Below are 57,671 nucleotides of genomic sequence, written 5' to 3'. Positions count from 1 at the left end.
AGATCAGAGCGGCCTCTTTCAGGGTTTGAAACATGGATTCCAGCGTATCTTTCACCGGCAGAACAAAGCAGGCAGCCAGATGACCCTGGGGACGGCCCGCATTCATCAGGCAGGGAGAATTCGGCAGAAAGGAAAGAGAAGCCAATGCCGCTTCAAAGTTGGCTGCGGTTTTGGACACATCTGCGGCCGGGTCGAACAACCGGTCTGCTCTGGCCACTGAAGCGGCAACCCGGTGAAACATATCCCCTGGCGTTTCAATGAGTTCTCCCCGGAAATTGCGGGCCAGATACCGGTTTTCGATTAAGGTTCCTGCCAGGGCTGATAAAGGGGAGTTGCCTCTTTGTAGATGTATATCATTCATATGCGGGTCTCCGTTTTCCATTTTAAATCAGCAATTAATATACCGGCCGCTCCAATCTGGTATGTTAATTGCTGATCTTGTAACAAGTCAAGCGGGATTGTTTTTTTAGAGTCAACGCTGTTGGCTATAACCCATAATTCGGAGAAACTAAAATGGATGTAACCATCGGTATTGACCTTGGCACAACCAATTCATGCGTGGCCATTATGGAAGGGGGCCAGGCAAATGTGGTGACGAATCCGGAAGGGAGCCGGACCACACCGTCCATTGTGGCCATTTCAAAGAGTGGGGAACGTTTGGTGGGACAGCTTGCCAAAAGACAGGCCGTCACCAACCCTGAAAATACCGTATTCGGCATCAAGCGGCTGATCGGCAGGAAATTCGATTCAAGGCAGGTGCAGGAGGACAGAAAAAAGCTGCCTTACAAATTGGAAAAGGCGTCCAACGGAGATGCCTGGGTGACCCTGGGGGGCAAATCCACAAGTCCCACGGAAATTTCCTCTTTCATCCTCGGCAATATCAAGAATACAGCGGAACAATACTTGGGAGAGAGCGTAAGGAACGCAGTAATTACAGTACCTGCGTACTTTGACGACAGTCAGCGTCAGGCCACAAAGGATGCCGGCAGGATCGCAGGCTTGAATGTGCTTCGGATCATCAATGAGCCCACTGCCGCAGCCCTGGCCTTTGGGCTTGATCAAAAGAATGAAGGAAAAATTGCCGTATTCGATCTGGGTGGCGGCACCTTTGATATTTCGATCCTGGATATCGGAAACGGCATTTTTGAAGTCAGATCCACCAACGGGGATACCCATCTGGGCGGAGATGATTTTGATATGAGCATCATTGATTATCTGGCAGATGAATTTTTAAAGGAAAAGGGGCTTGATCTGAGAAAGGACCCCATGGCCCTGCAGCGGATCAAGGAGGCATGCGAAAAGGCAAAACAGGAGCTGTCGACTTCGGTCCAGACAGACATCAACCTGCCCTATATCACGGCGGATGCAGTCGGCCCCAAGCATCTTGAGATGAAGATGACCCGGTCAAAGCTGGAATCCATTGTTGAACATCTGCTTGACAAGCTGGAGATCCCCTGCAAAACAGCCCTGAAGGATGCAGGCCTGAAGGCTTCAGATCTTGATGAGGTTCTCCTTGTCGGGGGAATGACCCGCATGCCGGCCGTTCAGGAGCGGGTGAAAAAGATTTTCGGCAAGGAGCCTAACAAAACCGTTAATCCGGATGAAGTGGTGGCCATGGGCGCCGCCATCCAGGGGGCGGTTATGAAAGGCCATCTCAAGGATATCCTTCTTCTGGATGTCACCCCGCTTTCCCTGGGTATTGAAACCCTGGGTGGGATTATGACCCGGTTGATTGAAAAAAATACCACCATACCGACCAAGAGGAGCCAAATTTTTTCCACCGTTCATGACAATCAATCGGCAGTATCCATTCACGTGCTCCAGGGGGAAAGGGAAGTGGCTTCTGGAAACAAGACGCTGGGCCGGTTTGATCTGGTGGGGATACCACCGGCCTCCCGGGGGATTCCACAGATTGAAGTCTCCTTTGATATCGACGCAAACGGCATCGTAAATGTTTCGGCAAAAGACCTGGCAACCGGCAAAACGCAATCCATCCGGATCACGGCTTCCAGCGGATTATCCAAAGAAGACATCGACCGGTTGATCCGGGAGGCAGACCTTCATGCCGGGGAGGATAAGAGAAGAAAATCCTTGGTCGAAGCTCAGAACAATGCGAATGCCGCCATCTACGCCGCGGAAAAGTTACTCAAAAATAAGAGCGGCAAAATCGACGGTCAGATCCCAAAAAGGACTGAGGGAATCATCGAGCGGCTGAAAAAAGCCATAGACGGTGAAGATACAAACGAGATTGATGGGTTGACCAATGAGTTGAAAGAGGCATCTTACAGGATGTCAGAAATGCTCTACCACCAGGCTTCCGGATCGGAAAATCGTGCGAAACAAGGCGCAGAAGATGATGTTGTTGATGCGGATTATAATGATGTGGTCTGAGGCAGGGGATCGGACTTGTGGTATCAGGGTACCGGACACCCGGTGTCCGAAGACAAGGGAGAACCGAACCTTCAGCTTCCGACTGAAGATATACATTGGGATCATGGGATAAAGGAGGTGCACACATGAAAAATTTGGTCCGGATCATTGCCCGGGCTATGGTCGACAACCCGGAAGAAGTTTCAGTTCTGGAAATCCGAGGAAGCCAGACTATAGTGTTTGAACTCCGGGTGGCCAAGGGCGATTTGGGCAAGGTCATTGGAAAAAAGGGACGCAACGCCCAGGCCATGCGCCTCATATTGGGCGCTGCTGCAGCCAAGGAAAACAAGCGGGTTATTCTTGAGATTGATGATTCAAGCAGCTCGAATACGCCGGATTATCAGGTAGATGAAAAAGAGCCTGCGTCAATTAAAGGCCTTGTAGTTCCCATCTGCCTCCCCGGGTGATGGGACTGTCACAGACAGACGTGGCCTGAGCAGAGGATAAGACAAGTTCAGACAAAGGATGGAGGAGGGATTATGGCAGGTATTAAAACCATATTGGTGGCAGTGGACATGTCCGATCATTCCCTGCCGGCACTGAAATATGCAGGCCGGCTGGCCTGGGCCGTCCATGCAAAGCTTCTGGTGGTTACGGTGGTGAACCAGCGGGATATCTATGCGATTCAAGAGGCGCTCCAGCCCTATGATGAGGTGTTGTGCGAACAGATCATATCTGAAAAGATTACTGACTGCGGCAGATGGCTGGACAACCTGATCCAAACCGCCGGGGTCCAGGCCATCAGCAAGGCCATCCTTCGGGAGGGGAGGCCCCATGAGGAAATTTTAAAGATCGTCGAATCCGCGCATCCCGACTTGGTGGTTATGGGGGCTAAAGGTAGAAGCAGTCTGGCCGACGCTATTGTGGGATCCTGTGCCCAGAAAATGTTCCGCCGGTGTCCGATCCCTTTGTTGCGCTTTCGGCAACAAGAGCCGGACCAGTCTGAAAAAAAAGATTGACCTGTTTTTAATACAGCGATACCTTCGATATGCAGTTGCAGCTAATTGCATTTTTTTGATCATCGTAGTTATAGAACGCCTCACAATGAGGACAGCTTTCGGTCATTCCTGTTATTCCTTGAATAATCCCCTATTTTTAATAGTTAATTTATATGTTTTTTTTTAGTTTTCTATCGCGTTGACTTGTAATCATGATCCCCCGTATTCTTATTTTAATTTGGATACACCGTAAATAAACATTTATGGTGGTCTTTTTATCATTAGCAAACCCTAACTTTTAATTTTTGGAGGTTATTATGGAAAATCATGTTTACAAAATAATCGAATTAGTCGGGTTTTCTGAAAAATCTTGGGAAGATGCTGCCAAGGCCGCTGTGTCAACCGCCGATAAAACCTTAAGGGATATGCGGGTGGCCGAGGTGAAAGAAATGGATATGCGTCTGGAAGACAACCGGATTGTGGGATACCGGGTAAAATTAAAAGTGTCATTCAAACTTGAAGGGTAATTGGCAAGATAAATTGAGTAGGCGGTAAAGGAAAAGGCTGGCACCGTTGCCGCGTGAGGCAACGGTGCCGGCCTTTATTGCCGCCCCACCCGGACGAATTCCGGTGTGGAGCGGGGCTGTTCTTCATACGCTACTTGCTTTGGGTGAGTTCATATCCCGACACTGTCAGCTTGGCCGGAATTTTCATGTTGTCGATGTTGCCCGGCATCTTTACCAGCGGATACCACATGGCCATACACAGGCAAAGGACAAGGATACCGAGGATTGACCGGAACACCAAGATCTTAAACGCCTCCCACTGGGAAAAATACCCGAAGCCGTAGGCAATCAGGGTGGGAGGACAGCCGATGACCAGCAGCACAAAGGTTGTGGCCAGGGGGACGGCCATGGCAATGGGCGCCACAGGCGTTCCGGCCATGTCTGCCATGGGCACTACCACAGGCACCAGCAATGCCGTGGCCGCCGCATTGGCCATAAAGCTCGTGATCATGGCACTCAGTGCGGACGCGCCGGCAGCCACCACAGGCCAGGGCGAACCCGTGAAGATCGGGAAAATCTGGGTTGCGATCCAATTGCCGGCACCGGTGTCGAGCATGGCCACGCCCAGGGAGAATCCCGCGCCGAACACCATGATGGGGTTCCAGGGATACTCGTCCAGACAACGCTTCCAGTCCACGACGTTAAAGACCATGCACACGACGATAAACAACCCGCCAATGGCTGAAACGTGAATTTTAGTAATGTCTGTCAGGAACCAGAGGACAAAGGTGCCGGCAAGAATCCAGGCGAGCTGCTTCTCTTTTTTCTCCATAGGCGGCATTTTTTCGACGGCCAGCTCCATGGGCAATGCCTTGATCTTTGGCGGATAGATGATCCAGACCGCAAGCCAGGTGGCAAGTCCCAGGGCCAGGGAGGGTACGAACTGGTATAACATGTATTCCATAAAGCCGATGTTGTAACCGGTAATCTTGAAGAGCAGTTCCGCCGAAGCAGGGGACCGCCCGGAGCCCAGGAATGTCGCACCGCCGCCACAGGCGGCACTCAGGGGTATCATGAACATGAAATGCTTGGTAAAGCTGTTGCTCTTGTCAGGGGTCAGCCCCATTTTCAGGAACATGGGCATCATGGCATAGAGCAGGATAATAGTGATGGTGGCATCATGGGTCCACGCCGCAAGAAAGGTGGCACCCATGCACAGCGTGAAACTAAGGCGCTTGACGTTTCTGCCGCCGATTTTGAGAATATACGCCATCAGGCGATTGGGTATGGTGGTCTGCCCGAGCATGACCCCGAGCATGATGATAAAGAAAACAAAAACGACAGTCCTGTTGGCATAAGGTTCCCACGCGGCTTTGGCCGACTGAATGTTAAAAATGATCAGCCCGCAGCCCACCCCGATGGAGGTAACACCGATGGGAATGGCTTCGGATGTCCACAACAGGACGACGGTCGCCAAAAGAGCCAGAAAGGCATGGCCCCGCACTCCCAGGTCTGCCGGGGTAGGGAGCAGCCAGATCAGAACACCTGCGGCAATGGAAACGGCAATCCATTTAAGGGTAAATTTCCGGCCTTTTTCCGCCCCGACTTCTTTTTCCACGTTTGCAATATTCAGTTCGTGACTCATGTGATCCTCCAATCCGGTCATCTGGTGACGATGCTTACGATTTCAAAGAAAAGGTCCTGCTCCCTCAAAATCCCCACGACTTTTTTGCCTGATGTGACGATCAGGCGGGTTCTCTGGGTTTTGAACAGCAGGTCCGCCACCTCCATGAGGTTCGCGTCTTTATCAATCATGGGTGGGGAATCCAGGGTGAGTTCTCCGATTTTTTTATCGGCCAGCGCCCTCATCTGGATAGTGAAAAGTCCGTCCCACCCCCCGGTGAATACGTGGGAAAACCTTACACTGTCCGCCTTTGAGGATTCCAGGACAGACAGATACGCAGGTCTTACCTCCCGGATCAGGTCTTTCATACGAAGCAACCCGGCATAATTCTTGTCTCTGTCAAACACGATAAGGGACCGGTGGCCTCCTTCCCGGATCATGTTTCCGGATGCCAGTTGGGTCAGGGAATCCATGAGTTTGTCCACCGCTTCTCTGATGGTGGTATCAACGGTGACCGTGGTGTAGTTGTCCACTTCGGTCATGATATCCTTGACCTTTTTTTCCGTACGGGCTGCATCGGTATGCACCACCGCATAGGCCTCATTGATTTTTGCGGCAAGGATGTCGATGTCACAGGGCTTGGCCAGATAATCAAAAGCGGCAAGCTTCCTGGAACTGGCGGCCGAATCCTGGGTTCCGTGCCCTGTGAGCATGATGACCTGGGTTTCAGGGGAGAGATCTTTGATTTTCGAAAGGGCTGCATGTCCATCCATGCCCTCCATTTTGACATCCAGTACGACCACGTCATGGGGAGTTGTCCGGAGAATTTGGATGGCCTCTTCCCCGGACCCCGCAATGGTAGTGTCAAATCCTTTTTTTGTTAAGAGCCTTGATGCTGTTTCCCGAAATCGATCTTCGTCGTCAACCAACATCACTTTTATTTTTTGGGTCATGTTTCATTCTCCTTAAAACATGTTCAATCATTGTGGGCCAACCACAACCAAAGACCTTGCCGGCCCGGTTTTTGCTTTTTTCAGGGTATATCGTTGCCGGATCTGTTTATGTTATGCTCTTAATTTTTTAATCGTTTTCTTGGCATTGCCTCCTTCCGTTGTTAGGTTGCCGGATACACCGGTCATCTCCGGGATACGAAGATTTGGGAATAATAGGGTCTCAGCAACTTGCATGCCGTTGTGTACTTAGTGTCACAGGCATTTTTCGCCTTCCTGCTGCTGTTCCCCCCATGACCAATCCTGCAAGGTCTGTTAATTGTTTAGCGAGGAGATCTATAAGGTCATCCACCGCAAGTATTCCTTCCAGACTGCCTTGATCGTTTACAACCGGTATACGGCGGACTCCTTTGTGGCGCATTCGCTTGATTGTCTCCATAACGTCGTCTTCTTCCCTGGCGGTTATTAATTCGAAACTCATAACATCACCAACCGTGACGGCGTTTATGTCGACATCAAGAGCTATTAATTCAAGCACGATATCTCTGTCAGTCAAAATTCCGACCGGAAAACGCTTTTTGTTCTTTTCTTCGACAATTACGACGTCACCGACGTGATATTTTCGCATAAGTCCGGCTGCTTCACGGATAGAACCGTCCTTGTCGATAATAATCACTTCCCGATTGCAAACCTCCCCGACACTCATGGCTTCCTCCTTGTATGTGTTTGCCTGTTTAAGTCACGGCCGGGTCGGGTAACTGTAGATTGCCTTTCCGTCCCCTGGTCCGTAGAAATCATCCAGTACGGCCTCGCACCGGTATCCGCATCGTTCATAAAACATCCGGGTGGACGTATAGCCTGGCTGAGTTGAGGTTTCCACGTATACCCGGATGCCTCCCATTTCCCGGATCAGCCGCTCCATTTCTCTTAAAATACACTTGCCTAGGCCCTTTCCCTGGAACTTAGGTGCAACGGCGATCCAATATATGTCATAGCTGGTGAGGGTACAGGGGATGGGGCCGAAGCATCCGTACCCGGCCAGGTTGCCTTGTTTTTGCGCCATCACAAAATGATAGCCGCTCTCATCGCCCAATTTCAGGCACTCTTCCACAAGTTCCGCTGCAATGTTGATTTCATCGGGCCTGAAAAATCCCGTTTCCGTCACAAGGGTCCGGACATTCTCAACGTCAGAAGCACGGGGCGTATAACGCAGCCGGACGTCTTTGGGAAAGGTATGGCCCCCGACGGTTGCTGTTTTGCTCCTGAACATGACACTATTCCCCGGCCCGGATCACGGCATCCATAATCCGGGCAATGGCTGTGGTATATGAAATTCCGGCTCTTTCCAAGGCAGCCGTAAACCCTGCATCCGGGGAGATGCATGGGTTTGCGTTGATCTCCAGGATGTGGGGATCTTGGTTTTCATCCACCCTGAAATCCACCCGGGCAAACCCTGCCATGGAAAAGAGATTCCAGCAGGAACGCGCGAGATCGGAAAGGCGGGACAGCAGCTCCCGGTCGGTTTCTGGAAAGTCAAAACTGCGAAGGGTATGCTGGTATTCATAGGCATCGGGATGCCATTTTGCCCGATAGCCCACGATCTTCGGCTCATCCTGTCCAAAATCCAAGAACCGGATTTCTGCAGGCGGCAGCACTCGGACCTCTTTTCCATCCCCAAGCAGGGATAAATTAAATTCCCGGCCATTGATGAATGCTTCGGCAAAACAGGCATGCCCTAATCCCTGCGCTGCTTTTTCCAGCAAAGGCCCCAGCCTGTCCGGCAGGGCCGTAATAATATTTTCCTTTTCCAGTCCAAGAGATCCGTGTTCCCATAGGGACTTGATGATCCAGGGCCCGTTGGATATTCTGCTTTTTAAATATGTTGATGTTAGGGATTGTATGGCCATTCCGGCCTGGTAGGGACCGATCCAGTCAGGGGTCGGCAGCCCGGCCTGCCGCATCCGCTCCTTGGCCGCTGTTTTGTGGGAGGTCAGGTAAATGGCATCCGCCGGACATCCGGTATAGGGAATGCCTATGCTGTCAAGCAGATACGGCACCACATGAATCAACCGGCCTTGTCCTTCCAGGGCTTCAACCAGATTGAACACTGCCCTGGGCCGAAGATTCATAAGATCACGTTTAAGACATTCCAGGTCCAATCCGCAGGGAACAGGTACCGGATTAAAGTCAAGGTCCGCGAGGGCTTTTGAAACCGCATCCACCTGGTCCAGAACATCGAGTTCATCCGGCTGGCTGTCCTGGTCCACAGCGTTATAAACAACAGCAATGATTTTTTTCATTTACCGCCGCCCATCCGCTGAAATGCGGAGTTAAGGATGCATTCGATCAACCGGACATAGGATGTCCCAAAATAGTCACACAAAATGGGCAAATCGGAATATTCCGGGCGCAATCCGGCCAGGGGGTTGACTTCAATGAAGTTTGGTTTTCCTTCAGGATCACATCGGATATCAATCCGTCCACCGTCACGGCATCCCAGCACGTTCCAGGATTCAAACGCAAGAGGCTCCACCTCCCGGATCAAGGGGTCTTTTTCGGCTGTCAGAGGACGCAGTGTGACTCGCTCTTTCCAGTTTTCTTTGTTTTCCAGGGAATAGGTTTGTCCCTGGGCCGCCGGGGTAAAAACTATCTCCATGGTTCCCATGACCCGGGTTTCCGGTCCGGTCCCGGTCAGGCCCACGGTAAATTCCCTGCCCGGGAGAAACTGCTCCACCAGCACGGGCTGGCGAAACTGACGGGTCAGGTCCCGGCAGATTCCGGCAAGTGCTTTGGAATCCTCAATAATTGACTTTTCCGTTATGCCCATACCGGTGCCCTCGGCCACGGGTTTGGCAAAAAAGGGCGGCGCAAAGGGAATCGATTGGGGCAGGGCGCCGTTAACCACCACGAATGGCGACGTTGCCAGTCCCGCATCCCTGATAATCTGTTTGGTCAACGCCTTGTTCAGGCAAAGGCCCATCACCACGGGATCTGAAAAAGTATAAGGGATACCGTACACATCCAGAATCGCCGGAACCTGTGCTTCGCGGGCCACCCCTTTGAGTCCTTCGGCAATGTTGAAAACAAGGTCCCAGGTTTCCCCTTTTACCAGCGCTTTCATCAGCGCCCTGGCATGGCCGATGCGGACCGGGACATGGCCGAGTTCAAACAGCGCACCCTCAATGGCTTCAATGGTTTCAACGGCATCCAGTTCAGCAGTTTCCAGTTCACTATACCCCATGTCAAGATATTCCTGACGCAGATCATAGGTCAGTCCGATTTTCAATTTATTTTCCTCGTTTTTTTTATACGCCTGTGACGGCGAAATTGGGTTTTGGTTTATTTCAATACGTCTTCAGCAGGGACTGAAAGCGGATCGGGGTACAGGAAGGTGCGGTTCTCATAATTGGTCATAACCAGGTTGTCGGCGGTATGGCCATGCACATAGTTGGGCATGAGCGGAATTTTTCCTCCACCGCCAGGGGCGTCCACCACATAGGTTGGAACAGCGTATCCGCTGGTAACCCCCCGCAGGCTGCGAATGATTTCCAGGCCTTTTTCAATGGAGGTCCTGAAATGGCCGGAACCGGTGATGGGATCGCACTGGTACAGATAATAGGGCCGGACCCGCATCTTCATCAGGCTGTGCATCAGGGATGCCATGGTCTTGGCCGAATCATTGATGCCTTTGAGCAGAACTGTCTGGGAGCCAAGCGGGATACCTGCATCCGCAAGCCTTGCACAGGCCTTGGTGGTCTCAGGTGTGCACTCGTCAGGATGGGTGAAATGCAGGCTCATCCACAGGGGATGGTATTTTTTCAACATTTTTACCAAATTGGGGGTGATGCGCTGGGGAAGAACCGCCGGGACTTTGGTCCCAATGCGGATCACCTCCACATGGTCAATCTGCCTCAGCCTTGACAATACCCATTCCAGTCGGTCATCTCCCAGTGTCAGGGGGTCTCCCCCGGACAGCAGGACGTCACGGACGGCAGGGGTTTCTTCAATATATTTTAATGCCTTTTCCCACCGTGCCCGGCTGGGATGGATGGTCCCGTGCCCCACCACCCGGGAACGGGTGCAGTACCGGCAATAGGTGGAACAAAAATCCGACAACAGAAACAGGACCCGGTCCGGATAACGGTGGACAAGGCCGGGAACAGGGCTTTGGTGGTCTTCGCCTAGGGGATCGTCGGACTCCCCGGGCATTTGAAGCCATTCGTTCACGTTGGGAACAACAGATTTGCGCAGGGGCTGGTCCGGGTCATCCGGTGAAATCAGGCTCAGGTAATAGGGCGTAATACTCAACGGAAGCTGGGAGGTCCGGTTGACCAGGGTCTCTTCCTGGGACAGGGTAAGTATCCGGCTGAGCTTTTCGTGGCTCTGGATACGGTTTTGCAACTGCCACTGCCAGTTGTTCCATTCTTTATCGGAAATCAGGGGGTAGAATTTTTTCCGAAACGCTTTTGTTTTTATGGTTGTTTTCCTGTGGTGGGAAACCGGACTTGTTTTTTTCCCCGGGATCAGGGGAGTGGCCGTTAATAAAGAACGGAGAGCTTCCCCGGCCAAGGACAAAGGGTCATCTTCTTCTGACTTCCGTATACTGGGAGGTTTGTCATCTTCGACCAAAATATTTGCCCTGGGGGCTTTCTGATTGTTATTCATTTTTTTTCCTTCCAAATGCAGATCATTTTAGGTGAGGCCATATTATTCAGCCATTTTACCCGCATCTATAGCAATCTGTGTGCCGAGTCTTAACGCAAATGGATTTTCTAAGTAGTGTCCGGTTGTAAGATGTATGTCTTGAAATTTCTAAATGAGAATGGAGGGATTATGATTACAAATCAACATGATAGAAAACTATAAAAAAACATATAAAATAACTAGTTAAAATAGGGGATTATTCAAGGGACAACACGAATGACCCAAAATTCATTTTCTTGTTTTTCAGGACGGTGTGAAAAGAGCTGATGGCAAGGGGCGGGTTTTGGGGACATGGTTCGGGAATCTGTTTACCCAACAAGTTTTAAGGAGTCTGGTTAAACAACCGCAAGAGTTGTTGCTCGGGCATGGGGCGGCCAAAAAGGTATCCTTGAGCAATGTCACATCCCAATTTTTCCAAAAGTTTGGTCTGGTCATCTTCTTCAACCCCTTCGGCAACGACCTGCAAGCCTAAGTTATGCGCCATGTCAATGATCGTTTTGACCATTACGGTATCGTTGGGGCTAACCAGTATCCGCCTGATAAAAGATATATCTATCTTTACATAGTCAATGGGCAGTCTTTGAAGATAGGCCAAAGAAGAGTATCCGGTTCCAAAATCATCAAGGGCAATAGTGAACCCTATTTGCTTTAATTGCTGAAGGTTCTCAATGGCTTTTTCAGGATTTGACATAATAGTGGTTTCAGTGATTTCAAGCTCAATACTTTCCGGTGAGATTTTATTTTGTTCAAGAATGCTTGCTATACTATCGGCCAGGTTGTTTTGATCCAGTTGGAATGCAGACAGGTTCACTGCAATACGCACCTTTGCATGGCCTGTCCGCTGCAATGCCCGGCAGGTTTTGCACGCGGTTTCAAGTACCCATTCCCCAATGGAGACAATCATCCCGTTTTTTTCGGCAACCGGGATAAACTCAGAAGGCGGAATAAATTTTCCCTCTTCTATTTGCCATCGTATCAAGGCTTCGGCTCCCACAATTTTTTTCTCCAAGAGTCCGACTTTAGGCTGAAAATAGAGCAGAAATTGTTGATTGGTTATTGCTTTTCTCAGTTCATTTCCCATCTCAAACAATTTAATGGAGGCCTGGTTCATGGTCTTTGAATAAAAAGAAAAAACGCTGGTCCTCTTTTTTTTGGCATCATACAGTGCCGTTTCCGTGTTTTTCAATAACCCATCAGGGTCTGTCCCATCCTCAGGGAACACGGCAGCACCGATACTTGCAGTAATGAAGACCTCTTTTTTTTTAACATAAACGGGCTGGTTGAATTCGTCTAACAATCTCTGACAAGCCTGGCCGATTTCAAAAATGTCGTTTGTATTTTGCAGGAGAATAATAAATTCATCCCCGCCCATGCGGGCCATAGGGGTCGCTTTTGAGGTCAGGCGGGCCAGCAGGTCACTGGATCTCAAACAATTTCTTAATCTGTCTGAGATGTCTTGCAAGCATTGATCTCCGGCATTGTGGCCCAGGCTTTCGTTAATCCGGTTGAAATTATCAAGGTCAATGAGTGCCACTGCAAATTTTTTCCCATACCGCCCTGCATATTCGATCTCGGATTTCAGTGCCTTTAAAAAAAAATGTCGGTTGGGCAAACGTGTCAAGGTGTCGTGGTAAGCTAAAAACCAGGCCTTTTCCTCAGCCTTTTTTCTGTCAATCCCCAATGCAATCTTATCAGCGATTGAGGTAAGGGCATCCAGCTCAGGCGTGTCGAGCCGTCGTCTTGAAAACATTGCCACAACCCCCACTGTTCGTCCACCCACAATAAGGGGGTGACCGGCAAATGCCGTTATCTTCTCTTTTTTTAACCACGCTTGATCGTCTATATCGGGGTCTTCAATAATTGAATTGGAAAGTACGACTCTTTTTTCTTTGACAATTTTTCCAACTTTCAAATAGCAGGGGCAAACATCGCCATGCTTTGTGTCAAAAGGGGTAAGCATGCCGTGACTTGCGATGAGTTTAAGTTGATTGCTTTCATCATCCAAAATCCAGATTCGGGCAAATGCGGTATCAAGATAATGGACGATGGCACCGCAGCATTTATCGGCCATTTCATTGATATCCGTTCCCCGGACAAGAATCGAACCGATCTTTGCAGCCATCATGGCATGCCGGGTCCTCTCCTGTATTTTTTTTTCAAGAAAAAGGTTCTGGTCAAGGATCTGATCATGAAACTCTTTTATTTTCAATCCGTTGCTGATTCTTGTGACCAGTTCTGCCTTTTCAATGGGTTTATTTAGCAGATCAGCAGCGCCCATGCTCACTGCTTTGAGTTTCAATTTTGAGTCAAGCATCCCTGTGAGCATTACCACTGGAATGGATTTTGTCTTTTCGTCGGCTTTGAGTGTTTTAAGCATTTCAAAGCCGTCTTTTTCAGGCATCAGAATATCGCAGATCACCAGGTCTATTTTTCCCCCCTGAATAAGGTGAATACCTTCATCCACACTTTGGGCGATATGGACGCGCCAGTTGGCGGCATAGTTGCGTAATATTCGTTTTAAACTTGCCAGGCTTTTGGGATCATCATCAACGAAAAGGATATCCTTCATAGAAATGGTTTCCGTATCAAAAAGTTAATTTGAAGGCGCGTCTTAAACCGAACGATGCGTACTTTACAAAAATTGATATTAGTGTCATATTTTCCATATCAATTATTTAAAATTTGTTTGAACAACCTCAGTAATCAGCTTTTTAGAGGCGCCCCAATTGAATAAAACAAAAGCAGAATTTATAAAACGATTTGGAAAGATTCGGGATTTGCCTTCTTTGCCGTCAATTGTAACAAAAGTAAATGAAATGCTCAATGATCCAAACACAACAAATGATTCTTTATCCAAAGTGATCGAAAAGGATCAGGCCATTGTGTTTAAAATGCTTCAACTCGTAAATTCCGCTTTTTTCGGATTAAGAGAGAAAATTTCAACCACCAATGAGGCAGCCATCATTTTGGGGTTTGATGCCATACGAAATATTGTCCTATCGCTCTCAACCTTCAATATTTTGGATCATTTGTTTGAGAAAAGGTTAAATACGCATTTCAACGTTGACCGTTTCTGGCGGCATTCAATCGGCGTTGCGGTTCTCAGCAGATATCTGGCGGAGCAGGCCGGGGTTGGAGACCCTGAAAAATGTTTTGTCTGCGGCTTGCTTCATGACATGGGTAAACTGATGCTGGCCCATTATTTTCCCGATGATTTCATTCGGGTCATCGAACATGCCCGTCAGAACGATTTGGTTTACTTGGACGCAGAAAAAGAAATACTGCCGGCCTGTCATCCCGAAGTCGGATATTTTTTTGTAAAAAAGTGGGAACTTCCACCGCATCTGGCCAATACAATCTATTCTCATCATGCCATTCAACCCGGCGCAGGCTTTTTTGATGAAAGCATCATCGTAAATACGGCGGATGGTATTATTAACAGCTATTATTCGGATTTTTTGAACAACAACACATCTCCGGGAAATATTAAGTATGCCTATTTCGATATGCATGCCAGAAAACGGTTTAATGTCTGGATTGAAACAGCACCTAAATGGTTTCCCAAGGTCGAACGTTTGATTGATGATGCATGGGCGTTTTTTCTATAACAGCCATGGGCTGACCTGGTCTATCAGCCCCCAGACTCAGCCCACAACAAAGAGAGAACGAATCCAGTTAGTTACTGGATACTTTCATAAAACAGCCATGGGCTGACCTGACATATCAACTGCCAGGCATAGCCTACAACGAAAGTTGAAAGATCTGTGTTGGTTACACAGACTTTCTTATAAAACAGCCACGGGGTAAGCCGTGTTTCGTAAAGGGGATGGAACATCAGGTGATGGATAGTACACCAAAACACACGATACTTTGTGTTGATGATGAAAAACAAATCCTTTCCGCTTTAAAGCGTTTGTTGCGAAGAGAAAGTTTTGATCTGTTGACTGCAACAAATGGGGAAGATGGATTAAAGATCATGGCTTCCCGGGACATTCATCTGGTCATTTCAGATCATCGGATGCCGGAGATGTCAGGTATTTCATTTCTGGCCAAGGTCCGGGAGACTTATCCGGATACCATAAGAATTCTTTTGACCGGTTATACTGAAGTCGACTCCATTAAGGCGTCAATAAATGAGGGTCATGTTTACAAGTTCCTTTTAAAACCATGGAATGATGACGATCTTAAACAGGAGATCAGAAAAGCCCTTGAAGGCTATGACCTTATTCAGTCCAACAAGTCCCTGCACCTTATGGTCGCCGCAAAGAATAAAGAGCTGGAACAAATTAATAAGGACCTTGAAGATATTATCAAGCAGCGGACAAGGGAACTTGAACTCCAGAACCAGGCCCTTGAACTGACACGGGTGCTTTTCAGGGGGCTTCCTGTGGCAGCCATGGGCGTGAGTTATGATCGGACAATTATACTGATCAATCGGCAGGCTGAAAAATTAATAATAAATGACCAGATGGTCATTGTGGGAAATCCTTTGGCGGATTATTTTTCCAAAGATGTGATGAAAAAATTTTTACCTGTGTTTGAATCGCAAATCAGCCGGGTTAAGTTCGATATAACCATAGATGATCAGGTATATGTCGTGACCTTATCCGCTTTGACCGGGCGTTTTTTCGGTAAAGGGTTTATTCTGTGTCTTCAGAAACGGGCAGGTTGACTGTAAATGTGGTCCCTTTGCCTTTTTCGCTTTTAACGGAAATGCTGCCGCCATGCTGTTGAATGATATTATAAGCGATATTCATACCCAAACCCGTCCCTTTGCCCACCTCCTTTGTGGTGAAAAAGGGATCAAAAATTTTAGATATATGTTCCGGGTCTATGCCACAGCCGGTATCTGAAATTGTAAGAAATACGTCGTTGTTTTTCTGCCATGTCTTGATTCTGATGTCACCTTTTTTTTCAATGGCTTGGGCTGCGTTTACCAGTATGTTTAAAAAAACCTGATTGAGTTGCTGGGGGATGCCGTTGATTAAGGGCACAACCTTTAGGTCTTTATGTACCGTTGTTTTATATTTTAGCTCATTGGCCGCTACATTCAGAGTGGTTTCAATACAGGCATTGATATCCACAGGTTCGAGATCCTTTTTGCCCGGATGAGCAAAATCCTTCAAATCAATGACGATTTTTTTGATCCGGTCCAGTCCGTCAATGCAGTCTTTTATGAGTTCATCCATATCTTCCTGAAGAAAATCAAGGTCAATCTCCCGGACGTATTCATGGACTTCTTCTGTCATTTTTGCCAACACTTCAGGAAGCGTGATTTCATCCAGGCGCCTGATCAGGGTTTGATCCAGTTCAATGAGTTTTCGAATATCGGCCAGGTATTCTTCCAGAGAGTTCAGGTTACTGGTGACATATCCCACCGGATTGTTAATTTCGTGGGCGATGCCGGCTGCAAGCTGCCCGATGGAGGCCAGTTTATCGGTCTGGGTTAACTGGATTAAAAGGTCCGATTTTTCTTCTTCCATCTCTTTTCTCCGGGTAATATCCAGAAGCGAGGAGATAAAATAACGCCCTCTGGGGCTGTTTTCCTGGATTACAGAAGACATGGAGCACCAGATTTCGCTGCCATCGGATTTTTGAAATCGTACTTCCAGGTCCCTGACCCACCCTGTTTCCATTTTTTTTAAAAAAAATTCCCGGTCTTTTTTATTATAGTAGAGTGATTGAATGGAGATGCCGGAAAGATCCTCCACAGAACTGTAACCCAGCATATGGAGACCTTCGGGGTTGACATTTATTATTTCTCCTTCCACTGAAGTTAAAATGATACCGATGGGCAGCTTATCCGTCAACGTCTTGAAGTTTTTTTCCAGGCTAACCTCTGCCTTACTCTGATCGTCCGGATTGCCTTCTTGCGTATAGCTTAGAAACCGGTCTGAATTTATTTCCTTCATCGTTTCTCCAATATTATATTTTTTTTGGGGCAAGGGAACTGCATGAATTTATTTCAGTCTAAAAAAAAAAGCGTTTAGATTCAATTTATTTTTTAATAAGAACCGTATGCGAACTTGATCAATCAACACCGATGCTCAAACCCCAACAAAAACTTAACGCACTGTTTAGGTTGAACATACTTTCTTATAAGGGGCTGTTTTTACCATGAATGAGTCCGAAAAATTTTTCTTGACTATGTTCGCTGACGCATTATATAACCCTCTCCTAAGTATTATTTTATTGAAACCCTGTTTCGGTATGGCCCTTTAACTGGCGCGGTTCCCCGGTATTTAGTTAGGTGGTCGAGATGTTGAGGCTACTTCAGAGGGGAATCTCTTCGATACCCGTAAGTCAAATTCAATGAAGGAGAGAAAGAGCGTATGTCTACATTAGAGGAACGCGTACGTTGCAAAGAGCTGCTCAGCAAGGTAAAAACCCCTGAAGAATGTATCCAGTACTTTGAAGATGGTCTGAATGTTGGTATGTCCGGATTTACCCCGGTCGGCTATCCGAAAGTTGTGCCTATTGCGCTGTGTGACCACGTTGAGAAAAACAATCTTCAAGGCAAGTTAAGACTCAACTTGTTTATCGGCGCGTCTGTCGGTGCCGAGGTTGAGGACCGCATGGCCACATTAAACATGATTGATCGTCGTTGGCCCTACCAGACAGGTAAAAATCTGGGCAAAGCCATCAACAGCGGCCAGATTCGCATGGGTGATAAGCACCTTTCCATGTTCCCTCAAGATCTGAAATACGGTTTTTATACCATGGATAAGGGTGGCGGGCTTGATCTGGCAGTTATCGAAGCATCCGCCATTACCGAGAACGGTGACATCATTCTTACCGGTGCCGTGGGTGCTGCGCCTGAAATCATTGATGTCGCTGACAAAATTATTGTTGAAATTAACACCGGTCTGCCCTCATTTGAAGGCATGCACGACATCCTTTTAACCGATTTGCCGCCGTACCGTAAAATTTATCCGGTGACTGATCTGCGTCAGCGTATTGGTACCCCCTGGGTTCCCACCGATAAGAGCAAGATCGTCGCCATCGTTGAATCCAAGCTGCCTGACAATGGTCGTGCGCTGCGCGGTACTGATGATGTTGCCCAAGCCATTGCCGACAATATCGTTGATTTCTTCCAGGTTGAAGTGAAGGCCGGGCGTCTGCCCAAGAACCTGCTTCCCCTGCAATCCGGTGTGGGCTCCATTGCCAATGCCGTTGTGGGTGGCCTGACCGCAAGTCCCTTTGAAGATTTGACCGTTTTCACCGAGGTTCTGCAAGATACCTTCCTGCCCTTCCTTGATTCGGGCAAATGCAAATACATCAACTGTACGTCACTGTCTTTGTCTAACGATGCATTTGTTGATTGGTGGAAAAATTTTGAAACCTATAAGAATATGGTTATGATGCGTCCGCAGCAGATTTCCAACAATCCGGAACTTATTCGCCGTGCGGGCGTCATCGGCATGAATACACCGCTTGAATTTGATATGTATGCACATGCCAACTCCACCCACGCAGGCGGTACCCGTATGCTGAACGGTATCGGCGGTTCCGGTGACTTTATCCGTAACGCTTACATATCCATGATGCACTGCCCCTCTTGCCGGGCCACCAAGAATGATGAATTCGGCATCACCGGTGTTGTGCCCAAGGTTCCCCACGTCGACCACACCGAGCACGATATTGATGTACTGGTTACCGAGCAGGGTCTGGCTGACCTGCGTGGCCTGGCGCCAATTGACCGCGCCAAGGTTGTTATTGATAAATGTGCCCATCCGGCTTACAAAGATTATATGTACGATTATCTTGACCGCGCCACCAAGGCAACCGGCGGCCACCATGAACCCCAGTTGCTGGACGAGTGCTACAACATGCATCTTAGCTTTGCACAAAACGGCACCATGCGTTTCTGGGAAAAATAGAACAGAGCGTATTACCGCCTACCGATAACCAAAGCCCCGCTATATATAACTTGGCGGGGCTTTGGTTTTTTTAGAGAATTTATGCAATTTATGCTGTGAAACTCACATCCCTTCCTGCCACAGGGTCAAAATAGGTCAGATTCGACTTGTAATTTTCAAGGTCAATCTCAGCCGTAACCTGACATTTTTTATGTGTCCATTTCATTATTAATCGGTCGCTCCTGCTTTTTATGAGACTAAATTCTCCGTTAAAAGCAGGGTAGGTATTCCGAAATTCCATTAAGTGGAGAAGCCTTTGAACCACCTTCTTCTGAAGGTGCTCTTTAATTTCTTCCAAGGAAAAATTGTGCCGGTTGATATTTCGTCCGAATTTTGTTTTTTCCACCAGTTTGATGTCATTTTCACCGGCCAGAAGTCCGACATAGTAAACTTGGGGAATGCCGGGTGTAAAAAATTGGATGGTTCTGGCTGCGATATAGGCATCATCATTGCATCCTAGGGCGGAATAGTAGGTGCAATTAACCTGGTAAACATCAAGGTTGTAATATTCCGGGCCGGAATACACCTTTTTTACATTGGATCCCTTTTTGTAAAGTTCTTCAAGAGTCAGTTGTATTTCCTCGGGGCTCAGAAGCTGGTCTACATCTACAACCCCAATGCCGTCATGGGTGTCAAGGGTGTTGATCTGTTTGCGTGGACATTTTTTCAGCCATGATTTTAATTGGCGGCTGTCATGGGAGAACAGTGCGTGAAGTACCAGCATGGGCAGGGAAAAATCATAGCACCAATATCCTTTTTGGGAAAGTTTGATCTGATAGGAGTAATGTTCATGAATTTCAGGGAGAATCTGGGTATCAAAAGCCGATGCATAGTCATTGAACCAGTCTAAAAGCTCCCAGATCTGGGGTTCCAGAAAAAAGCAATTGGTCCCCATTTCCATTGTGGTGTAGGCAACCGCGTCCAGACGGATCATTTTGGGCCGGTTCCTGGCCAGTCGAATTAGAAAACGGCGCATCACCTCCCGGGTTTTTGGTGAATTGTAATCCAGGTCGATTTGTTGATAATCAAAGGTGCACCAGATTTTTTCAAGCGTGCCGTCGGGGCGTTCAATGACCTGGTATGGGGGCCTGGGTTTTCGTGTATAAACCTTGGCAAGATCTTCCTCTTTGATCCAGCCGTCGGGAGACAGTTTTTCAAAGGATATAAACATGTCTGCATATTCGCTGTCAGCCCCTTTTTCAACATAATCCTGGAAAAAGACACTTTGGCGTGAAATATGGTTCACCATAAAATCTATAATCAGGTCAAAATCTTGACCGATCTTTTCAATATCCTCCCATGTCCCAAATGCCGGGTCCACCTCATCATAGGTCAGCGGGGCAAAGCCTCTATCTGAGGAGGAAGGATAAAACGGCAGCAGGTGAAGTCCGTAAACTGCTTTTGAAAAGTATCTTCGCAGGACATAATGCAATTCAGGTAGATTGGCGCCAAGGCTGTCAGGGTAGGTTATCAGTTGAATTTTGTTTTTCAGCGTCATTGGGTTCCTCCGGCCTTTTGAATAAATTTGTAGTGATTAATTCCTTCGATAATACCGCCACTTGCGTTATTTTGAGCAAAATATATGTTTTTAATATGTTTCAACGGCTCAAGTTCTGAACTGTAATTTCCCACGACAATACCGGCGGGTTCACCCTTGAGCATCTCCTCATCATTTCCTGAGTCTCCGCAGATCAGAAGATTTTTCAAAGGAATTTCCCATTTATAGCTCAGATACCGTATGGCTTTCCCCTTTGAGGCCCTGTAAGGAAGGATATCCAGATATTTTTCATGGGAATAGATTAATGTGTACCGGAATCGGTCTTTTGTCAAAATATGATGCAACCGGGGAAGATGATCCTTGCCGGGCACCATATTATAACTGATTTTGAAAGGTGTTTGGGTATTGTCAGGTTGTTTTGTCAGATAATTAACATCCTCAAGTTTTGACATGATCAGGTCACGATTCCAGTTTTTGGAAATATGGTTTTCCCATCCCTTGTCATGATACAAAGATTCACCATAGGTGATTTCACTTCCTACCCCGGAGATTATAATATCCGGGGTCATGATATTATTTGCTTGTAAAATATCCAGGGCTGACTTTAGCACGCGGCCCGTGGCCACGCCAAAACCAATGTTTTCTTTATTATCCTTAAGCAGTTTCATCAACTGCTCAAGGCTTTCATCGCTGCCCCCCAACAGCGTGTTGTCAATATCGGTGATGAGAAAATAATGGAGGTTTGAAAATCGTTTTCCAATGTTTAATCGTTGTTCGTTGACATCCATTTCCAGGGTTTCGTATTTTTGGTGCAGGGATTTGATCTTTTGAACATATGTTTTCACATGGCTTGTCCAGGTATAATACTTACGGGTATTCATGATGCCGTTTTTTGAAAATTCACTCCATGTATCAGAGTGTACCAGGATATCTTTAATGGCTTTGGCAATAGCCTTTGTGTCTTTGGGGTCCACCAGGATTCCGCCTTGACAGTTATCAATGATATCTTTGGGTCCGCCGTCATTTGTTGCTACCACCGGCAGGCCGCATGCCAGAGCCTCCAGAAGGGTTAATCCAAAGGGTTCCACCAGTGCGGAATTTACAAACACGCCGCTTCCTCTGGCGGCAATGCGATAAAGCTCGGGCACTTCAAGTTCAAAATCGTGTTTTTTGGGAATGGCCATCTTTCCGTACAGGTTATACTTGTCTATTAACAGCAGCATCTGGGTCAACACATCCCGTTCACTGTCCTCTTTCTGGGATATATCCTTTCTGATTCCGGCAAAAACGGCGAGGTTGGCAATGGCCTGCAGATCATAATCTTCCCCATATGCCTTAACAAGCCCTTCAATGTTTTTGCGTTTATCGGGCCTGCATAATGCAAGAATGATCGGTTTTTCGGGGTGCCTGAAAAAGCGGCGCAACTCTTTGATAAGCGACTGCCTTGTAAACAAAGACTCCTCTTTTTGTTCATTATTGGCAAATGTCTCGTGGTAATAAGGGCAAAATTTTTCAATGTCGATCCCCGGCGGAATAACATGGAACTTGGGCAGCCCTTTGTTTTGGTATAGACCATATTGCTCGTCTATTTCCTGGCGGGTACTGGTCACGATCATATCTGCTGATTTCAAAATCTGCTCTTCCATGAAAATCCGGTGATCAATTTTGAATTTTTTGTTTAATTCATCTTCTTTTTGCCCTTCATTCAACAACCTTTGTTTTTTTGGTTTACCCAGTGAATGGCCGGTATAGATAAAGGGAAGCCCGAAAAACCGGGCCAGTTCTTTGGCTACATATCCTGCATCCGGATAGTGGCCGTGGATTACATCCGGAATTTTTCTTTCATTTTTGATGAACTTAATTGTTTTATCCACATACTCATCCATAAATGGCCACAACAACTCTTTGCGTATATATTTTTTCCCGCCGCATTGAAGCCTGACAATGCGAAATTTTTCATTGACCGTTTCAATGGGCCGGCTGTAGTCATCAGAACAGGCCTTATCCGAAATCAACCGTGTCAGTAAATCGACCCTATGGACATCTTTATGTTTGGATAGCGCTTTGCCTAACTCTATGACATATTTAATCTGTCCTCCTGTGTCGGCATCATGGCCAAGTTCCATGTTTTCAGATCGAATAAGGCCATGAATGCTGAACATCTGAATATATAGGCCCTTATTTTTCATTTATTTCTCCAATTTGGTTCTAAATTTTCGGTAAACCGCGTAATCCTGAATCAATGCCCCCTGAATACTGCAGACATAGGATGCAAATTCGGCGGCAAGGGGGATGATCTCTTCAATTTGCATATTTTTCAGGATGCCGGCCGCAGACATCGCTGCATATGCATCGCCTGCACCAACGGTATCAGCAATATCTAAAGGCGCTTTTGATGGTCCCATATAGTGGTCCTGGTTTGTGGTAAACCATTGGCTTCCTTTTTCTCCCATGGTGAGGATAACAGTTTCAATATAATGGCTTCTCATTAATTGCCTGGCGGACATCGCATGGGATCTCTTAACATTTGAGCCAGACGTCAATTCTTCAAGCTCATCGGTATTGAGTTTCAGTATGTTTGCTGCATCCAAGGACGCCTTTATCGTTTGTTTTGTATAGCAATCGGGTCTCAGATTAATATCGCAAAAAGATATGGTTTCCGGCGGTTTCCGGTTTAAAATGTCTTGAAGTAATTCAAAATTGTTTTGGGTTCGAAGGATCAATGTGCCAAAATAGATGAGATCCGGATTTGTTCCTGATACCAGTTGACGTATGGGGGCAACGTCAATGTAATCGTATGCTGTATCTTCTGAGATAGTAAATGTATGCTCGCCTTTACCAAGTACATCTACCCTTACCGTACCGGTGGGGCGATTGCGATCAATCTGTATGTCTTCAGGGTTAAAATCGTGGTTATCCAGAAAATCAAGAATTTCACCACCCAAGTCGTCATTTCCGACGCTTGAAACAAATCTCACCGGAAAACCAAGCTTTTTCATGTGGTAGGCAAAATTAAAGGGCGCCCCACCCATGCGCTTATAGGCAGGAAAAATATCAAACAAAATTTCACCAGTGACAAGGATCATAGTTGAAAATACCTCGGAATTCGTCATAAAAATTCCCCTGAACAGACCTGATGGGCCGTAGTCAGAGGAGTTTGTTCTGTGTGCCGACAGTCTTATCTGCCATGTGTCCCCCAACGTTGTAGAATTCTATAATTTAAGCTTTAGTATACTCAAGATTTCAGTTGTAGTCGGTTGCCGCAACGTTTTGATAACAAAAAAGATTAAATACCAACGGCTCTCCAAGGGGGGTAAAAAAATAAGTAAATTAAAACAAGATCAGTATCTAATCCTACGTGAATTTCTGATTATGATGCGGTATACAAATTTACATGTTGATTTTAAATACGCTTTATTAATTTGGGAAAATTATTATGCAACATTGGGTATATTATATTCAACTCTATGTAATTATGCAATATAGAATAAATTCAAGAATTGAGTCAACCCGGCGATGGATCTTTGGTGGGGTGATCGCATGTGATATTGGCATAATTTTTGATATTTTGATAGTTATTGAATTTGATATTTTCAGTTGGTTGCAAAAATGATAGTGTCTTCACCCTTGTTAGGTAGCGTCTGATGCAGATTACCTGTAGGGGAGGGGGATTTTGTGGCGGATCATTGTGCCGATTGCAAGGCATTGAAATTCAGGATTCGGGAGCTGGAAAAGGAGAATGCTGCCAACTATCGGGAATTATTCGAGAGCGCTCCCGTGATGTATGTGGTGCTTGAAAATCAGCATGGGGATGCGGTGTTGCGGGACTGTAACGCCTTGTTCCTGGCTTCATTGGGATATACCCGTACAGAAGTGATTGGCTGGTCCATAAGTAAGTTCTACACTGCGGACTCCCGGGAGAAAATGTATCGTGATCAGAACTTAAAGAAAATCAGGGAAAATACTCTTTTGATGGTCGAACGGGAACTGGTTTGCCGTGACGGGGAGATTATCCACACCCTGATTCAGGCTAAACCCGATATGGATGAACGCGGAGAACTCATTGGTATCCGGTGTATGTTCATCAACATCAACGCCCAGAAAAGGGCACAGGAACAACTCAGAGAGAGCAATCACCTGTTGATGATGATTCTGGACGGCATCTGTGACCCCCTGATTATTCTGGACCGGAACATGGGAATTCTGATGATGAATCGGGCGGCTGAAATCTATGCAGGCAGGGCCGGCAGCCAATGCCTGGGCCAGAAATGCCATAAGATTTTTAAATCAACGTCCCGGCCTTGTGCTGGGTGCTGCGTGGGGCAAGTTTTTGGGTCCGGGCGCAAAAAACAATACGAGCGGGCCGGGCTGAAGAATCCTGACGCCCTGGAACGGGTCACTGTTTATCCGATTCAGGAAAAAGGCTATCATAACTGGGCCGCCATTGTCCGGGTGGCTGATATCACCCTGGAGCAGCAGATGAAAAATGAACTGATTCAGGCCGACAAAATGATTTCTCTGGGAATCCTGGTATCTGGTGTGGCCCATGAGATCAACAATCCCAATCATTTGATCATGTCCAATACACCTTTGTTAATCAATGCCTGGAAGAGCAGTGTACCGGTGCTGGACCGGTATTTCCGGGAAAATGGCGATTTCAGTCTGGGCGGACTACCCTACAGCCGGATGAAAGAAGACGTTCCCCAACTGTTTGAGGGGATCATCGAGGGATCGGCCCGAATTCAGCGGATCGTCAAGGACCTGAAGGATTACGCCCGCCAGGAAGAGGTGGATATGGCCCAAACCGTGGACCTTAACCATGTGGTCAAAAATGCAGTGCGCCTGACCCGGAACCTGATTGATGGAAAAACGGATCATTTCAACCTGGTATATGGCACTTCTCTGCCGGTGGTCCGGGGAAACCAGCAGAAACTGGAACAGGTGGTCATCAATCTGATTCAGAATGCCTGCCAGGCAATTTCAGACCGGGACCAGGGCCTGGAAATCACTACGTTTTTAGAACCGGACCGGAATTGTCTTTGTTTTCGGGTCAGGGACCAGGGCCATGGCATACCGGAAAAACTGCTGACGCGGATCATGGATCCCTTTTTTACGACCCGGCGGGGACAGGGCGGGACTGGTTTGGGACTTGCGGTCTGCCTGAACATTGTTACTGCCCACGGAGGAAAAATCGAGGTAACCAGCAAACCGGGCCAAGGCTCGGTGTTCACGGTCAGCCTTCCCCTGAATGAGGCGCCAAAGACTCGTCTCTATGATCAGGCGCCCGGGGAATTCGGTGGGGGCAGCTCCCCGGAGGTACTCCTGTGACACCTTTCCCCCAACATCCGGTGTTGCTGGTGGATGATGACCCCGATACGCTCAAGGGATTTCAGATGATTCTGGAAAAGACGGGGATCAACAATTTCATCCTGTGCCAGGACCCTCAAACCGTCATGCCCGTGTTGGGGGAGCATCGGATCGAGGTGGTAATTTTGGACCTGATCATGCCCAAGATCTCAGGCGAAGAGCTTCTGGCCATGATAGCAGCCGATTACCCCGATCTCCCGGTTATCGTCATCACCGGAGATACCGATGTGCAGCTTGCGGTGCGGTGCATGAAAAAAGGGACGTTTGACTATATGATCAAGCCGGTGGAACAGAGCCGGTTGATCTCAGGGGTTAAACGGGCCATTGAAATTCGAAGGCTGCAGAATGAGAACCAGGAGCTTAAAGAACGTATCCTGTCCGGCCGGCTCAAGAATCCGGAGGCATTCCGGGAAATCAACACCCGGAACCGCGCCATGATCGGCCTGTTTCAATATGCCGAATCCATTGCCGCAAGCCCGCAGCCGGTGTTGATCACCGGCGAGACCGGTGTGGGAAAGGAGTTGATTGCCAGGGCCATCCACCAGTTAAGCCCCCGTAAGGGGCGGCTGGTAACGGTCAATGCAGCCGGGATTGATGACAACACCTTTTCAGATACATTGTTCGGCCATATCAGCGGCGCATTCACCGGTGGGGAAAAGCCGCGACGGGGAATGGTGGAACATGCCACCGGCGGGACCTTGTTTTTGGACGAGATCGGTGACCTGAGCCCTATATCCCAGGTCAAACTGCTGCGGCTCCTCCAGGAACGCGAATACTTTCCCCTGGGCGCGGATCTGCCAAAAATTGCAGATATCAGGGTTATCGTGGCGACCAACAAAGACCTTGCGCCATTGCAGGAGACGGGAAAATTCCGCAAAGATCTTTACTATCGACTCTGCTTTCACCATCTGGAGGTCCCGCCCCTGCGCGAACGGCTTGATGATCTGCCGTTGCTGATACATTGTTTTCTCGGGACCGCGGCCCGCGAAATGGGAAAAAAGAAACCGGTCCCGCCGCCGGAGTTGTTCCCTCTGCTGACCAACTATTCTTTCCCCGGAAACGTGCGGGAACTCAAATCCATGATTTACGATGCTGTGGCAGACCACAAATCCAGGGTCCTGTCCCTGGACCGGTTTAAAACCCATATCAGTCAATTCCTGCCCTCCCCAGACCTTCTACTCTCTTCTTTGCCAAAGGAGAAATGCTATTCTGAACTCAAGCCGCTGCCTACATTGAGGGAGGCCATCCACTCCCTTGTCGTTGAAGCCATGAAACGATCAGGCAACAATAAGTCTATGGCAGCACGATTCCTGGGGATATCCCGGCAACGCCTGGGACGATATTTAAAGCAGCGTATCCCCTGATTTTTATCTTTCACCCGGTTCGATGCCTGTGTCGCTTTAACTCATTGGTCTATTTTGTAACAAATGGGGCTTTTGCTTTGCCCAGCGCCTTTATTCGCAATAGATCATGATTTTGTGTTACAGAATATAACACCCCTTTGATTTGAAATCAGCCTGTTTTGCCTTTGTAAATTTGATAATAAAATCAGCTTGTTGGCTGTGTTCTGGATTGTTTTTCCGGTTGTGGCATATTTTTAGCAAAGATACATAAATATCAGTAATAAGCCATTATGATTAGATGTTTGTCCGGGAAAGCAGCCATTGTGGGCCCGGGTGGAGAACTTATTTTCAGCTTGATTTTTTGAATGTGGGTGAAATCAAAGTGCCGGCCTGAATTGTTGGTGCCGGCCTGAATTGTTGGTGGCGGCTGTTTGAGACAGCAATCTAAAAAAACAGGTGAAAGATATTTTGAGGAAAAGCGGAGAGGAAGGCGATCATTTGTTGACGGTCACCTGCGCCTTAATTGAAAAACTGAAAGCGCCTATTTTAGTCATCGATGATGATCCGGGAAGTTTGTTTTTCTTAAGGTTTTGTTTATCAAGGCAGGGTTTCTCGGTAGATGTTGCCGACAGCGGGGACAAAGGAATTGAAAAAATTAAAAACAAGACTTACAGCGCGGTTATAACCAGTATCCGGATGGAGCCGGTTTCCGGAATCCATGTGGCTGCCTTTCTTCGATCCGTCCTCAAAAAAGCCATCCCCATTATCGGTATATCCGAAACCCCATGGCCCATTGCTCTCGATGAATTTGATGCGGTTTTGTACAGACCCTTTTCAACCAAGGATATCCTCAGGGTATTGCAAGGGGTTGTTGATATCTTCTTTGTGAAAGGAAATTGTTATTGAACATAGCCGGTAAAAAGCAATCCGGGCCTGGGAAAAAGGATGGGCAACCCTCCTTGGGGACTTTCTTACGAATTATCGTTCCGTTGTTTTTGACATTTATTTTGTTTGCTGTATGCGTTTTCCTTATCTTTGTCCCTTCGTTAAAACATCATCTTATCGAACAGAAAAAGGCTATGGTCAGCGATCTCAATGACAGCAACTGCACCCTGACAGCAAGCCTCTTGTCAGAATACCACCAGCGTGTTTTGTCCGGCGAGCTGACCCTTGAAGACGCCCAGCACCGTGCCATGGATCGGATACGGAACCTGAGGTACGGTCCGAAAGGCGAGGCGTTTTTCTGGATCATCGACCAACACCGCCGGGTGATTGTTCAGCCTGTTATGCCGTGGCTGGAAGGCAAAGATCTGTCTTCCCTGACCAGTCCCCAGGTAAAGCAATTGATTGAGGAATGTGTGAGGATTGCCAATACCCAAGGGTCCGGATGTGTCAAATATCATGAGCCTTCACCAAGCAGTATGGGTAAAGCCTTTCCCGGGCTTTCTTATGTCAGACTGTTTAGTCCCTGGAAGTGGATCATCGGCACCGGTATTGATGTGGCGGATATAACAGATCATATTGATGCGATTTCCGGCCGTATTTTTCGGATTTCCGCCGGTTTTTTGGTCACATTCCTGGTGCTTTCCCTATACATAACTGCCCAGTCCATCTTGAGCGAACGAAAACGGGAACAGATGGGAAAAGCCCTCCGTTTAGATAGCTTGCGTTTAAAAAAACTTCGGGAATTGAACCAGATGGCTGAGGCTTCGCTATCGGACTTGACGGAATTTTCATTGTCAGAGGCCATTCAACTCACCCAGAGCCAGGTCGGATATCTGGTGTTTTTAACCGAGGATGAAAAAGAGGCCACATTGTATACATGGTCTAATGATACGATTCAGGACTGTAAGATAATAGACAAGAATGGCCTTTGCCACCAAGAGAAAACCAAATTGTGGACACAGACAGTCCGGAAACGCGAGACTATAATTATCAACGATTATCAACCGAAATCCGAAGGGGACAAGTTCCCGGCCGGACATATCCGGATCATCAGGTATATGAGTGTTCCGGTCTTTGACCGTGGCAGGATCGTGGCAGTGGCCGGGGTGGGGAACAAAGCGGAAGACTATAATGATTCAGATATCCGGCAGATGAACCTGCTCATGGACGGCATGTGGAAAATTATTCAACGCAAAGCTTCGGAAGAGGCCTTGCGGCAAAGCGAAGAGCGATACCGGTTGTTGATGGAGAACGCCAGTGACATTATCTGGACCCTTCAATTGCCGGATATGCATTTTCTTTATGTAAGCCCATCAGTTGAAACCATTTTGGGATACACCCCGGAACAGATCCAACAGTTGGGTTTGAAAGATATAAATATCATTGCACCGGAATATTTAGACCGATTTATCGGAATGATCAGCGAGGAGATGGCAAAGGAAGGTGATTCTGAGGTTGATCCCAGACGGTCCTGGTCAACCCAGGTGGAACAGGTGCGAAAAGACGGCTCCTTTGTCTGGACTGAAATAAAAGCCAGCTTTTTAAGGGATGAGGCCGGCAGAGCAAACCGGGTGCTTGGCGTCACCCGGGACATCACCCAGCGCCGGCGGATAGAGCGTCGGCTTCAGCAGAGTCAAAAAATGGAGGCTATCGGTACCTTGGCCGGCGGCATTGCCCATGATTTTAATAATATCCTATCCTCAATTTTAGGATTTACCGAACTGGCCCGGTTGCAGTGCAACGCGGACCCTGATGTGATCAAAAGTTTAGATAAGATTTATTCCGCCGGTATCAGGGCCCGGGATTTAATCCGCCACATCCTGATATTCAGCAGGCAACAGGAGATCCGGCGGGAGCCTTTGGTCATCATGCCCTTAGTTAAGGAATGCCTTACTTTTATCCGGGCATCTATCCCTAAGAATATCGAAATTATTCAGAAATTGGATGCACACGACATCACGGTAGTGGCCGATGCATCCCAAATCCACCAGATCATCATGAACCTGTGTACTAATGCGGCGCATGCCATGGAAGGCAAGAACGGAATCATAGAAGTTGGCCTTAAATCCATCCGGATTGAAAACTGGGAAGAGATACGAATCAAGGGGCTGGATCCGGGCAATTATATAGAGCTTTCGATCACCGATTCCGGATGCGGAATTCCAAAGCCGGTGATGGACCGGATTTACGAACCGTTTTTCACCACCAAAGACAAAGGCCAAGGGACCGGTATGGGGCTTTCCATTGTTCACGGTATTGTTAAGGACATGGGCGGTGGCATTTCGGCTTACAGCGAACCGGGCAAGGGATCGGTTTTTAAGATATATCTGCCGGCCGGTACCGGTAAAGGGGAATCAACGGTCTTCCCAGGGCTGCCGCTGACAAAGGAGAGTGGCCGGATTCTCATGGTGGATGATGAAGAAGATATTGTTATATCCGGCCGTCTGATCCTGATGACCATGGGATATGAGGTAACGGGTGTGACCGACAGTCTTGAGGCACTTGAAATTTTCAAAAAGGATCCCCAGGCCTTTGACCTGGTGCTGTCTGATTTAACCATGCCCCGGATGACAGGGATTCAGCTGATCCGTGAAATCCGTAAACTGCGTAGAGACATTCCCATTATTTTAAGCACCGGGTTTAGTGATGTGACGTCTGCTGCTGCCAAAAAAGGCGGTGCGTTTGCCGTGATAATGAAACCGCTGATTGCCAGGGAACTGGCAGAGGCGGTCCGGGCCGCCCTTAACCCCAAGACCCTGTGATAGCCGGGTGAACTCCAATTCATATTAAGAAAGGAAATTCCAGAATGAAGATGTCTTTGAAATCAAGGTTGTTAATCGGAGGAGTTTTGGCCGCCATACTCCCCCTGGCCATTAGTAGCTATTTTTCAGTAAGCAAATCCTCCGACGCCCTGATCGAAAGCCATAAGTCCAACTCTGTTCAGGTTGCCAAAGATCTGGTTGTCCTGGGCGAAGAGTTCATCAACCAGGAAAAAGGATTTGCCTTGGCCATCTCCCAAGTGCCGATGGTAAAAGAGACTGCCTCTAAGGCGTTTAACTTAGGGCCGGACTATGTAAAACCGGAGTTGAATGCACTAGCAAAATTTTTGGCCGATGTTTATGACCAGGTTAAAAACCGACATGAAAACATAATGGTGACAGATCAAAACGGAACCGTCATTGCCGACAGCCTTGGGGGAAAAGCAAACGGGCTTTCCCTGGCAGAACGGGAATATTTTATTGATGCCAAAAAAGGGAATCTCAGTTTAAGCGAGCCCATTTTGTCAAAAACATCCGGGGGACCGATTCTCACGGTTGCCGTTCCCTTAAAACAGGAGAAGGGAGTATTTGTCGGTGCATTGATATCGGTTATCAAACTCAATCAGTTTAGCAACATCATTACCCAGGTTAAACTGGGTAAAACCGGGTATCCGTTTTTAATCGACAAAAAAGGAATTGTCATCGCCCATCCCAACCCGGATCTTATTTTTAATACCAACGTGACCCAAATAAACGGGATGAAGGCGTTGAGCAAGCAAATGCTGGCCCAAAAAACCGATGTCCAGGACTATGAATTTAAAGGCGTGCGTAAAATAGCCGGGTTCGCCCCAATTAAATCCACGGGTTGGAGTATCTGCGTTACCCAGGATGAGGAAGAGTTTCTGGAAGCGACCAAATATATCAGAAATCTTTCGGTAATGGTCGGAATTGTTTTTCTTGTCATTATTTTGGTGGGTGTTCTCTGGTTTGCAAAAGGCGTCATGGACCAACTGGGCGGGGAGCCGTTGGAGATTGCCGGTATTGCCGACAGTATTGCCGCCGGGGATCTGACAATCCAATTCAAGGATGATGGCAAAAAACTGACCGGTGTTTATGCCGGCATGAAAAAAATGGCTGAAAATCTGACGGAAATGCTCAAAGAGATCGCCGGCGGTGTTCAGACATTGACCTCCTCCTCCACAGAACTGTCCGCCATTTCCGAACAAATGGCAGTCAATGCGGATGATACTTCCGAAAAGGCCAATGGCGTAGCTGCTGCTGCCGAAGAAATGACCGCAAACATGAATTCAGTGGCCGCAGCAACTGAACAGACCTCTGCCAATATTCAAATGATTGTTGCCGCTGCCGAAGAAATGTCCTCTACCATCTCGGAAATCGCGTCCAATACATCCAAAGGCAGCCAGACAACCCTGGATGCAGTAAAAAAAGCAGAAGAGGTTTCAGGAAAAGTCAATGAACTGGGAGACGCTGCTTCCCAGATCAGCAGAGTAACCGAAACCATCGCAGACATTTCTGAACAGACCAACCTTTTGGCCCTTAACGCCACCATTGAAGCGGCAAGAGCCGGAGAGGCCGGAAAAGGATTTGCCGTAGTCGCAGCAGAAATTAAAGTCCTTGCCCAGCAAACAGCCGAGGCCACTGATGAGATCGGTGCCCGGATCAATGAGGTGCAGAAAAGCACCGGTGAATCCGTAATCGCTATTAACGAAATTGTTGAGGTGATTAATGAGATTAACACCATTGTAACCTCCGTTGCCGTTGCCATTGAAGAACAGACTGCAACGACCCAGGAAATCACCAACAATGTGAGCCAGGCCGGAAGCGGGGTTCAGGAGGTGAACGAAAACGTCAACCAGGCCTCAGTGGTGGCCGGAGAAGTCAGCAAGGATATTCATCAGGTCGGCCAGGCTTCGGATGAAATGAAAACCGGCAGCCGACAGGTCAACACCAGTTCTGCCGAATTGTCCAGACTGGCTGAGGGCCTTAACAGTATGATAAAGCGATTTAAAATATGACTATAGTCTTTAAAGCTTCTATTATATCCTGCTCCTGTTGTGATTCAATGATTCATAGGCCTTGAAAACTGTCTTGATTTCATCATTGTTCATGCTGCCGGGATTATCAAATGCATGGGATGTCAGCCGTTCCCCGGACCGATCCGTTCCGGGGACCCATGTATTTTGTGAAACCGTATCCCAAATTCTCCTGAAGCCTGCCTGTGCCTATGCGGGCAGTTGGTGTCAAGGTGATGCTTGACGGCTGGAACCATTTGATTTCCGGTGCCTTTATAGAATTGCCTTTGCAACGGTCAAGGCATGGATCGGCGAAATGACATCGCCCGCCCTTCCGAAATTGTGGAATCCCCCCTGACAGGGTTGTAATTGTAAAAAATATTTACACATAGAAAATAATTTTGACACCTCATTCACAACAATCAAAGCATATCGATGTCAATTCCCCTCCTTTAATTTTTCAATTAAAGATCGTTCTTTAGTTTTTATAGTAAATAAAATCATTGTGTTAATGTGGTGATGGCAATCTGCCATGAAAATGATGTGGTATAAAATTTGCTATCATTTTCGGACGAAAATACAAATCAAATAAAATTGGGAACTAAAAATACGAGGCAGTAGTAACTTATGAGAATCTCGAAGGAAGCGATGAAGACTCCTAAGCCTTCTTTATTCTTCATGATCCTGACCATCGTTACTGTTAGTATCATGGCAATATATATCAACAAAAAAAGTCGACGTGAATTACAGCACATGGCTTCCAGGCAGTATGGCAGTCAGCAGTTGATGGAGACAAGATTCGTGTCATTCGCTATTGAAAAGTATTTTGATCGATTCATTTCTGATCTTTATTCTATGACAAATACTGGCCAAGAGCTTTCTTCAATCCTGCTTTCCGATGAATTGTTTTATAAACGACATAAGGGGTTGCAGAAAGTGACCTCCATACGATTTTTAGATACAAAGGGGATGTTGACATTTGTTTATCCCAGTGAAGGCTTTCGCAGGAAATTGATTGGAAAAAAATACGATACCGAGGGGTATTATAAAAAAGCACTGGCAACTGGAGAAACAGCGATTTCCAGTTTTCTTTACAATGAAAAAAATGAACCAAGAATCAGGGTCGCCATTCCCGTTTTTAAAAATGACCCGATCACCCCCCGCATCAAAGGTGTTCTGGTGGGATCATTTGATCCGGTAAATGTTTTAAATACCATTATAGACTCCATTGTGTCGGAGAAAGCCGTCGAATATGCATGGGTTCTGGATTCTGAAGGTCATTTTCTCATACATCCGGTTAAAGAATTTGAAGGAAGAAACAGTTTTGGCGCCAGGAAGCAAAAAAACCGGGCTTTTTCATATGAGAAAATAGAAAGAATTCAGCAAAAAATGATAAAGGGTCATGAAGGTGCGGACACTTATACCTCCGGATGGCATCGAAATCAAAAGGGGTATATTGAAAAATTCGTGGCCTATTCACCTGTGAAAATAGCTGATTCAACCTGGTCTATAGCAATTTGTTCTCCGAAAAATTCTCTTGATACAATCATTGAAAAAACAGAGAGATGCCACGACTACACCTTGTCTTTCATTATCATTATTTTTTCGATCGGAGGGGTTCTTTTATTTAGAAGCAGCTACCAGCGATACTGTTTGTACCGGCAGTTACTGAAATTCAATGAACAGAAACTCAGTGCAATCAGTCAGGCATCATCGGTGGGGATCTGTCTGGCTAAGGAGCGCAAAATTTACTGGGCAAACGAGACCTTGCATGCAATGTTCGGATATGAGGATGATGACTTGGTGGGGAAAAGTACCTCAATGTTTTACCCGGATAAAGCCACATATCAAAAAATGGGTAAGGAACTCTATTCTGATAATGCCACATTAAAACCGTTCAGGGCGACAAGCAGGTGCATCAAAAAAGATGGAACAGATTTCCATTGTTCCTTTATAACTTGTCCTTTAAATGCCTTTGATCACTCAGAAGGATTCATTGTGGTTATTGGCGATATTACCGAAATATTATCCGTTGAAAAAGAAAATATAAAGCTAAAAGATCATATTCTCAAGACCCAAAAAATGGAGGCCATCGCTATCTTGGCAAGCGGAATCGCCCATGATTTTAACAATATCCTTTTTCCCATTACGGGATATGTTGAAATCCTGCTGATGGATACTGCTAAAGACAGTGCTTCCTATAAGTATTTAATGAAAATCCTTAACGCATCAGGCAGGGCGAAAACACTGATCAATCAGATCCTTTCGTTCAGCAGGCAAACCAAGAATGAAATAATTCCGGTGCTGGTTCAGCCAATTGTGAAGGAAACGCTTAACCTTTTAAGGGAAACCATTCCCAAAACCATTAATATCGTCCAGAAAATTGATATGAACTGTAATCCCATAATGGCGGATCCTACTCAGATCCATCAGGTTATCATGAATTTATGTACAAACGCATATCAAGCCATGGAGGACAGCGGAGGAACTCTTACGGTCGAACTTTGTGAAATGGATATTGATGAAAATGAGTTCCCCGGTTTTTTAGAGCTACAACCTGGCAGATACTTGCAATTGTTAGTTTCCGATACAGGCGTCGGCATGGAAAAAAATATTGCTTTGAAAATATTCGAGCCCTATTTTACAACCAAAAAAGTCGGAAAAGGTACTGGGTTGGGTCTGTCGGTTGTCCATGGCATCGTTAAAAAAGCAGGCGGGGACATTAAAGTGATCAGTGAGCCGGATAAAGGCGCCTGTTTTCACATATACCTGCCTGTTCTTGGTTCATACACGGAAACAACATCGCTTCCGATTGTCGAAAGCAATTGCATGAACGGAACAGGGCATATTCTGCTGGTAGATGATGAAGAACAGATTGTCAAAATGGAAGAGAAATTTCTTGAGCGGCTTGGCTATGATGCCACTTGCTGTACAAACAGCAGTGATGCTCTTGAGATATTGAGAATTAATCCGAATAGATTCGATCTAATGATTACGGATCTGACGATGCCTGGGTTAACAGGTGAAGAATTGGCCAGGGAACTGGAAAAAATTAATCCTGATATTCCTGTAATTATCTGTACGGGGTTTGAAAAGGACTATAGAAAGGCGTCGGTATCTCCTTCTAATATCAAAGAATTCTTATTGAAACCCGTAAATATGAAGGAACTTTCAATCTTGATATCAAAAACCATAAATAGTCCCTGTAGGATAGAAAAACAATTAAAACAGGAGAGCAAAAAACATGTCAACGCGTATTAAGCTTGGAACAAAAATTAGTGTTGGATTCGGTGTCGTTTTGGTATTGCTGCTGATAGCAGCAGCCGCAGGTTTTAACGGACTTTCAAGAGTAGTCAGGCAAATGACCGATGCCGTTGACACCGGTAATCTGACAATGACGATGTACGAGGCGCGGCAGCAGGAAAAGAATTTCATCCTCAGGGGGGAGGAGTCCTATGTGAAGGCTGTCATTGAGCAATCGGATCTACTCAAAGAGGAGATCCAAGCAATCAAAGCCCGTTCAACTGATCCCGAAAGCCTTCGGCAGTTGGATAACATGGTCAAGATGGCCGACGAATACCGGCAGGCATTTGATTCCTATATTACTCTGGAAAACAAAATAAAAGAAGCGGATGAGACAATGGTCACATCGGCGCGGCAAATGGAAAAAGTCGCGAAGTCCATCCTTAAAGCGGACCGGGCTGAATGTGAACGTCTGATGGCGCAAAATGCAAATTTAAGTCAAATTGCAAATTTGATGAAAAGCGCTGAGAATACCGAGGCCATTATCCAACAGGTGCTGCAATGTCGTCGTCATGAAAAAAATTTTTTGATTCGCAAAGAGGAATCCTATTTCATCAAGGTCAACAGCATACTTGATGAAATCGTTGCAAAAGGAGGGTCTATAAAACCCATAATAGAGGCCGCAGATACATACCACCAGGCTTTTTCCAAGCTTAAAGCATTGAAAGATTCGCAAAAAGAAATTAACGATACCATGGTGGCATGCGCCCGCAACGTTCAGAATACCGTCAAGATGTCCCTGGAAGGACAGCAGCAGGAAACGGACCAGCAAATTATCAAAGCAAAGCGGCTGATTATCGGGGTTGCATTTTTGGCTATTGCCATGGGAATCGGAACAGCCTTTTTTATCAAGCGCAGTGTTGTTTCTCAGCTTGGAGGGGATCCTGCAGAGATTGTAGATATTACCAACAGCATTGCAAACGGGAACCTGGCGGTCAAATTTGACGAAAAGAAGAATAAAGGTGTGTACAATAACATGAAATATATGGCTGAAAATTTGATCCATATGTTCAAAGATATTGCAGATGGTGTACAAACCCTGACAGCCTCTTCAACGGAATTGGCTGCCATTTCCGAACAGATAACGGCAAATTCGGAACAGACGGCGGAACGGTCCAATAATGTATCTGCCTCTGCCGAGGAAATGGCAACCAACATGAACTCTGTTGCAGCAGCCACGGAACAGACAACTGTAAATATTCAAATGATTGTCACTGCAGCCGAGCAGATGTCCTCCACCATAAATGAAATTGCAGGAAACACGGCCAAAGGCAGCGCAACAACGGCTACGGCTGTTGAAACGGCAAAACAGGTATCCTTAAAAGTCGATGAACTTGGGAGGGCGGCATCCGAAATCAGCAAGGTAACAGAAACCATTGCCGACATATCCGAGCAGACTAACCTGCTGGCCCTTAACGCAACCATTGAGGCGGCAAGGGCCGGCGAGGCAGGCAAGGGCTTTGCCGTTGTGGCAGGGGAGATCAAGGTCCTTGCCCAGCAGACTGCAGAGGCTACAAAGGAGATAAATGATAAAATTTCAGGGGTTCAGACAACAACCAATGAATCTGTAACCGCAATTGAGTCCATCGTTGGAATCATTAATGAGATCAACGAAATCGTCACCACTGTTGCCTCTGCCATTGAAGAGCAGGCTGCCACGACCCAGGAGATAGCAAATAATGTTGCCCAGGCCTCACAGGGCATCCGGGAAGTGAATGAGAATGTGTCCCAGACTTCTGTTGTGGCTGCTGAGGTTACAAAGGATATTACCGAGGTCAGCAATGCTACCGATGAAATGAGTAACGGCAGCAGGCAGATTTATACCAGTTCCGGCGAATTGTCCAGGCTGGCTGAAAACCTTAATACAATGGTCGGCAGGTTTAAGCTGTCTTAGATTCAGGGCACCTATCTAGAATATCCGGGTTAAGGGACCTGGGTGAATTTCAAAGTCCCTTAACCGGGCATCGTCTTCATGTGGTGCAGCAGGGAAGCCCTGGCATGTAACGGTTACCCTCCCTCGGGAATAAAATCCGGATCGGTTACCCGGATGATGGCATATCCACCCTGAAGATTTTTAACACGGGTGAATCCGTTCTGGTTCAGGATGATCTGGCATTCAAAAGATCTGGCGCCCGTGCCGCAGAAAAGGCAGAGTTCTTTATCTTTGGGCAATTCATTATATCGTTCGCGCAACTCGGGCTGGGGCAGGTGTATCCAGCGGTCTGCTCCGTATTTGTCAATAAACGGCTGGGCTTCCACGCTCTCTCTTAAATCCACCACCGTGATTTCGCCTTTTTCGAACTGGTCAATAAATTCAGGCCAGTCAATGGGAGTGTTTCTTCCGTCCAGAATATTATCCAGCGTATTGCCGGCATTGTTGATCACATCCATGGCAGATGCAAATGGCGGTGCATAGCCCACCTCAAGGGTGCAGACTTCATCCACATTCATGCCTTTGTGCAGCAACGGTACCACAGCGTCTACCCTGGACTTGACTGAATCAATCTGTTCGCCTATGGCTTCCACGCCCAAGACCCTGCGGGTGTTTCGGTCAGCGATGAGCTGGATGAACAGGAATTTTGAATCGGGATAGAAATGGGCCCGGTCAAACTGGGCCACCACAGAGTGAACCGGATCAAATCCAGCCATCTTGGCCTGGTGCATGGTCAGGCCTGCTGTGGCCACGCCCATGCCGAATACCTTGATGCAGAAGGTGCCCACAGTACCGTCAAATTGGGCATTTTTCCCAAAAATGTTGGTGCCGATTATCCGGCCCTGGCGGTTGGCAAGGGAGCCTAAAGGCATGGGAAGCTGGTCACCGGATACCAGATTACACACTTCAATGCAGTCACCGCCTGCGTAAATATCCGGGTCGGTTGTTCTTAAGTTTCTATCTACGATCAGGGATCCGCCCCGGCCCACAGCCAGGCCCGCTTCCGCTGCAAAGCCCGTATTGGGGCGAACGCCTACGGCCATGATCACAAGGTCACATTCAATCACTTCGCCGCTGACCTCAACCCCGGTAACGCCGTTTTCAGCATCCCCAAGAATTTTGGTTACCTGGGCGCCGATTTTGACCCCCACGTCATTGTTTTCAAGCTCTTTTTCGGCAATAAGGGCGATATTTGGACCAATGGCAACCGGCAGTATATGGGATGCCATTTCCACAAGGGTGGTTTCCACGCCCCACAAATCGGTCAGGGCTTCGGCCATTTCAACACCGATGGCACCGGCGCCGATGACCACAGCACTTCCTACGGCGCCCTTGCTGATCAATTCTTTGATGGTGTGGGCATGGTGGAGGTTGGATACCGGATATACGCCCGGCAGGTCTGCGCCGGGGATGGGCGGGGTAAAAGGCGTGCCGCCCGTGCCGATAACCAGCTTGTCATAAGGCATTTCAGACTCAGTCCCGTCTTCAAGGTGGCGAACTTTGAGCAGTTTGTTTCTGCGGTCAATGCCGATGGCTTCCACCCGGGTAAGGACATTAACGCCTTTGACGGTACGGAAAAATTCTGGATCCCTGGCGTGATGGGCCGTAGTGGAGTACAACTCTTCGAGTTCTCCGATATCCCCGCCAATATAGTAAGGAATGCCGCATCCGCCGTATGAGATCAAGTTGTCCCTGTCTATCATAGTGATTTCACAATCGGAATCAAGCCGTCTGAGGCGGCTGGCCACTTTGGGGCCCAGGGCCACCGCACCGATAATAATGATTTTTTTTGCCATGAGAACCTCGTTTGTTTGCCCGGTTTTTTAAATGTGTATAAAGACCGGATCGTGTCAATATCCCCCCGAATCAAATCCCTCTTAAACCAGTAAAACAAAATACGCTAATTGAAGATAATGCTCAAGGATTTTACTGGCTGGCCTTCCTTTTTATTCTATAACAGCCATGGGCAGGTATAGCCTATTAACATTTAGGCTCAACCCACAACACAATCAGACGGAGAACAATAAAAAATGGTCCCCTCCCTTGAAAAATCCCCCCTTTTTCAGGTATTAGTGCAGGTATGATGAAAAGACTATTTAACCCTTTTGAAGACCGGGCAGACCGGGATGTCAGAAACTTTTTGGGAAGTGCATTTATCTTAGCCCTGCATAAAAAAGACCTGGCGCCTGTGGACCAGGTGGTTTCGGATCTGGACCCCGAAAAATTGTCCGGGCCTGCGCAAAATTACATTAAAGCACGGTATGAGCTGTATACCGCTGTCCTGGCGAAAATGTCGTCGAATCCGATGCTGAGTTCCGATATCTATGCAACAGCCGGTCTGCTTTGGGATGACGCCCTTTTTTTTGAGTGCCATGAATGGCTTGAGCAGAACTACAGGGGGCTTAAGGGACAGGAAAAAAAAATCCTGCAGGCAATGATCCGCACTGCAGGTACATTTGAGTTGCTGGCCTATAACAGAAAAAAGGCGGCTGTCTCCGTTGCAAGTAAAGCCCTGGCCGTGCTGGAATCCTACTTTTCACAGGTGCCTGAGTCATTCAATATTCAGCCCAAAATCGTCCGCTTAAACGCTGTTGTCAAAGAAGCCTAAAAAGGATTTTACACCGGACTGGAATAAAATTTGATAAGGATCAGAAAAAAGTTTAACGGACTACCATCTTGATTTATAAGGTTCATTGAACTTTGCTTTCGGCTTATGATTAAAATCAGCGGAGAATCTAATATGCCTGTTTTCATCGCCATTGCCGCCAATACGGAACGCAATAAAAATGGCCAGACCATCACCAGCGTTCCCGTGGTATACAGCCATTGTATTCAGCGAGCCGGGGGCGTGCCTGTTATCCTGCCGCCCACCGGGGATGAACAGATGGTAGCCTTGATGATGTCCCGTGTCAGTGGCCTGATTCTCCCCGGCGGCCTGGACATGGACGCCCATTTTTTTAACCAGGAGATGCATCCGGCCTGCAGGGCCAGTGATCCGGAACTCGATATCTTTCAGATCACTCTGGTGAATCTGGCAGTGGAACTTCAAATGCCGCTTCTTGGCATTTGCAGGGGGGCCCAGGTGGCAAACGTGGCTTTAGGCGGCTCCCTTATTCAGGATATTCCCAGCCAAATGCCTGAATCCGATATTGTTCACATGCAGGAGGTTTTCTCCTATGGCACGGACCATGATGTCCGCTTTGAGCCGGATTCCAGGTTGTACAGTTTGTTTGGTGAATCCATCCGCATCAACTCCCGGCACCACCAGTCAATTGATGCTCCGGGCAAAGGTATTCGGATCACGGCATGGGCCCCGGACGGCGTGGTGGAAGGCGCAGAGCATGAGTCTTTGCCCATTGATCTTGTGCAGTGGCATCCTGAACTGCTCATGCAGAAAAGTGATGGCATGCTGCCCTTATTCAACCGGTTTATCCATAACTGCAAAGAGAGACTGAATGTATAGACGTTTGGAAAAATATATAATTATTCCAGGTAGTTGTCTGTTTTACTTCAAGGGTTTGGAATTTTTTTTAGGTGCCTGTAGCGAATTTTTAGCCCTGATGGCCAAATTTCAGGTTGATTTTATAAACATTAATTAATATACAAAAGACAACTTTATATACTAGCGCATTGAATCAGCAATAATGTTTATGCGATATTAAATGCCGGACAATTAAAATACTCCCGGTTACTTGAGGCACAATCTGACATAACAGCTTTTTGGAGAGGGATCATGAAACGATTATTTCTCATTGCAGTACCCTGGTTTGCTTTTGCTTTTATTTTGACGGGCGTTGCCCTTGCTGAGGACCCTGAGGCTACATTTGAGCTTCCCACCGGTACCATGACCTTACAGGCTCCCCAGGATGCCAAATACAAGGCCACACTGTCTTCGGTTACTTTTCCCCATTCCCTTCATTTTTCCTATTCCTGTCAAGAGTGCCATCACACTTGGAACGGAACTGCTCCCATAAAAAGTTGCGGGACAAGCGGCTGTCATGAAAATTTCTGGGCGCCGAAACCTGGTCAGGCGGATGTATCGGAAAATGGTGCAAAATCCATGGTAGGGGCTTATCACCAGGCATGCCGTGACTGCCATAGAAATGAGGCCGACCAACAAAAAGCTGCCGGTTCCAAGAACATTGTTACAGGGCCTGTTGCCTGTGCCGGGTGCCATCCTGATCCCCATTCAGATGTTGTGGATAGTGATGAAACGCTGTCTATCCCCTTGGGTATTATTACTATTGAGGCACCTGAAGGGGTGGAAGCCACAAGAGGCTCTGTCGGTTTTCCCCATGGACTTCATTTTCAGTTTGCCTGTAAAGACTGCCACCATGACTGGGACGGGGAAAGCGAAGTTGAGTCATGTACTTCATGCCATAGTGAAACCGAACCCTCGGGCACCAGGAGTGTTAAGAATGAGGAAAACCAGATGTACTATCTGGCGGCCTACCATAATGTCTGTGTAACCTGCCACCGGGATACCGCCAAGAAACGCCGGGCAGCAATGTCGCAAGGGATAGACAAAGCCGAACTCCCCAAAGCTGCTCCCGTTAATTGTAAAGGTTGCCACAGTCCGTCTTAAACCCGACTATTCGGGGTTTAAAATATATCAGCCCGGCAGGTCCCGGTTACCGGGGTCTGCCGGGTTTATTTTGTTGTATGAAGGACAAAGTCATTAACTTAGGCGTTAATGGCAAGAAACTGGAAACAAGAAACAAGAGGATGAAGTGCCTTTGGCTTCCATTTTATATGCCAGTCTGCCAATAGTTTCCAAATTTCCACTGTTATTGTGTCCAATAGGAGTTGGGCATCATAAAAAACTTAAGTTAACGACATTGATATGAAAGAAATAGGTTTGGGAAAAGAGATCCGGGGTAGGTTCGTGGTGTTTGAAGGCATTGACGGGTCAGGCAAAACCACCCAGGTGGAGTTGCTTTGCAAGCGCCTGGCGTCCCAGGGTGCACGAACCTTCGCCACATGTGAACCCACAGACGGGCCTGTGGGACGTCTGATCCGCCAAATGCTGTCCGGTTGTCTTCCCGCGGACCAGCGTACCATTGCAAGCCTCTTTGCTGCCGATCGTACCGAACATTTGATGGATTCTGAAACCGGTATTCGCCGAATGGTGGATAACGGTACGATTGTGGTGTGTGACAGGTATTATTTTTCTTCCTATGCCTATCATAGCCAGTATATGGATATGGAGTGGGTGATTCAGGCCAATCGACTCAATGCCGATATTTTAAAGCCGGATATCACCTTGTTTATTGATGTGGACCCCCAAATCTGCCTGAAACGGCTTCAAACCACCAGAAAACACCTTGAAATCTATGAAAAAATAGATATCATGAAGCAGGTGCGGGCAAATTATTTGGCAGCTTTTCACCGCTTGGATGGCCAGGAGCGCGTGGTTGTGATCGACGGAAATGATTCTGTGGAGAATGTAGCCGAAGCGGTCTGGAAGCAAGTCTGCCTTGTAATTTAACAGGAAAAAACATGAAAAAAGTGTGTGTTATCGATGGTCAGGGTGGCGGTATCGGATCGACCATAATCAAGCGGATCAAGGAGCGGTATGAGGAATCCATTGAAGTGATTGCCCTTGGCACCAACGCCATTGCCACTGCCCAGATGCTTAAAGCCCGCGCAAATAAGGGCGCTTCCGGCACCAACGCCATTGTTCAGACAGTTAAGGGCGCTGATATGATCATCGGCACTGTGGGAATCATTATGCCCCATGCCATGATGGGAGAGGTCACCCCCCAGATGGCTGAAGCCGTATCGTGCTCCCAGGCTAAAAAGGTGCTTTTACCTCTGACCCAGGAGAATATTGCCATTGTCGGGATGGTGGGTTCGCCTTTGCCTCAGTTAGTGGACGAATTGTTGGATGTTTATTTTCCTCCGATATAGCAACAACAGGTTTTGGGTATAATTAACATCTGATAACCTGTATATTATAATTTACTGGGATGTTCTTTCGAAAATAAAAAAAGGAAGATGTCCTTTGGCAGTAAAAGATCTAAAGATCAGGAGTGCATATTATGTGTGAAGCCAATGCATATCTCGTGGACAAGGATGGACAAGAGTCTCTGTTTCTGGAGGCTGTGGACAAGGTGGAACCCGAAGAAGAGGGCATCCGCCTGGTCTCTATTTTTGGTGAACAGAAATTTATAAAAGGAAAGATAGATTCCCTGTCTCTGGTGGACCATAAGGTGTTTATCAAACCTGAATAGCCGCTATGGGGTTATGGATTTTCATCATGTCCAACTTCGGCATTAAAGCAGGATTTTTATAACGGCCACGGGCCGTCCTTGGTCTATCTACACCCAGGCTTTGGTCTACAACAAAGATAGAAAGAATCCAGTTAGTTGCTGGAGACTTTTTTATAAACGGCCATGGGCTGTCTGGATTATCAGCACCTATACGCAGCCCACAACAAAAGTTGAAAGAAAAGATCATCTGGATGTACATAACGGTAAAACGCAAAAGGCGGGCTGGATAAGCAAATCCTGACCCGCTTTGGTTTTTGTGGATTCGTTTCCGACATTTTGTATCAGCCGACTGAGCTAAAAAATTCGTATTTGAATCCAAAGTTGCCCTAATGCAAGACGCAAATTTTAACCGTAGGAATACATGAGTTATTTCAAGGAGTAAAATTTGCGACCAGCGAATTGATCGGCAAAATTGACGGTTTTCGGCCGGGTACTAACTAAAAAGCTTCGCCTACAAGGCCATGGTGTCTGACAAAAGGGGCGAAGGCATACATAGAGTATGTCGATTGAGCATCTGGTCAGGCGCCATGACGGAGTAGGCGGATACTTTTAAAAGTTACCATCCAAGGGTCAGGTAAGCATGCATGGAGGTGGCTGCAGCACGGCCTGCACCCATGGCAAGGATAACCGTAGCCGCACCTGTAACGATGTCTCCGCCGGCCCAGACAGCTCTTTTGGAAGTCTTGCCGTTGACGGGATTTGCAACAATATTACCCCATTTATTCAAATTCAGGTCTGGAGTGGATTTGGTGAGCAGCGGGTTAGCGTTGGATCCCACAGCCACCACAACCAGATCACAGTCTATTTTGAACTCGCTGCCTTCAATGGGCACAGGCCGGCGGCGGCCGGAAGGGTCAGGCTCGCCCAGTTCCATTTTTAGACATTCCATACCGGTGACGCGACCGTTTTCATCCCCTAAGAACTGGGTAGGATTGGTCAAAAGCATAAACTCAATTTGCTCTTGTTCCGCATGGTGCAGTTCCTCATTCCTTGCGGGCATCTCATCCCTGGATCGTCTGTAAACAACCTTGACCGAGTCTGCACCTAAACGCATGGCGGTTCTGGCAGAGTCCATGGCCACATTGCCGGCACCAAGAACCACGACATTTTTACCCCGGGCAATGGGGGTGTCGTATTCAGGGAACAGATACCCTTTCATCAGGTTGGTCCGGGTCAGGTACTCATTGGCAGAATAAATACCGATGAGGTTTTCGCCGGGCAGGTTCATGAATCTGGGGAGCCCTGCACCCACGCCGATGTATACTGCGTCATAGCCTTCATCAAACAGTTCGTCAATGGTGACGGTGGCACCGATGACAGTGTTACATTCAATCTTTGCCCCCATCTTTTCCAATGTGGCCACTTCCGATGCAACGATTTCTTTGGGCAGACGGAATTCGGGAATGCCGTATACCAGAACCCCGCCAGGTTTGTGAAATGCTTCGAAAATGGTAACATCATGGCCCAGGGCTAAAAGGTCGCCTGCTACTGTCAGCCCGGAGGGGCCGGAACCGATAACCGCCACTTTTTTACCGGTTTTTTCAGCGACAGCAGGCGCCTCACCTGTACCGTTTTTGCGTTCCCAGTCTGCAGCAAAGCGTTCAAGATAACCAATGGCAACAGGTTGCTCTCTTTTGCCGAGCAGGCATTTGCCTTCACATTGTTCTTCCTGGGGACAGACCCTGCCGCAGACTGCGGGAAGGGCATTGCGTTCCCAAAGTTTTCTGGCGGCAGCGGAAAAATCACCCTCAGCTATGCATTTGATGAATGCAGGAATGGATACGGAAACCGGGCATCCATCCATGCAGGCTGGTTTTTTGCATTGAAGACAGCGTTTGGCTTCGGTTATTGCCATCTCTTCGGTAAGGCCCAAGGGGACTTCCATAAAATTTCTGCGCCTGACATCCGGGTCCTGTTCTGGCATCACTACCCGGTCAACTTTTACTTTTTTATCAGCCATTTATTCCTCCATATACCCTAGAAACGGGCGCGTTAATTTGTATTGCATCTGCATTTGTTGTAAGCATCCATGGATTGTTTCTCAACTTCCGTATAGGATGCAAGCCGTTTGGCAAGTCCATCAAAATCAACCTGGTGACCGTCAAATTCAGGGCCGTCCACACAGGCAAATTTTTTCTTTCCGCCTACGGATACCCGGCATCCGCCGCACATGCCCGTGCCGTCTACCATGATAGGATTCAGGCTGACCATGGTCTTGACGCCTTTTTCTTTGGTGATCAGGCTGCAGAATTTCATCATGGGAATGGGGCCGATGGCCACAACCAGGGCGATGTCCTCTTTTTCGATGGTCTCCTTAAGTATATCCGTAACAAATCCGTGATGGCCCATGGAGCCGTCATCGGTGCAGATATACAGGTGATCAGAAGCTTCTCTCATCTTTTCTTCCAGGATAAGCAGATCATAAGTCCTGGAACCCAGAATAGCCGTAACCTCATTGCCGGCCTCCTTGAGGGCCCGTGCGATGGGATGCAGCACGGCAATACCGGTGCCGCCGCCCACGCAGACAACCTTTCCTATCTTTTCAATATGGGTGGGCATACCCAGAGGACCGATGAGCGCATAGTATTCTTCACCGACCTTAAGATCCCGGAACCGGGCAGTAGATTTACCAACAACCATGTAAATGATGGTGATGGTCCCTTTTTCAGGATTTGTATCCGCCATGGTCAACGGGACACGTTCACCGGTCTCGTCTGCCTGAAGAATGACAAACTGGCCGGGTTTGGCCTTTCTTGATATGCGGGGCGCGTCTATTTCGTTGAGGATAATGGTCCCTTGGGCCAATTCCTCACGATGCACTATTTTTGCCATTATTATTCTCCTTCTTTGAATGTGAAAAATAATTTATAAATGTGTTCAAAAAAATTTATGAAATTTTTCCTCGTTAATAAATTAAATAGAAGTATATATATATTTGTCGTTCTGCCTAAAATCAAGTGGAAAACGGGTATAAAATTGTAGACAATTGTTTAAAGTTAATAAAAATGTAAAGGCATCTTACGTTCTTTTTACACAAAAGCGTTTAAAACTATAATTTAAGGGCAATTTAAGAAATACACCCGGCATAAGTCCTTTTTCAAGGTTCAGGATCAAAATTTTGGAAATAAATAATGCAATTAATCTTAAATTAAATTGAATTGAAACGCTGTGCTTCTACGTGGTGAAATAAAAAAAGTGGGCAAAGCCCACTTTTTTACACTGGAAGATTAGAAAATTTAAATAACTTCGGGGTTTATTGCTTTAAAATCATTTAGAATACAGAATTTGGTCTCAAATTAAGTTTTCAAAAAAATCGGGCATGATGACATCCCCGATTTTTTTCTTCAGATTCAAAAGCGCTGTTTTTTGTACTGCCAGGATTTCAAATAGTTTTTTTGGAAGATTTTCCTCTTTTGCATATGCCTTTTCCTGAAGCTCAATGCGCTGGATGATTTTTACCGTGTACAGGGCAAACTGCATATCATAAAGCGATCTTGGGTAATCCTTATCAATGATCTGCTTGAACAGTCCGGCCAGATCATTGTAGCAGGGCAGGTTGCCGATGGGGGTGGGCAGGTACCCGACTTCATTATGGGCGTATCTTTCCAGCCAGGCCAGCCACACTTTGACGTCCTGTTTTTCCCCGAGAAGCTTGTTTGAATCGCCCCCCCTGGCCTGATGGGTCAGAAAATAGTTCAGGCCTGCCATGACCGGTTTGAATGGTTCCTTTATATCCGGGTTGTTGAAGAATTTAAACTGGGCGTCCATATAATCGCCTAAAGCGCCGGGAATAAAAGGAGCGTTGGCCCAGGGTGCGCGTTTAATACCTGTAACGCCGACTTCTGTGGCCGTGGTTGCAGATACAATGCAGGCACCGATGACCACACCGGCATCCGGGTTCTTTGCCACCCATACCGGCGGCATGGTGTCCGCATCCCTGCCTGAGTATGTAAATATCCGTGTCACCACCCCTTCGGGATTGGCTGCTTCAGAGGAGTAGTTGTCAAGATTTTCCGAGGCCAGGGTGCATCTGGAGTTTGGATGGGAGATGGGGATGGGTTCCGACTTGTCATTGGTTTTTCCCTGGTGCCATTCACCCTGGAAGTTAATTCCCTTTTTGGGGGCAGGCTCCATATTGCCCACCCAGTGGGGTTTAAAATCTTCATCCATAAGGACGTTGGACCAGATCACTTCGCAGCCGGGCCGGCGTAAGACTTTCATCAACAAAGGATCACCTTCAAAGTTTATCCCCTCCACAATCCCGAATATCCCGTTTTCCGGGTTGATGGTACGTACGGTTCCGTCTTGGGCGATCCACATCTGGGCCAGGTCGTCGCCTATAAATACATTTCCGGCCATGGCCGTGGTGGTTTTTCCGCATCCCGAAGGGGCCGCGCCGGCACACCAGGTGGTCCGGCCCCCCGGTCCGTTGACGCCGGTAATAAACATATGTTCGGACAACTCCCTGCCCCGGTCCCGGTATACTGCCTTGTCCACGGCAAATCTGTGATTGCCCTTTTTAAGCAGCAGCGTGTTGCCGGCATATGTGCATTTCCATGCATAGGTGGTCTGGTATTTTCGATCCATGAACACCCGGGCATGGGGAAGATCCTCGGTGCGGTTCAGGCCTTCGGAGTGTAAATTGGTGAAAAAATATCCCTTTTGTTCAACTTCCCGGTCGAAATCATCAAATGCGTTTCGGTAAAGCAACTCTGCACTGTGGGATATATAGGCCGAGGATGTCAGTTCCAGGGCCGGGTTGGCTGCAGGGGAGCCCACCGGCCCTCTCATGTAAAAGCCGACAATCATGGTCAGGTTTTCCATGATGCCGGACATGTGGCTCTCAATCTGCGCTGCGGCTTCTTCAGGTGGCATACGGTTGGCAAGGCTGGATACCAGATCCTGGGGGGCGGCAATATAATAGGTGCGGTCCACAATCCGTCCCTGCTCTCCGGCCAGATCAAAATGGATGGTGTGCCCGTCCATGGCAAGGGCACGCTCCTCGCCCTTTTCAAGGGCAATTTTTCGAATGGTATCCTTGTCTTCTTCTGAGCCGGTATTAATAAATACCTTTGACGGCCTGCAAAGGGCAATGGCATTGGCGATACGGACCAGTACATCCGGGTGTTTTATCTTGGCAATTTTTGCTGATTGTGTGCTGTCTAATTTTGATTCAAACAGATTCAGGGCCTGATTGGCAGAGTTGATTTTTCCAAGGGTATGTAAAGGGTCCATAGGTAGTTAAGTCCAGATGATTATGGATTGTCAACGTTCAACGGCTTGTCTTTATTATCTATCAATTTTTTTTGACAGGCTTCAGACCGGTTGTGATCTTTAAAAAGTGACAATATTGTTTGATTCTCTGGCCGGTCAAGCATTTTAACCCGAATGGTAATGCAGATTACCAAGAATTTCCAGTGCTTGAAACCGGCTGTGGCGCCAGTTTATAATAGCTGTCCTTTCTACCATTTAATCTATGAAAATCAAATAAAATATTACAAATTGGTTAAAAAAAGAAAATATGCCCGGGTCGGTTTAAAATATGATAAAAAAGGTATCATTGTATAAATTAAGTAAGATTTCACTCCCAGGAGGAAGTTGATGACATATATATTTGCAGACTTGCACAATCACACCACCGCATCGGACGGGGACTTTTCACCCGGTGAACTGGTGGCCCGGGCCGCGGGCATGGGCATCAAGGTTATAGGCGTCACCGACCATGACACCCTCGACGGCCTTGAACCTGCACTGAATGCTGGAAAAACTGAGGGTATCGAGGTTTTTCCGGGAGTTGAGATCTCTGTTCGGTTCAAACGGGACTTTTTCACGGGCACTTTGCATGTGTTGACCTATTTTTCAAGCGCGTTGTTAAAAGATTCAGGATTTGTCTCCCGGTTTAAAACTCTTTTGGCCGGAGGACGGGGAGAGGGTCTGGTCCGGGCAAGAATAGAGAAGATCAACCAGATGTTCGGGCCTGGCAGTGAATCTCCTTTATTGCCAAGGGATCTTGTCTTTGAAGATATTGCCGCATATTCGGACAATGCCTCCCGCCGCCATTTTGCCATGGCCCTGGACGAGAAACTGGGTATTTCGGATAAAGACACCATTACCCGGATCATCGGCAATGACAGTCCCGCCTATCTGCCTTCGGGGGTAGACCTTGGTCAGGTTAAAAGGTTTCTAAAGACCGAACCTGTGGTCGCCGTGCTGGCCCACCCGGCTGCCGGTTCTTTTCCCGGGGAAGGACATTACAAGGAGGTGCTGCCGCCCCTGGAAACCGTGGCGCGTCTGCTGCCCGAGGTGCTGGATGCCGGTGTCAAAGGCCTTGAGGTTCATTATCCGGGCCATGCACCGGAACATAAGGTTTTGCTTCTGGACTGGGCACATAAACATGACCTGCTTGTCACCGGCGGTTCGGACTGCCATGACAATGTTAACCGTCCTTTGGGAGCAGCAGGGGTAGATGAACAGGAATTTATGCGGTTAAAGCAGAGGGTGCTGTGCGTAGAAACGAAAAGCAGATAACCGATCAGGATCAGATTGACAGTATCATAAAACAGGCCAAAGTCTGTCGCCTTGGCCTGTCAGACAATGGGCAGCCCTATGTGGTGCCGTTGCATTTCGGGTATGATCCGCCTTTTTTATATTTTCACGGGGCAGATAAGGGGCGAAAATTTGACATTCTGGCCGTCAACCCCCGGGTCTGTTTTGAATTTGATGAACTTATAAAGCTGAATAAACACGCATCTGCCTGCAATTGGGGTACATCTTACACCAGTATTATTGGTGAAGGAACGGCACGTATTCTTGTTGATTCGGAAGAAAAAATCAAAGGCCTGGACTGTATCATGTCCCAGTACTCTTCCCGCACCCATGAATTTGGTGCGCAGGATCTGGCTGAAACCGCCGTGATTGAGGTCACCATTTTAAGGATGACCGCCAAACGGTCCGGGTGAGACTCATCTTCAACGGTCGTAATCATGATGTCGATGGGGAAAATATCATAGATCTCCTCAGTGATGTCCGGTTAGGTTTTTGCATCACGTGATGTTATTGGTTCTTTTAAATCATTGTCTCCAATCGGTTCAGAGTTAGCTTGGCCGTTAAATAACTCATTCAAAATTTTAGTTCGTAATTGTCGAATCCTTCCAAAATTTGAACCTTTTTCGATTTCGACGATCACAGGATCGTCGATAATATCGAACACGAATTTCAACCGAACTATCTGTACAAAGCTGAATCGAAACGGTCCCAAATCCTTCGCTCTTCATCCGTATATATTGTCAATAATTCACTTTATTGACAATACAATTGAGACTAAAAATGTCAGGATAGTTCCCTGCAAAGGAATGAGGATTATTTATAGATGATGGCAGATTTAATCTTCATGTCGATCCATATGCCCCCTGTTTCGGTTACTTTCATGATGCCTATGACATCTGCCTCCCCAGCGCGATACCCTTCCTCATAGAAAGGGCCTTCAACAACGGTAATTTCCGGATGTTCATAAAAAGAACCATCCGGATACTCTGTCATCTCTGACACAAGGTCGAATCGAGAGTGGTCGTCACAAACAACAATCTGCTTGAATTTCAATGCTTCGTCAGTTACATAAGGGACCCCTCGAACCCCACACTTAAGCCTAACCTTCCTGTCCTTTGATCTAAAAGAGATTGATCCTTGAGTGATTCCTTGTTCTATATCTATAAAATTTGCATAGCCCTTGCCGATAAACTCGAACTCGGTGCAATCCTCAGCAGACACTGTATTATTGAAAATCAATCCGAAAGTGATTAATGTAACGACTAAAAACGCGATTGTGAATTTTCCCATTAGGTCCCCCTTTTTTATTCTAAGCTTTAAGAAATATAAATTTATTTTTCAGACTGTTACTGACTTGAAAGAATTATCTTCTGATTGTCTCCTTTAATTTTGGCAAATTTTATGGTCCCGTTTCTTAATAATTTGTAACGTTGACAAAATTTAATAAAGTTGGGCTTTGTCTGTCAATCAGGGGAACCCTTAATTTTTGGTTTTTTTCAGTGATGTTATTGGGTCCTTGAAATTATTGTCCCTAATCGGTTCAGAGTTAGCTTGGCCGTTAAATAACTCATTCAAAATTTTAGTTCGTAATTGTCGAATCCTTTTGATGGAGACTTTTTCATTGAATTCTTCATGGCAATATATTGCCATCAGCAAATATGTTATAAGACCGCCCAAAATTTGAACCATGAGACCACACTTGCTCCTGGCAATTAGGTGATAACCTTTAAGGTGCTCCTTTCCGTTTCGCTTCTGCCCTCCATCCATGTGGCGGTCATCAAAAAAGAGCAAATTCTGTCTGCCATGAAAGAACGTTACGCGTTGCTCAAATATGATCCGGACACAAGGGGAGAAGGGCTTCCCCACCACATGGTTATTATTTCAGGCCTCAGCAAAACTGCAGATATCGCGTTTGTGATGGTGCACGGTGCCCATGGTCCCCGTGCCCTTTATCTCTATGTGATCACAGGAGAATAAGAATGTATGAACAGGTAGCACAGTTTTTCTTGAAAAAACTGGTTATCAGATTATATTTTATGGTTGTTAACTCTCAAAAATCATCAAAAATAAGAGGATTTTGATGCGCGTTGTAAACTAAAAAACACAAAAGGATATGTATTATGGAAAAGTATGAATGCACCGTTTGCGGTTATGTATATGACCCCGAAAAAGGTGACCCTGATAATAACATTGCCCCGGGAACATCGTTTCAAGATCTTCCCGAAGACTGGACTTGTCCGGTATGTGGTGCAGCAAAAAAAGATTTTGAAAAAGCTTGATCCGCTCTGACAACGATTCCGACCAGGTCGTGTCGGATCTCAAGACGCGTCAATGTAAGCATATTGCCGGCAATTGCGACCATGGCTTTATTGACGCACCTTATCCTCCCCCTATGGTTGCATAAAAAATTTGGCGCAACCATGGGGATTTTTGTGGGAAGTGTCATTGATCTTTTTCAATAATTCTTCGCAATTTAAAGTCCAAAGTTCAAGACTACCCGTCCAGCTGCCTTCCAAACCGGTTAAGCAGTAGGGAATTGCCCACAACGGACAGAGAGGAGAGCCACATGGCGATGGCGGCGGCTTCCGGGGTCAATGATATCCTGAATGCCGGGTACAGGATGCCTGCGGCCACGGGAATCATCATAACGTTGTAGAAAAAGGCCCAGAAAAAATTGCGTTTTATGGTGGAAAGGGTCTTCTTGCCTAATCGGACGGCCCGGTCCACATCTTTTAAATCATTTTTCACCAGCACCACCTCACAGGTTTCTTTGGCCACGTCCGTGCCTGAACCAATGGCAATACCGATATCTGCCTGGGCAAGGGCCGGGGCGTCGTTGATACCATCACCCACCATGGCCACTTTTAACCCTTTTTCCTGCCATTTTTTTACCTGGTTGATTTTATCTCCAGGCATAACCTCGGCCGCCACTTCATCAATACCGGTCTGGCGGGCTGCCCAGCTTGCTGCCGCCTTATTGTCCCCGGAGACTAGGGCGGTTTGAATGCCTGCCACATGTAGTTGCCTAATGGCGTCCTTTGCCTCGGGTTTGATTTGGTCTTCTAAGGCGATTACCCCTTTTACCTGGTGGTCCAGGCTGATGAAAATAAGGCTCTTTCCCTGGCCTGCCAATTCCCGACCCCGGGTTCGGATATCATCGGGAATGTTGTCGTCGGCCACCAGCGTTAGGTTTCCGGCCCTGAGCAGTTGGTCGCCAAGGCGGCATTCAATACCCCTGCCCGAGAGCTCTTTTGAATCCGAGGTGATTTCAGGACTAATTCCCTTTTCCCGGGCAAAACGCGTTACCGCCGGTGCCAGGGGATGGCTGGAATTGGTTTCGGCGCCGGCAGCCCAGGACAGCAATTGTTCCTGAGTAATATTTTTGCCGGGAAAAACACCTGTAACCGAAGGCATTCCTGTTGTCAGGGTACCTGTTTTATCAAACAAAACCATGTCCAGATGGGAAATGTTTTCCAGGGCAGATCCTTTTTTAAACAGGATACCCCGGTTAAGGCCTAAACCGGACCCCACCATGACAGCCGTGGGCGTGGCGAGTCCCAGGGCGCAGGGGCAGGCAATGACAAGAACAGCGATCATGCGTTCAAAGGCAAATAAAAACGGGGTGGAACCGGATGGGATAAATCCGGGTGCAGTAACGTACCATACGGCAAAGGTGATCAGGGACACAGCTGTTACAACAGGGACGAAGATGTTGGAGGCTGTGTCGGCCACCCGCTGGATGGGTGCCTTGTCTGCCTGGGCATCCTCCACCATTTTAATAATTTCGGATAACACCGTATCGTTGCCGGTGCGGGTGGTAGTCATTGTGATGGGTGCGGACAGGTTGATGGTGGCACCTGTGACCTCATCTCCCGAAGTTTTTTCAACCGGAAAGGACTCACCGGTGAGCATGGATTCATCCACTGCGGTATCTCCCTTGAGGATTTTTCCATCCACGGGAATTTTTTCACCGGCCAGGACCCGTACCGTATCACCGGGGACGACCATGGAAACATCCACAATCCGTTCCTTGCCGTCCTTGATCACCCTGGCCGTGTCTGCATTCAACGCCAAAAGCGTTTTAAGTGCCTGGCCGGTCTTGCCCTTGGCCCTTGCCTCGAGCATTTTGCCGATCATGATAAAGGTGATGAGCATGGCAGAACTGTCAAAAAACAGCATTTGGGAAGGATCCAAAAAGATCAGGGAAAAAAGACTGTAAAAATAAGCGGCGCTAACCCCTAAGCTGATGAGTACATCCATATTGGCCAGCCGGTTTTTTAGCGAATAGTACGCTCCTTCAAAAAAGGTTCGGCCGGAGACCGCCATAACAGATGTGGCCATGATGCAAAGGATAATGTTAGTGGCCACAGGCCCAAACGGCATGACATGCATGATGACCATCATGGGGATGGTGATAGCCAATGCAAACAAAAATCTGAATTTTTCCCGACTGCCGCCGGCCTGGTCCTGGTCGGTTTCAAGGGATGCGCTGTAACCGGCATTTTTGACTACGTCCAGGATCTTTTGATCATCCAGCAGATCCGGATCATATGAAACAAAGCCTTTTTCAAGGGGGAGATTGATGGCTGTTTCTGCGATGCCCTCCGTTTTTGCAAACGCCTTTTCAATGGCCAGGGCACAGTTGGCACAGTGCATTCCTTGGATGGAAAAGCTTATGTTGCAAAGCGGGGGTGCTTCATTCTGGCTTTCGGATTTTGCATCAATTCGGCCGGACGATCCGTCTTCATCGTCCCCAGCCCCTCCCGGGGTCAGGGCATAGCCCTCAGCCACAATGGCATCTTTGAGTTCATCTAACGAGGCTGTGTCGTCTTCCAGTGCCAGGGTGACGGTTTCCTTTTCAAATGAGGCTGCTACATCACTGATCCCATCAAATTTTTCAAGGGCTTTTTTTACGGCATTTTCACAGTGCGTGCACATCATGCCGTATACTTTTATTTCAAGGGTGGTGGTCATGGCGCCTCATATTTCCTTAGCCGTGAACCCAAATTCAGAGAGATCCTTAATCACCGTGCCCATATCCACATCGCCTAGGGTATCAAAATCAGCCTTTTTTCCTTCAAGGTCCACGGAAACATCCGTTCCAAGGGTTTCCAGATATTTTTTTACCCGGTTGACGCAATGCTGGCAGGACATTCCTTCGATACTTAAATGTTTTTTCATATGATTCTCCTTTCCAAAAGTTGTCGATTGTTGGCTTGAGCATACATTTACATACTTAAAGTTAAAAACGATAGATTTTATGTCAATATGTTATGCTGAATAAAGTTTGTCAAAACTTATATTAAAATTCAAGGGAGATTCCTGATGCGGCGTAAGGTAAAATCATATATGTGACGGCGGTCGCCGCCGTGCCCATGACTGAATTTAAAAGGCTGCCAGGAGCCGGAATTTGTCAAAGATCAAGAGCAGACCAATGACAATGAGCAGTGCGCCTGCACATTTATTAATGATGCCCATGGCCCGGGTGGCCTTTTTCATGAAACTGAGCATGGAGTTAATGAAAATGGATATCAAAAGAAAAGGCAGGGCCATGCCCGCAGAATAGGTTGCCAGGAGCAGTACGCCTTTGAGGATGGTGTCCTGGCTGCCTGCCACAATGAGTATGCTGCCCAGCATGGGGCCTATGCAGGGGCTCCATCCCGCGCCAAAGGCCATGCCGATTAGAAATGTGCCAAACAGATGAAAGGGGGTTTCCTTGAAATGAAATTTACGTTCAAACTGCAAACTTTTTATGTTGATAATACCCAGCAGATGCAGCCCGAAGACCAGGATAATGCCGCCGCCCACATACCGTACAACCCAGGAATAACGGGCGGCAAGCCCGCCAAGAAGAGAGGCGGATGCCCCAAACAGGATAAAAATAAAGGAAAACCCGGCCACATAGGCCAGGGTGGACAGGATTACCTTTTTACGTACATCTTTGTCGTCAGCTGTCAGTTCATCTAAAGATAGTCCTGTGATAAAGCTGAAATAGGCCGGGATCAACGGCAACACACAAGGGGACAGAAAAGACAGAAGGCCTGCCGCAAAAGCTGCAGGGAATGTAATGGTCTGTGTCAGCATGGCATTGTTTCCTCTATTTTTTTATAAGCAAGTCTGATTAAAATAAGCTTTTGGGATCGGTTTTCAAGTCTGACCGCAAGTCAGATCAAGCCTTTTCAACAAATTTCAAAAGACCCCAAAACGCGACATGAGCCTTTAAATAATATCGAGACCACCTTTACCCGGATTCTAAAGTCTGATAAAACTTCGCCCCATGAATAATTGATATTCCAATTTTTAGAAACAGCCGCGGGCTGAGTTGGCCTTATCAACGCCCGGGTTCAGCCCATAACGAACGTTGAAAGATCTGTCAATGTTTTACAGACTTTCTAAGAAACATACATTATTACAGGAGGTTAAAGATGAAAAAAAGTAATTATCTCTGTATGGTTGTTGTTTTGATTATCACTTCTATGATTGCTGTAAGCTGCGCTAAAAACGTACCCTTGACCTATTCCAGTAAAAAGGAAGGCCATAAAGGTGGAGATCTAACGCCGTCCCAAGCATACAAAATGGCAACCGAAGATAATCATGTTTT

Annotated in this window: 46 protein-coding genes and 2 pseudogenes (2 of these 48 cut by a window edge); 25 read left to right on the top strand and 23 right to left on the bottom strand. The window is 47.2% G+C overall.

Annotation, left to right across the window (positions count from 1 at the left end; translation table 11 throughout):
* Nucleotides 1-361 carry the beginning of an adenosylcobalamin-dependent ribonucleoside-diphosphate reductase gene (locus tag B147_RS0118620; protein WP_020588720.1) on the bottom strand. The gene continues 1,337 nt to the left of window position 1, outside the view, so 361 of the gene's 1,698 nt are visible here — the first part of the coding sequence; the start codon lies at nt 359-361; its stop codon lies off the left edge, out of view.
* A 152-nt stretch (nt 362-513) separates the two neighbouring features.
* On the opposite strand from B147_RS0118620, the gene dnaK reads away from it, so the two are divergent.
* From dnaK to B147_RS0118595, 4 genes and pseudogenes are all read left to right on the top strand, one after another.
* Nucleotides 514-2,391, top strand: coding sequence for a molecular chaperone DnaK (dnaK, locus tag B147_RS0118615; protein ID WP_020588719.1), 1,878 nt, complete (start codon nt 514-516; stop codon nt 2,389-2,391).
* 125 nt (nt 2,392-2,516) lie between these two features.
* Nucleotides 2,517-2,738: pseudogene (locus B147_RS28910) on the top strand (KH domain-containing protein); the annotation flags it as partial.
* A 171-nt stretch (nt 2,739-2,909) separates the two neighbouring features.
* On the top strand, nt 2,910-3,389 hold the full coding sequence (locus B147_RS0118600; protein WP_020588716.1) for a universal stress protein: 480 nt from the start codon (nt 2,910-2,912) through the stop codon (nt 3,387-3,389).
* Between the two features lie 296 nt (nt 3,390-3,685).
* Entirely contained in the window at nt 3,686-3,895 is a 210-nt protein-coding gene (locus tag B147_RS0118595; protein ID WP_020588715.1) for a dodecin family protein, read from the top strand.
* 130 nt (nt 3,896-4,025) lie between these two features.
* Here B147_RS0118595 and B147_RS0118590 read toward each other — a convergent pair whose 3' ends face one another.
* The 8 genes from B147_RS0118590 to B147_RS30545 all read right to left on the bottom strand — a co-directional run bounded on the left by B147_RS0118590 (nt 4,026) and on the right by B147_RS30545 (nt 13,721).
* The gene (locus B147_RS0118590; RefSeq protein WP_157237952.1) at nt 4,026-5,519 is read right to left on the bottom strand and encodes an SLC13 family permease; all 1,494 of its coding nucleotides are present in this window, start codon (nt 5,517-5,519) and stop codon (nt 4,026-4,028) included.
* Nucleotides 5,520-5,536: 17 nt separating this feature from the next.
* Entirely contained in the window at nt 5,537-6,451 is a 915-nt protein-coding gene (locus B147_RS0118585) for a CBS domain-containing protein (protein WP_020588713.1), read from the bottom strand.
* A gap of 220 nt (nt 6,452-6,671) precedes the next feature.
* Nucleotides 6,672-7,154, bottom strand: a complete 483-nt coding sequence (locus B147_RS0118580; protein WP_020588712.1) for a CBS domain-containing protein — start codon at nt 7,152-7,154, stop codon at nt 6,672-6,674.
* A 33-nt stretch (nt 7,155-7,187) separates the two neighbouring features.
* Nucleotides 7,188-7,718: a GNAT family N-acetyltransferase gene (locus tag B147_RS0118575; RefSeq protein ID WP_020588711.1), complete on the bottom strand. Its 531-nt coding sequence runs from the start codon at nt 7,716-7,718 to the stop codon at nt 7,188-7,190.
* A gap of 4 nt (nt 7,719-7,722) precedes the next feature.
* Complete coding sequence (locus B147_RS0118570; RefSeq protein ID WP_020588710.1) at nt 7,723-8,748, bottom strand: D-alanine--D-alanine ligase family protein; 1,026 nt, start codon at nt 8,746-8,748, stop codon at nt 7,723-7,725.
* Nucleotides 8,745-9,734, bottom strand: a complete 990-nt coding sequence (locus B147_RS0118565; protein WP_020588709.1) for a D-alanine--D-alanine ligase family protein — start codon at nt 9,732-9,734, stop codon at nt 8,745-8,747. The genes B147_RS0118570 and B147_RS0118565 overlap by 4 nt, the downstream gene beginning before the upstream one ends.
* 53 nt (nt 9,735-9,787) lie before the next feature.
* Nucleotides 9,788-11,113: a KamA family radical SAM protein gene (locus tag B147_RS0118560; protein WP_020588708.1), complete on the bottom strand. Its 1,326-nt coding sequence runs from the start codon at nt 11,111-11,113 to the stop codon at nt 9,788-9,790.
* A 361-nt stretch (nt 11,114-11,474) separates the two neighbouring features.
* Entirely contained in the window at nt 11,475-13,721 is a 2,247-nt protein-coding gene (locus B147_RS30545; RefSeq protein WP_020588707.1) for an EAL domain-containing protein, read from the bottom strand.
* Between the two features lie 157 nt (nt 13,722-13,878).
* Between B147_RS30545 and B147_RS0118550 the strand changes: the two genes are divergently transcribed.
* Together B147_RS0118550 and B147_RS28900 are read left to right on the top strand one after the other, a co-directional pair.
* Nucleotides 13,879-14,760: an HDOD domain-containing protein gene (locus B147_RS0118550; RefSeq protein ID WP_020588706.1), complete on the top strand. Its 882-nt coding sequence runs from the start codon at nt 13,879-13,881 to the stop codon at nt 14,758-14,760.
* A 233-nt stretch (nt 14,761-14,993) separates the two neighbouring features.
* Nucleotides 14,994-15,824 carry a response regulator gene (locus B147_RS28900; protein WP_157237951.1) on the top strand — a complete coding sequence of 277 codons (831 nt, stop codon included), beginning with the start codon at nt 14,994-14,996 and terminating at the stop codon, nt 15,822-15,824.
* Here the strand turns inward: B147_RS28900 and B147_RS28895 are convergent.
* On the bottom strand, nt 15,793-17,064 hold the full coding sequence (locus tag B147_RS28895; protein WP_020588704.1) for a two-component system sensor histidine kinase NtrB: 1,272 nt from the start codon (nt 17,062-17,064) through the stop codon (nt 15,793-15,795). The two genes, B147_RS28900 and B147_RS28895, sit on opposite strands and share 32 nt — an antisense overlap.
* Before the next feature lie 420 nt (nt 17,065-17,484).
* Here B147_RS28895 and scpC point away from each other — a divergent pair, with 420 nt between their 5' ends.
* Complete coding sequence (scpC, locus tag B147_RS0118535; RefSeq protein ID WP_020588703.1) at nt 17,485-19,032, top strand: succinyl-CoA:acetate CoA-transferase ScpC; 1,548 nt, start codon at nt 17,485-17,487, stop codon at nt 19,030-19,032.
* A gap of 88 nt (nt 19,033-19,120) precedes the next feature.
* Here scpC and gtfA read toward each other — a convergent pair whose 3' ends face one another.
* From gtfA to B147_RS28890, 3 genes are read right to left on the bottom strand one after another with little or no spacing between them, the layout of a single operon-like run.
* A complete protein-coding gene (gtfA, locus tag B147_RS0118530) occupies nt 19,121-20,569 on the bottom strand; it encodes a sucrose phosphorylase (protein WP_020588702.1) in 1,449 nt (482 codons plus the stop codon).
* Entirely contained in the window at nt 20,566-22,758 is a 2,193-nt protein-coding gene (locus B147_RS0118525; protein ID WP_020588701.1) for an HAD-IIB family hydrolase, read from the bottom strand. Before B147_RS0118525 ends, gtfA begins: the two co-directional genes overlap by 4 nt.
* Complete coding sequence (locus B147_RS28890; RefSeq protein WP_020588700.1) at nt 22,759-23,682, bottom strand: PfkB family carbohydrate kinase; 924 nt, start codon at nt 23,680-23,682, stop codon at nt 22,759-22,761.
* Between the two features lie 562 nt (nt 23,683-24,244).
* On the opposite strand from B147_RS28890, the gene B147_RS30540 reads away from it, so the two are divergent.
* From B147_RS30540 to B147_RS30530, 7 genes are all read left to right on the top strand, one after another.
* On the top strand, nt 24,245-25,897 hold the full coding sequence (locus tag B147_RS30540) for a PAS domain-containing sensor histidine kinase (RefSeq protein ID WP_020588699.1): 1,653 nt from the start codon (nt 24,245-24,247) through the stop codon (nt 25,895-25,897).
* A complete protein-coding gene (locus B147_RS0118510; RefSeq protein WP_020588698.1) occupies nt 25,894-27,300 on the top strand; it encodes a sigma-54-dependent transcriptional regulator in 1,407 nt (468 codons plus the stop codon). The genes B147_RS30540 and B147_RS0118510 overlap by 4 nt, the downstream gene beginning before the upstream one ends.
* 447 nt (nt 27,301-27,747) lie before the next feature.
* Nucleotides 27,748-28,185, top strand: coding sequence for a response regulator (locus B147_RS30535; RefSeq protein ID WP_020588696.1), 438 nt, complete (start codon nt 27,748-27,750; stop codon nt 28,183-28,185).
* The gene (locus B147_RS0118495; RefSeq protein ID WP_020588695.1) at nt 28,182-30,986 is read left to right on the top strand and encodes a cache domain-containing protein; all 2,805 of its coding nucleotides are present in this window, start codon (nt 28,182-28,184) and stop codon (nt 30,984-30,986) included. Before B147_RS30535 ends, B147_RS0118495 begins: the two co-directional genes overlap by 4 nt.
* A gap of 44 nt (nt 30,987-31,030) precedes the next feature.
* On the top strand, nt 31,031-33,019 hold the full coding sequence (locus B147_RS0118490) for a methyl-accepting chemotaxis protein (protein ID WP_020588694.1): 1,989 nt from the start codon (nt 31,031-31,033) through the stop codon (nt 33,017-33,019).
* Nucleotides 33,020-33,643: 624 nt separating this feature from the next.
* Nucleotides 33,644-36,277 (top strand): hybrid sensor histidine kinase/response regulator, encoded by a 2,634-nt coding sequence (locus tag B147_RS0118480; RefSeq protein ID WP_157237950.1) that lies wholly within the window; start codon nt 33,644-33,646, stop codon nt 36,275-36,277.
* Nucleotides 36,261-38,213 (top strand): methyl-accepting chemotaxis protein, encoded by a 1,953-nt coding sequence (locus B147_RS30530; RefSeq protein WP_020588691.1) that lies wholly within the window; start codon nt 36,261-36,263, stop codon nt 38,211-38,213. Before B147_RS0118480 ends, B147_RS30530 begins: the two co-directional genes overlap by 17 nt.
* Before the next feature lie 113 nt (nt 38,214-38,326).
* Here B147_RS30530 and B147_RS0118470 read toward each other — a convergent pair whose 3' ends face one another.
* Nucleotides 38,327-40,048, bottom strand: a complete 1,722-nt coding sequence (locus B147_RS0118470) for an FAD-dependent oxidoreductase (protein ID WP_020588690.1) — start codon at nt 40,046-40,048, stop codon at nt 38,327-38,329.
* Between the two features lie 284 nt (nt 40,049-40,332).
* Between B147_RS0118470 and B147_RS0118465 the strand changes: the two genes are divergently transcribed.
* The 6 genes from B147_RS0118465 (at nt 40,333) to B147_RS0118435 (ending at nt 44,485) form a co-directional block, all read left to right on the top strand.
* Complete coding sequence (locus tag B147_RS0118465; protein ID WP_020588689.1) at nt 40,333-40,860, top strand: DUF309 domain-containing protein; 528 nt, start codon at nt 40,333-40,335, stop codon at nt 40,858-40,860.
* A gap of 132 nt (nt 40,861-40,992) precedes the next feature.
* Nucleotides 40,993-41,715 carry a gamma-glutamyl-gamma-aminobutyrate hydrolase family protein gene (locus B147_RS28870; RefSeq protein WP_020588688.1) on the top strand — a complete coding sequence of 241 codons (723 nt, stop codon included), beginning with the start codon at nt 40,993-40,995 and terminating at the stop codon, nt 41,713-41,715.
* Nucleotides 41,716-41,985: 270 nt separating this feature from the next.
* Nucleotides 41,986-42,837, top strand: a complete 852-nt coding sequence (locus B147_RS0118450; protein ID WP_020588686.1) for a cytochrome c3 family protein — start codon at nt 41,986-41,988, stop codon at nt 42,835-42,837.
* A 258-nt stretch (nt 42,838-43,095) separates the two neighbouring features.
* A complete protein-coding gene (gene tmk, locus B147_RS0118445; protein ID WP_051085686.1) occupies nt 43,096-43,740 on the top strand; it encodes a dTMP kinase in 645 nt (214 codons plus the stop codon).
* 11 nt (nt 43,741-43,751) lie between these two features.
* The gene (locus B147_RS0118440; protein ID WP_020588684.1) at nt 43,752-44,162 is read left to right on the top strand and encodes a DUF3842 family protein; all 411 of its coding nucleotides are present in this window, start codon (nt 43,752-43,754) and stop codon (nt 44,160-44,162) included.
* 131 nt (nt 44,163-44,293) lie between these two features.
* Nucleotides 44,294-44,485 carry a CooT family nickel-binding protein gene (locus B147_RS0118435; RefSeq protein ID WP_020588683.1) on the top strand — a complete coding sequence of 64 codons (192 nt, stop codon included), beginning with the start codon at nt 44,294-44,296 and terminating at the stop codon, nt 44,483-44,485.
* On the opposite strand, the gene B147_RS31855 is transcribed toward B147_RS0118435, so the two are convergent.
* The 4 genes from B147_RS31855 to B147_RS0118420 form a co-directional block, all read right to left on the bottom strand.
* Nucleotides 44,472-44,843 carry a hypothetical protein gene (locus B147_RS31855; RefSeq protein WP_157237949.1) on the bottom strand — a complete coding sequence of 124 codons (372 nt, stop codon included), beginning with the start codon at nt 44,841-44,843 and terminating at the stop codon, nt 44,472-44,474. The genes B147_RS0118435 and B147_RS31855 overlap by 14 nt on opposite strands.
* Before the next feature lie 237 nt (nt 44,844-45,080).
* Nucleotides 45,081-46,484, bottom strand: a complete 1,404-nt coding sequence (gltA, locus tag B147_RS0118430; protein WP_020588682.1) for an NADPH-dependent glutamate synthase — start codon at nt 46,482-46,484, stop codon at nt 45,081-45,083.
* Nucleotides 46,485-46,516: 32 nt separating this feature from the next.
* Complete coding sequence (locus tag B147_RS0118425) at nt 46,517-47,356, bottom strand: sulfide/dihydroorotate dehydrogenase-like FAD/NAD-binding protein (protein ID WP_020588681.1); 840 nt, start codon at nt 47,354-47,356, stop codon at nt 46,517-46,519.
* A 459-nt stretch (nt 47,357-47,815) separates the two neighbouring features.
* A complete protein-coding gene (locus B147_RS0118420; protein ID WP_020588680.1) occupies nt 47,816-49,759 on the bottom strand; it encodes a phosphoenolpyruvate carboxykinase (GTP) in 1,944 nt (647 codons plus the stop codon).
* A gap of 366 nt (nt 49,760-50,125) precedes the next feature.
* On the opposite strand from B147_RS0118420, the gene B147_RS0118405 reads away from it, so the two are divergent.
* Entirely contained in the window at nt 50,126-51,052 is a 927-nt protein-coding gene (locus tag B147_RS0118405) for a PHP domain-containing protein (protein ID WP_020588677.1), read from the top strand.
* Complete coding sequence (locus B147_RS0118400) at nt 51,028-51,483, top strand: pyridoxamine 5'-phosphate oxidase family protein (protein WP_020588676.1); 456 nt, start codon at nt 51,028-51,030, stop codon at nt 51,481-51,483. The genes B147_RS0118405 and B147_RS0118400 overlap by 25 nt, the downstream gene beginning before the upstream one ends.
* 400 nt (nt 51,484-51,883) lie before the next feature.
* Here B147_RS0118400 and B147_RS0118390 read toward each other — a convergent pair whose 3' ends face one another.
* A complete protein-coding gene (locus B147_RS0118390; RefSeq protein ID WP_020588674.1) occupies nt 51,884-52,360 on the bottom strand; it encodes a hypothetical protein in 477 nt (158 codons plus the stop codon).
* Nucleotides 52,361-52,549: 189 nt separating this feature from the next.
* Nucleotides 52,550-52,810: pseudogene (locus B147_RS33570) on the bottom strand (IS4 family transposase); the annotation flags it as partial.
* Here B147_RS33570 and B147_RS0118380 point away from each other — a divergent pair.
* Together B147_RS0118380 and rd are read left to right on the top strand one after the other, a co-directional pair.
* Nucleotides 52,787-53,047 carry an LUD domain-containing protein gene (locus B147_RS0118380; protein WP_020588672.1) on the top strand — a complete coding sequence of 87 codons (261 nt, stop codon included), beginning with the start codon at nt 52,787-52,789 and terminating at the stop codon, nt 53,045-53,047. The pseudogene B147_RS33570 and the gene B147_RS0118380 sit on opposite strands and share 24 nt — an antisense overlap.
* A 143-nt stretch (nt 53,048-53,190) precedes the next feature.
* Complete coding sequence (gene rd, locus B147_RS0118370) at nt 53,191-53,349, top strand: rubredoxin (protein WP_020588670.1); 159 nt, start codon at nt 53,191-53,193, stop codon at nt 53,347-53,349.
* 214 nt (nt 53,350-53,563) lie between these two features.
* Here rd and B147_RS0118365 read toward each other — a convergent pair whose 3' ends face one another.
* The 3 genes from B147_RS0118365 to B147_RS0118355 all read right to left on the bottom strand — a co-directional run bounded on the left by B147_RS0118365 (nt 53,564) and on the right by B147_RS0118355 (nt 57,154).
* Complete coding sequence (locus tag B147_RS0118365; RefSeq protein ID WP_020588669.1) at nt 53,564-56,044, bottom strand: heavy metal translocating P-type ATPase; 2,481 nt, start codon at nt 56,042-56,044, stop codon at nt 53,564-53,566.
* A 6-nt stretch (nt 56,045-56,050) separates the two neighbouring features.
* Entirely contained in the window at nt 56,051-56,251 is a 201-nt protein-coding gene (locus tag B147_RS32200) for a heavy-metal-associated domain-containing protein (protein ID WP_020588668.1), read from the bottom strand.
* Nucleotides 56,252-56,455: 204 nt separating this feature from the next.
* Entirely contained in the window at nt 56,456-57,154 is a 699-nt protein-coding gene (locus B147_RS0118355) for a cytochrome c biogenesis CcdA family protein (RefSeq protein WP_020588667.1), read from the bottom strand.
* Nucleotides 57,155-57,495: 341 nt separating this feature from the next.
* Here B147_RS0118355 and B147_RS28855 point away from each other — a divergent pair, with 341 nt between their 5' ends.
* Nucleotides 57,496-57,671, top strand: partial view of a rhodanese-like domain-containing protein gene (locus B147_RS28855; protein ID WP_020588666.1) — the start only. 412 nt of this gene lie beyond the right edge of the window; 176 of the gene's 588 nt are visible here — the first part of the coding sequence; the start codon lies at nt 57,496-57,498; its stop codon lies off the right edge, out of view.

It is taken from the genome of Desulfobacter curvatus DSM 3379 (genome assembly GCF_000373985.1).
GTDB classification, from domain to species: Bacteria; Desulfobacterota; Desulfobacteria; order Desulfobacterales; family Desulfobacteraceae; genus Desulfobacter; species Desulfobacter curvatus.
This window is presented reverse-complemented; position numbering and strand designations above follow the sequence as displayed.

Bases quoted from the DNA above. Each gene is read 5' to 3' on its own strand.
- B147_RS0118390 (WP_020588674.1), bottom strand. From the start codon at position 52,360: ATGGGAAAATTCACAATCGCGTTTTTAGTCGTTACATTAATCACTTTC.
- B147_RS0118470 (WP_020588690.1), bottom strand. From the start codon at position 40,048: ATGGCAAAAAAAATCATTATTATCGGTGCGGTGGCCCTGGGCCCCAAA.
- B147_RS30530 (WP_020588691.1), top strand. From the start codon at position 36,261: ATGTCAACGCGTATTAAGCTTGGAACAAAAATTAGTGTTGGATTCGGT.
- B147_RS32200 (WP_020588668.1), bottom strand. From the start codon at position 56,251: ATGAAAAAACATTTAAGTATCGAAGGAATGTCCTGCCAGCATTGCGTC.
- B147_RS0118440 (WP_020588684.1), top strand. From the start codon at position 43,752: ATGAAAAAAGTGTGTGTTATCGATGGTCAGGGTGGCGGTATCGGATCG.
- B147_RS0118575 (WP_020588711.1), bottom strand. From the start codon at position 7,718: ATGTTCAGGAGCAAAACAGCAACCGTCGGGGGCCATACCTTTCCCAAA.
- B147_RS28870 (WP_020588688.1), top strand. From the start codon at position 40,993: ATGCCTGTTTTCATCGCCATTGCCGCCAATACGGAACGCAATAAAAAT.
- B147_RS0118570 (WP_020588710.1), bottom strand. From the start codon at position 8,748: ATGAAAAAAATCATTGCTGTTGTTTATAACGCTGTGGACCAGGACAGC.
- rd (WP_020588670.1), top strand. From the start codon at position 53,191: ATGGAAAAGTATGAATGCACCGTTTGCGGTTATGTATATGACCCCGAA.
- B147_RS0118420 (WP_020588680.1), bottom strand. From the start codon at position 49,759: ATGGACCCTTTACATACCCTTGGAAAAATCAACTCTGCCAATCAGGCC.
- B147_RS0118425 (WP_020588681.1), bottom strand. From the start codon at position 47,356: ATGGCAAAAATAGTGCATCGTGAGGAATTGGCCCAAGGGACCATTATC.
- B147_RS0118435 (WP_020588683.1), top strand. From the start codon at position 44,294: ATGTGTGAAGCCAATGCATATCTCGTGGACAAGGATGGACAAGAGTCT.
- B147_RS30545 (WP_020588707.1), bottom strand. From the start codon at position 13,721: ATGAAGGATATCCTTTTCGTTGATGATGATCCCAAAAGCCTGGCAAGT.
- B147_RS28890 (WP_020588700.1), bottom strand. From the start codon at position 23,682: ATGACGAATTCCGAGGTATTTTCAACTATGATCCTTGTCACTGGTGAA.
- B147_RS28895 (WP_020588704.1), bottom strand. From the start codon at position 17,064: ATGAAGGAAATAAATTCAGACCGGTTTCTAAGCTATACGCAAGAAGGC.
- B147_RS0118490 (WP_020588694.1), top strand. From the start codon at position 31,031: ATGAAGATGTCTTTGAAATCAAGGTTGTTAATCGGAGGAGTTTTGGCC.
- B147_RS0118405 (WP_020588677.1), top strand. From the start codon at position 50,126: ATGACATATATATTTGCAGACTTGCACAATCACACCACCGCATCGGAC.
- B147_RS0118600 (WP_020588716.1), top strand. From the start codon at position 2,910: ATGGCAGGTATTAAAACCATATTGGTGGCAGTGGACATGTCCGATCAT.
- B147_RS0118590 (WP_157237952.1), bottom strand. From the start codon at position 5,519: ATGAGTCACGAACTGAATATTGCAAACGTGGAAAAAGAAGTCGGGGCG.
- B147_RS0118585 (WP_020588713.1), bottom strand. From the start codon at position 6,451: ATGACCCAAAAAATAAAAGTGATGTTGGTTGACGACGAAGATCGATTT.
- B147_RS0118450 (WP_020588686.1), top strand. From the start codon at position 41,986: ATGAAACGATTATTTCTCATTGCAGTACCCTGGTTTGCTTTTGCTTTT.
- B147_RS0118355 (WP_020588667.1), bottom strand. From the start codon at position 57,154: ATGCTGACACAGACCATTACATTCCCTGCAGCTTTTGCGGCAGGCCTT.
- tmk (WP_051085686.1), top strand. From the start codon at position 43,096: ATGAAAGAAATAGGTTTGGGAAAAGAGATCCGGGGTAGGTTCGTGGTG.
- B147_RS0118525 (WP_020588701.1), bottom strand. From the start codon at position 22,758: ATGAAAAATAAGGGCCTATATATTCAGATGTTCAGCATTCATGGCCTT.
- B147_RS28900 (WP_157237951.1), top strand. From the start codon at position 14,994: ATGGATAGTACACCAAAACACACGATACTTTGTGTTGATGATGAAAAA.
- B147_RS0118480 (WP_157237950.1), top strand. From the start codon at position 33,644: ATGAGAATCTCGAAGGAAGCGATGAAGACTCCTAAGCCTTCTTTATTC.
- B147_RS0118465 (WP_020588689.1), top strand. From the start codon at position 40,333: ATGATGAAAAGACTATTTAACCCTTTTGAAGACCGGGCAGACCGGGAT.
- B147_RS0118560 (WP_020588708.1), bottom strand. From the start codon at position 11,113: ATGAATAACAATCAGAAAGCCCCCAGGGCAAATATTTTGGTCGAAGAT.
- B147_RS0118365 (WP_020588669.1), bottom strand. From the start codon at position 56,044: ATGACCACCACCCTTGAAATAAAAGTATACGGCATGATGTGCACGCAC.
- scpC (WP_020588703.1), top strand. From the start codon at position 17,485: ATGTCTACATTAGAGGAACGCGTACGTTGCAAAGAGCTGCTCAGCAAG.
- gtfA (WP_020588702.1), bottom strand. From the start codon at position 20,569: ATGACGCTGAAAAACAAAATTCAACTGATAACCTACCCTGACAGCCTT.
- B147_RS0118580 (WP_020588712.1), bottom strand. From the start codon at position 7,154: ATGAGTGTCGGGGAGGTTTGCAATCGGGAAGTGATTATTATCGACAAG.
- gltA (WP_020588682.1), bottom strand. From the start codon at position 46,484: ATGGCTGATAAAAAAGTAAAAGTTGACCGGGTAGTGATGCCAGAACAG.
- B147_RS0118595 (WP_020588715.1), top strand. From the start codon at position 3,686: ATGGAAAATCATGTTTACAAAATAATCGAATTAGTCGGGTTTTCTGAA.
- dnaK (WP_020588719.1), top strand. From the start codon at position 514: ATGGATGTAACCATCGGTATTGACCTTGGCACAACCAATTCATGCGTG.